This is a genomic window from Lacinutrix sp. Bg11-31 (assembly GCF_002831665.1).
Lineage (GTDB): Bacteria > Bacteroidota > Bacteroidia > Flavobacteriales > Flavobacteriaceae > Lacinutrix.
The window spans coordinates 2,306,860-2,364,530 of the sequence record NZ_CP025118.1 but is presented as its reverse complement, the minus strand read 5'-3'; the positions used below and the strand labels follow the sequence as shown (position 1 = coordinate 2,364,530).

Annotated in this window: 48 protein-coding genes and 1 tRNA gene (2 of these 49 only partly in view); 34 read left to right on the top strand and 15 right to left on the bottom strand. The window is 31.7% G+C overall.

Going from position 1 to position 57,671, the window contains the following annotated elements; all coding sequences use genetic code 11:
- On the top strand, window positions 1-277 hold the final stretch of the coding sequence (locus CW733_RS10615) for a thioredoxin family protein (protein ID WP_232730348.1). It extends 518 nt beyond the left edge of the window; only the last 277 of its 795 coding nucleotides appear in the window; its start codon lies beyond the left edge, outside the window; it ends in the stop codon at window positions 275-277.
- 49 nt (window positions 278-326) lie between these two features.
- Here CW733_RS10615 and CW733_RS10610 read toward each other — a convergent pair whose 3' ends face one another.
- Entirely contained in the window at window positions 327-2,372 is a 2,046-nt protein-coding gene (locus CW733_RS10610; RefSeq protein ID WP_100997155.1) for a tetratricopeptide repeat protein, read from the bottom strand.
- A 155-nt stretch (window positions 2,373-2,527) separates the two neighbouring features.
- On the opposite strand from CW733_RS10610, the gene CW733_RS10605 reads away from it, so the two are divergent.
- The 4 genes from CW733_RS10605 (at window position 2,528) to CW733_RS10590 (ending at window position 5,849) form a co-directional block, all read left to right on the top strand.
- Window positions 2,528-2,791: a hypothetical protein gene (locus CW733_RS10605; protein WP_100997154.1), complete on the top strand. Its 264-nt coding sequence runs from the start codon at window positions 2,528-2,530 to the stop codon at window positions 2,789-2,791.
- Between the two features lie 40 nt (window positions 2,792-2,831).
- Window positions 2,832-3,110 carry an STAS domain-containing protein gene (locus CW733_RS10600; protein WP_100997153.1) on the top strand — a complete coding sequence of 93 codons (279 nt, stop codon included), beginning with the start codon at window positions 2,832-2,834 and terminating at the stop codon, window positions 3,108-3,110.
- A 27-nt stretch (window positions 3,111-3,137) separates the two neighbouring features.
- Window positions 3,138-4,382 (top strand): oligosaccharide flippase family protein, encoded by a 1,245-nt coding sequence (locus CW733_RS10595; RefSeq protein WP_100997152.1) that lies wholly within the window; start codon window positions 3,138-3,140, stop codon window positions 4,380-4,382.
- Window positions 4,383-4,625: 243 nt separating this feature from the next.
- Window positions 4,626-5,849: a glycosyltransferase gene (locus CW733_RS10590; RefSeq protein ID WP_100998785.1), complete on the top strand. Its 1,224-nt coding sequence runs from the start codon at window positions 4,626-4,628 to the stop codon at window positions 5,847-5,849.
- 34 nt (window positions 5,850-5,883) lie between these two features.
- Here CW733_RS10590 and CW733_RS10585 read toward each other — a convergent pair whose 3' ends face one another.
- From CW733_RS10585 to CW733_RS10575, 3 genes are read right to left on the bottom strand one after another with little or no spacing between them, the layout of a single operon-like run.
- Window positions 5,884-7,398 carry a glycoside hydrolase family 2 TIM barrel-domain containing protein gene (locus CW733_RS10585; protein ID WP_100997151.1) on the bottom strand — a complete coding sequence of 505 codons (1,515 nt, stop codon included), beginning with the start codon at window positions 7,396-7,398 and terminating at the stop codon, window positions 5,884-5,886.
- The gene (locus CW733_RS10580; RefSeq protein ID WP_100997150.1) at window positions 7,392-8,609 is read right to left on the bottom strand and encodes a hypothetical protein; all 1,218 of its coding nucleotides are present in this window, start codon (window positions 8,607-8,609) and stop codon (window positions 7,392-7,394) included. The genes CW733_RS10585 and CW733_RS10580 overlap by 7 nt, the downstream gene beginning before the upstream one ends.
- Complete coding sequence (locus CW733_RS10575) at window positions 8,609-11,698, bottom strand: hypothetical protein (RefSeq protein WP_100997149.1); 3,090 nt, start codon at window positions 11,696-11,698, stop codon at window positions 8,609-8,611. Before CW733_RS10575 ends, CW733_RS10580 begins: the two co-directional genes overlap by 1 nt.
- A 180-nt stretch (window positions 11,699-11,878) precedes the next feature.
- Here CW733_RS10575 and CW733_RS10570 point away from each other — a divergent pair, with 180 nt between their 5' ends.
- From CW733_RS10570 to CW733_RS10555, 4 genes are all read left to right on the top strand, one after another.
- Window positions 11,879-13,063 carry a response regulator gene (locus CW733_RS10570; protein ID WP_100997148.1) on the top strand — a complete coding sequence of 395 codons (1,185 nt, stop codon included), beginning with the start codon at window positions 11,879-11,881 and terminating at the stop codon, window positions 13,061-13,063.
- 26 nt (window positions 13,064-13,089) lie between these two features.
- Window positions 13,090-13,584, top strand: coding sequence for a glycosyltransferase (locus CW733_RS10565; RefSeq protein WP_100997147.1), 495 nt, complete (start codon window positions 13,090-13,092; stop codon window positions 13,582-13,584).
- A 3-nt stretch (window positions 13,585-13,587) separates the two neighbouring features.
- Entirely contained in the window at window positions 13,588-14,589 is a 1,002-nt protein-coding gene (locus CW733_RS10560) for a type I phosphomannose isomerase catalytic subunit (protein WP_100997146.1), read from the top strand.
- Between the two features lie 64 nt (window positions 14,590-14,653).
- Window positions 14,654-15,232 carry an alkylphosphonate utilization protein gene (locus CW733_RS10555; protein WP_100997145.1) on the top strand — a complete coding sequence of 193 codons (579 nt, stop codon included), beginning with the start codon at window positions 14,654-14,656 and terminating at the stop codon, window positions 15,230-15,232.
- Here CW733_RS10555 and CW733_RS10550 read toward each other — a convergent pair.
- Window positions 15,227-16,069: an AraC family transcriptional regulator gene (locus CW733_RS10550; protein ID WP_100997144.1), complete on the bottom strand. Its 843-nt coding sequence runs from the start codon at window positions 16,067-16,069 to the stop codon at window positions 15,227-15,229. The two genes, CW733_RS10555 and CW733_RS10550, sit on opposite strands and share 6 nt — an antisense overlap.
- 155 nt (window positions 16,070-16,224) lie before the next feature.
- Between CW733_RS10550 and CW733_RS10545 the strand changes: the two genes are divergently transcribed.
- The 7 genes from CW733_RS10545 to CW733_RS10515 all read left to right on the top strand — a co-directional run bounded on the left by CW733_RS10545 (window position 16,225) and on the right by CW733_RS10515 (window position 24,010).
- Window positions 16,225-17,142, top strand: coding sequence for a dihydrodipicolinate synthase family protein (locus CW733_RS10545; RefSeq protein WP_100997143.1), 918 nt, complete (start codon window positions 16,225-16,227; stop codon window positions 17,140-17,142).
- 142 nt (window positions 17,143-17,284) lie between these two features.
- Window positions 17,285-17,551 carry a DUF1272 domain-containing protein gene (locus CW733_RS10540; RefSeq protein ID WP_100997142.1) on the top strand — a complete coding sequence of 89 codons (267 nt, stop codon included), beginning with the start codon at window positions 17,285-17,287 and terminating at the stop codon, window positions 17,549-17,551.
- Window positions 17,548-19,131, top strand: a complete 1,584-nt coding sequence (locus CW733_RS10535) for an aldehyde dehydrogenase (NADP(+)) (protein WP_100997141.1) — start codon at window positions 17,548-17,550, stop codon at window positions 19,129-19,131. The genes CW733_RS10540 and CW733_RS10535 overlap by 4 nt, the downstream gene beginning before the upstream one ends.
- Before the next feature lie 3 nt (window positions 19,132-19,134).
- Entirely contained in the window at window positions 19,135-20,145 is a 1,011-nt protein-coding gene (locus tag CW733_RS10530; RefSeq protein WP_100997140.1) for a 4-hydroxyproline epimerase, read from the top strand.
- A gap of 107 nt (window positions 20,146-20,252) precedes the next feature.
- Window positions 20,253-21,500 (top strand): FAD-binding oxidoreductase, encoded by a 1,248-nt coding sequence (locus CW733_RS10525; RefSeq protein WP_100997139.1) that lies wholly within the window; start codon window positions 20,253-20,255, stop codon window positions 21,498-21,500.
- Window position 21,501: 1 nt separating this feature from the next.
- Window positions 21,502-22,800 carry an aminopeptidase P family protein gene (locus CW733_RS10520; protein ID WP_100997138.1) on the top strand — a complete coding sequence of 433 codons (1,299 nt, stop codon included), beginning with the start codon at window positions 21,502-21,504 and terminating at the stop codon, window positions 22,798-22,800.
- 1 nt (window position 22,801) lies between these two features.
- Window positions 22,802-24,010: a Xaa-Pro peptidase family protein gene (locus tag CW733_RS10515; RefSeq protein WP_100997137.1), complete on the top strand. Its 1,209-nt coding sequence runs from the start codon at window positions 22,802-22,804 to the stop codon at window positions 24,008-24,010.
- Between the two features lie 90 nt (window positions 24,011-24,100).
- On the opposite strand, the gene CW733_RS10510 is transcribed toward CW733_RS10515, so the two are convergent.
- The 3 genes from CW733_RS10510 to CW733_RS10500 form a co-directional block, all read right to left on the bottom strand.
- Window positions 24,101-25,201, bottom strand: coding sequence for a DUF4407 domain-containing protein (locus CW733_RS10510; RefSeq protein WP_100997136.1), 1,101 nt, complete (start codon window positions 25,199-25,201; stop codon window positions 24,101-24,103).
- 124 nt (window positions 25,202-25,325) lie between these two features.
- A complete protein-coding gene (locus tag CW733_RS10505) occupies window positions 25,326-27,875 on the bottom strand; it encodes a M56 family metallopeptidase (RefSeq protein ID WP_100997135.1) in 2,550 nt (849 codons plus the stop codon).
- Window positions 27,876-27,877: 2 nt separating this feature from the next.
- Window positions 27,878-28,243 (bottom strand): BlaI/MecI/CopY family transcriptional regulator, encoded by a 366-nt coding sequence (locus CW733_RS10500; RefSeq protein WP_100997134.1) that lies wholly within the window; start codon window positions 28,241-28,243, stop codon window positions 27,878-27,880.
- 111 nt (window positions 28,244-28,354) lie between these two features.
- On the opposite strand from CW733_RS10500, the gene CW733_RS10495 reads away from it, so the two are divergent.
- Window positions 28,355-29,713 (top strand): M28 family metallopeptidase, encoded by a 1,359-nt coding sequence (locus tag CW733_RS10495; protein WP_100997133.1) that lies wholly within the window; start codon window positions 28,355-28,357, stop codon window positions 29,711-29,713.
- 3 nt (window positions 29,714-29,716) lie between these two features.
- On the opposite strand, the gene CW733_RS10490 is transcribed toward CW733_RS10495, so the two are convergent.
- Both CW733_RS10490 and CW733_RS10485 read right to left on the bottom strand, forming a co-directional pair.
- Entirely contained in the window at window positions 29,717-30,580 is an 864-nt protein-coding gene (locus tag CW733_RS10490; protein WP_100997132.1) for a DMT family transporter, read from the bottom strand.
- A gap of 187 nt (window positions 30,581-30,767) precedes the next feature.
- Window positions 30,768-32,156 (bottom strand): dipeptidase, encoded by a 1,389-nt coding sequence (locus tag CW733_RS10485; protein WP_100997131.1) that lies wholly within the window; start codon window positions 32,154-32,156, stop codon window positions 30,768-30,770.
- A gap of 115 nt (window positions 32,157-32,271) precedes the next feature.
- On the opposite strand from CW733_RS10485, the gene CW733_RS10480 reads away from it, so the two are divergent.
- Window positions 32,272-32,353: transfer RNA gene (locus CW733_RS10480), tRNA-Leu, on the top strand.
- A 116-nt stretch (window positions 32,354-32,469) separates the two neighbouring features.
- A complete protein-coding gene (locus tag CW733_RS10475) occupies window positions 32,470-34,854 on the top strand; it encodes a GAF domain-containing protein (RefSeq protein ID WP_100997130.1) in 2,385 nt (794 codons plus the stop codon).
- Window positions 34,855-34,859: 5 nt separating this feature from the next.
- On the opposite strand, the gene CW733_RS10470 is transcribed toward CW733_RS10475, so the two are convergent.
- On the bottom strand, window positions 34,860-36,059 hold the full coding sequence (locus CW733_RS10470) for a Pycsar system effector family protein (RefSeq protein ID WP_100997129.1): 1,200 nt from the start codon (window positions 36,057-36,059) through the stop codon (window positions 34,860-34,862).
- A 193-nt stretch (window positions 36,060-36,252) separates the two neighbouring features.
- Here CW733_RS10470 and CW733_RS10465 point away from each other — a divergent pair, with 193 nt between their 5' ends.
- Window positions 36,253-39,942, top strand: a complete 3,690-nt coding sequence (locus tag CW733_RS10465; RefSeq protein ID WP_100997128.1) for a metallophosphoesterase — start codon at window positions 36,253-36,255, stop codon at window positions 39,940-39,942.
- A gap of 5 nt (window positions 39,943-39,947) precedes the next feature.
- Here the strand turns inward: CW733_RS10465 and CW733_RS10460 are convergent, their stop codons facing one another.
- Window positions 39,948-40,754, bottom strand: coding sequence for a hypothetical protein (locus CW733_RS10460; RefSeq protein ID WP_100998783.1), 807 nt, complete (start codon window positions 40,752-40,754; stop codon window positions 39,948-39,950).
- Window positions 40,755-40,825: 71 nt separating this feature from the next.
- On the opposite strand from CW733_RS10460, the gene CW733_RS10455 reads away from it, so the two are divergent.
- From CW733_RS10455 to CW733_RS10445, 3 genes are read left to right on the top strand one after another with little or no spacing between them, the layout of a single operon-like run.
- Window positions 40,826-41,512 carry a glycerophosphodiester phosphodiesterase family protein gene (locus CW733_RS10455; RefSeq protein WP_100997127.1) on the top strand — a complete coding sequence of 229 codons (687 nt, stop codon included), beginning with the start codon at window positions 40,826-40,828 and terminating at the stop codon, window positions 41,510-41,512.
- Window positions 41,509-42,723, top strand: coding sequence for an NAD(P)/FAD-dependent oxidoreductase (locus tag CW733_RS10450; RefSeq protein WP_100997126.1), 1,215 nt, complete (start codon window positions 41,509-41,511; stop codon window positions 42,721-42,723). Before CW733_RS10455 ends, CW733_RS10450 begins: the two co-directional genes overlap by 4 nt.
- Window positions 42,720-43,247 (top strand): DUF1697 domain-containing protein, encoded by a 528-nt coding sequence (locus CW733_RS10445; protein WP_100997125.1) that lies wholly within the window; start codon window positions 42,720-42,722, stop codon window positions 43,245-43,247. The genes CW733_RS10450 and CW733_RS10445 overlap by 4 nt, the downstream gene beginning before the upstream one ends.
- On the opposite strand, the gene CW733_RS10440 is transcribed toward CW733_RS10445, so the two are convergent.
- Window positions 43,244-43,810: a TetR/AcrR family transcriptional regulator gene (locus CW733_RS10440; RefSeq protein WP_100997124.1), complete on the bottom strand. Its 567-nt coding sequence runs from the start codon at window positions 43,808-43,810 to the stop codon at window positions 43,244-43,246. The genes CW733_RS10445 and CW733_RS10440 overlap by 4 nt on opposite strands.
- 239 nt (window positions 43,811-44,049) lie before the next feature.
- On the opposite strand from CW733_RS10440, the gene CW733_RS10435 reads away from it, so the two are divergent.
- The 11 genes from CW733_RS10435 to CW733_RS10385 all read left to right on the top strand — a co-directional run bounded on the left by CW733_RS10435 (window position 44,050) and on the right by CW733_RS10385 (window position 55,308).
- Window positions 44,050-45,132, top strand: coding sequence for a diphosphomevalonate/mevalonate 3,5-bisphosphate decarboxylase family protein (locus CW733_RS10435; RefSeq protein WP_100997123.1), 1,083 nt, complete (start codon window positions 44,050-44,052; stop codon window positions 45,130-45,132).
- A 27-nt stretch (window positions 45,133-45,159) separates the two neighbouring features.
- The gene (locus CW733_RS10430; RefSeq protein WP_100997122.1) at window positions 45,160-46,089 is read left to right on the top strand and encodes a mevalonate kinase; all 930 of its coding nucleotides are present in this window, start codon (window positions 45,160-45,162) and stop codon (window positions 46,087-46,089) included.
- 71 nt (window positions 46,090-46,160) lie between these two features.
- A complete protein-coding gene (locus tag CW733_RS10425) occupies window positions 46,161-47,066 on the top strand; it encodes a geranylgeranylglycerol-phosphate geranylgeranyltransferase (RefSeq protein WP_100997121.1) in 906 nt (301 codons plus the stop codon).
- On the top strand, window positions 47,066-48,016 hold the full coding sequence (locus CW733_RS10420) for a carbon-nitrogen hydrolase family protein (RefSeq protein ID WP_100997120.1): 951 nt from the start codon (window positions 47,066-47,068) through the stop codon (window positions 48,014-48,016). Before CW733_RS10425 ends, CW733_RS10420 begins: the two co-directional genes overlap by 1 nt.
- A gap of 167 nt (window positions 48,017-48,183) precedes the next feature.
- Complete coding sequence (locus CW733_RS10415; protein WP_100997119.1) at window positions 48,184-49,038, top strand: pseudouridine synthase; 855 nt, start codon at window positions 48,184-48,186, stop codon at window positions 49,036-49,038.
- Window positions 49,039-49,596: 558 nt separating this feature from the next.
- Entirely contained in the window at window positions 49,597-50,994 is a 1,398-nt protein-coding gene (locus CW733_RS10410) for an arginine decarboxylase (RefSeq protein ID WP_100997118.1), read from the top strand.
- A complete protein-coding gene (gene speB, locus CW733_RS10405) occupies window positions 50,984-51,922 on the top strand; it encodes an agmatinase (RefSeq protein WP_100997117.1) in 939 nt (312 codons plus the stop codon). The genes CW733_RS10410 and speB overlap by 11 nt, the downstream gene beginning before the upstream one ends.
- The gene (locus tag CW733_RS10400) at window positions 51,912-52,886 is read left to right on the top strand and encodes a deoxyhypusine synthase family protein (RefSeq protein ID WP_055434856.1); all 975 of its coding nucleotides are present in this window, start codon (window positions 51,912-51,914) and stop codon (window positions 52,884-52,886) included. The genes speB and CW733_RS10400 overlap by 11 nt, the downstream gene beginning before the upstream one ends.
- Window positions 52,886-54,421: a carbon-nitrogen hydrolase family protein gene (locus CW733_RS10395; protein WP_100997116.1), complete on the top strand. Its 1,536-nt coding sequence runs from the start codon at window positions 52,886-52,888 to the stop codon at window positions 54,419-54,421. Before CW733_RS10400 ends, CW733_RS10395 begins: the two co-directional genes overlap by 1 nt.
- Before the next feature lie 58 nt (window positions 54,422-54,479).
- Complete coding sequence (locus tag CW733_RS10390; protein WP_100997115.1) at window positions 54,480-54,797, top strand: hypothetical protein; 318 nt, start codon at window positions 54,480-54,482, stop codon at window positions 54,795-54,797.
- A gap of 145 nt (window positions 54,798-54,942) precedes the next feature.
- Window positions 54,943-55,308, top strand: a complete 366-nt coding sequence (locus CW733_RS10385) for a hypothetical protein (RefSeq protein ID WP_100997114.1) — start codon at window positions 54,943-54,945, stop codon at window positions 55,306-55,308.
- A 29-nt stretch (window positions 55,309-55,337) separates the two neighbouring features.
- Here CW733_RS10385 and CW733_RS10380 read toward each other — a convergent pair whose 3' ends face one another.
- Complete coding sequence (locus CW733_RS10380; protein ID WP_100997113.1) at window positions 55,338-56,765, bottom strand: mannosyltransferase; 1,428 nt, start codon at window positions 56,763-56,765, stop codon at window positions 55,338-55,340.
- Between the two features lie 148 nt (window positions 56,766-56,913).
- Window positions 56,914-57,671, bottom strand: partial view of a cellulose synthase family protein gene (locus tag CW733_RS10375; protein ID WP_369806633.1) — the 3' portion only. It continues 676 nt past the right edge of the window; only the last 758 of its 1,434 coding nucleotides appear in the window; its start codon lies off the right edge, out of view; the stop codon is at window positions 56,914-56,916.

Sequence of the window (57,671 nt, the reverse complement as noted above, 5' to 3'; positions counted from 1 at the left end):
TCGTGCTAAAGACAAAGCGTTTCCGTTTGCGTATTTAGTAGACGAAGGACAAAAAATATATCCGCAATATGGAGCTGTTAGAACTCCACAAGTATTTCTATTAGACAAAGAGCTTAAAGTACAATACATTGGAGCTATTGATGATAATTCTAAATCTCCAGAAGATGTAAAAGTGAAGTACGTTGAAGAAGCGATTAAAGCATTACAAGCTGGCAAGAAACCAAGTCCAAACTTAACAAAAGCCATTGGATGTCCAGTAAAAGCAAGCAGAGGATAATTAATAGCAAATTATGTTTTTTTTATGTTTTTTTTGATACTTAAAACATTTACTCTCTAAAAATAGTCTTCTTAAATAAATCCCATTTCAACCTCAAACCTACTTCTGTAAACGTAAAACCTGCTGCTGTTGCAGAGGCAATATTACTATGTAAACCATAAATATTTGCTGTAAACCTATTCGAAACATTGTAGCCTAATTTACCTTGAAAACGGTAAGTGCTTTGTTGTGGTTGGTCTTCTATAAACTGTAAGCCTGTTGCAACATTTAGGTTATAAAACCATTTTCCTTTTTGGTTTTTTACAAGTTCAACAAACACTTCGTACACATTAAATTTTTCTGGACTAAAATATATTGTTGGTACTTGGTCTTTAAAAGTTATGTATTGGTAATTTAAACCTGCTTTAAGTACAGGTTTGCTTAACAGGTTATAATATAAAGAGGTAAATAATAAATGGCTTTGGTTGTTGTCATTTTGCCATGTGTAATTGTATTGTGTAAACCAACCCAATTTAAAATTTGTGTTTACATTATAGTTAGCATATAATGTGTTTTGTACAATTTCTCGACTTACTAAATCGGCATTAAAATCTTGCCATTGGCTTTTAAAACCAAGATCTAGAGTTTGTAATTTTATTGGTTTTAAATTAAAAACAATATCAGTTAAAAACTGAGTGTAGGCTGTTGTTTTTGCATTGATATCTGTAATACCAACATGTGCTCTTACACCAACTTTAGGGTGTAGTAAATAAGAGACACCAAGTAGCATATTATTTGCTTTAGCTTCATTTTTGGTTACGGTGTTTTTAGAATCTCTATAACTATACACACCATTAACCTGTAATTTTGTAGATAATGGTACGGTTACGTTTGTTGTAGATGTAATAGCTTCATTATCTCCATTATCGAAACTATAAGCTGTTTTGGTTTCAACAAAGGGTGTAAACTGTTTGTCTAGTATGTTTATAAAATTTATCGCATCTTTTTGATTCTTAAAAATGGATAAGGTTTTATTTGCTGCATCGTAAGCATCATTATATAAGCCAGATGCTTTTTGTGCATTTGCTTTACCTAAATTCCCATCAAAAGAAATGCTATCGTTTACTAAAATACTGTTGTAATCTTTAAGACTCTTTTTAAAGTCACCTTTGTATGTGTTTAAAGTAGCACGTAAAGCTAAAACCCAATTTTCGTTTGGGTTTGTGGCAGCTAAACCTGTAATTAATGTTTCGGCAGCTTTGTATTTTTTATTCCAAATTAAGGCTTGTATGTAGCGTTCTGTTGTTTGCTGTGTTAGTAGCTTGTTTGTATTCGTTAATCCATCAAAAGCTTGTTTACTGGTTTTTAGTGCATCTTTTTCTTTTCCGTTTAAATGTGAAACTAATGCTAAACCATTTAAAGCGGTTAATTTGTTTTCTGGATTTTCTGATAATACATTATAGGTGTCTTTAGCTTTCTCAAACTGATTAGAAATTAAATACAAATTAGCAAGATTTAACAACGTGTCTTTATCGTTATTAAAAAGGGTTAAGTTTTCTTTTAAAAGAACTTCTGCTCCAGTATAATCTTGTGCTTGTTGCTTTTGGTATGCATAACCTAAATACATATACTTTTTAGAGGTTAATGCATTTGGATTTCCTGGTAAAACATCTAACGCTTTATTGACATAAACTAAAGCGTCTTCGTATTCTTTTAAGTTAGATAATGTATTTGCATAACTTAATAATGCAGGAAAGCTTTTTGCATCTTCATTTATTAAACCTTTAAAATAAGTTTTAGCTTTTGGGAAATTTTTATTCCATAATAAAGATTCACCATAGTTTAGTTTTACCTCAAAGTCGTTTGGGAAATCTGCTAGTAAATTTGTAAAAAGCGTGTTGGCTTGTTCTGGTTTTCCGTTTAGCCCAATTGCACGCCCATAACACAATCGTGCAGTTTTATTATCTGGATAATCTTTTAAAATGGTATTAAAAAACGTTTCTGCTTCAGTGTATTTACCAGTTTCTAAATAAGTAAAACCTTCTTGCATGTCTTGAGAAAAGCTAAAGAAGCCAGTAAACAATAGTAATAGTAGGATAATAGATTTGAATGTCATGTGCTTGTTTTAAATCATTTGCAAGTTAAGCATTCAATTTCAATCATTCGTCTACACCAATGGTCGACTCGTCGAAATTCAAAAGACTTTGAGAGGTGTCTAATGCATCTTTGTATCAGAAATCAAGCACAATACTAATTTAAAACACAATAATTATGGCTTTACAAATTTTAGAAAACAACGGAACATTTCATTTAGAAGGAAACCTTAACGCTACAACTTCAAGATCATTTATTATTCATTTTGAACACATTATTAGTAGACTTAAAAAAGTAACAGTAAATATCGAAAAAGTAAAAGAAATCGATAGAAATGGTGTAGCAGCTTTTAAAATATTACTAGCAAACGCCTTAAGAAATAATAAATTATTTTCTATCACAGGAAATGGTTGTGAAGATATTTATAAAGATTTTAATTAAACAAACACAGCTTAAACAATAACATATAAAACCCAAAACTATGGCACTTACAATTACACAACAAGACAACACAATTACTTTAGAAGGCATATTAAATGCAGCAACAGTAAAAAATTTTAAAATGCATTTTGGATATATTCAAAATCCTTTTAGAAGCTTAACTGTAGATTTTGATAAGGTTACCGAGATGGATGCTTCTGCACTATTTACATTAAAAGAAATGTATAGAAATGAAGCATTAAAAAGCAATCCATTTTTTGTTGCTGGTTATAGAAGCGAAGAGATCTACGAAGATTATCAATTTTCGAACATAGCCTAATTAATAATACCAAACACACCAAATAAGATGCAAGCTTTAACTCTTTTAAAAACGAAAAAAATAACTCCAGAACAATTGTTTATGCTAAGTGTATTAGCAGTAAATGGAGGGAATTATTTTTACAATCTTATTTTGGGTCGTGTATTAGGTCCAGCACAATTTGCAGATGCAGCTGTGTTAATTACCTTTTTATTAGTGTTGTCTTTTGTAGCGATGACGTTTCAATTAGTAACTGCAAAATTTTCGGTCATTTTTGAAAACGAAACCTTTACAAATTTTGTTTCAAAAATTTATAAGAATGCAACTATTGTAGGTCTTGGTTTAGGCGCTTTAATAATTGTGTTTGCAAAGCAACTGCAAGCAGTTTTTAATACTTCGTCTTCTACTATGTTTACCATTTTTGGAATTGGAGTGCCTTTATACTTTTTAATGAGTGTAAATAGAGGTGTGTTTCAAGGTAAAAAAGAATTCAAGTCGTTATCGATTACGTATCAAGCTGAAATGTTAAGTCGATTAATTATCACTTTAGGTTTAATATTCTTGTTTAATATTCAATCTTCGGTTGTTATTGCCATTGGAATTTTAGTCTCTTTCGGATTTGGTTTAGTGCCATTTAAATTTAAAAATTTAAACTTTAAAAAGATAATTGCTATTGAAGCAACCAAAGCGAAACAGGTTAAAAACTTTTTTATCATTACTGCGTTTTACGAGTTTACACAAATTATTATTAACAATAGTGATATTTTATTAGTAAAACATTACTTCGAGGCGCACGATGCAGGTTTATATGCTTCATTAGCTTTAATTGGTCGTATAGTATACTTCGTTGCTTGGATGTTTGTTATGTTGTTATTGCCAACAGTAGTTCAGCTTAAAAAAGAAGGGAAAGCAACAGCTCCAATATTATTTAAATATGTTGGTTATATCGCAGCAATTGCAACAGCAATAGTTATTGGTTGTGCTTTATTCCCAGAAACAGCAATTACAATGTTATTTGGAGAAAGTTATTTAGCAATCGCTCCTTTGTTGTGGAAGTACGCTTTAGCAACTGGTTTGTTTGCCATATCAAACATATTTGCTTACTACTATTTGTCTTTAGATAGGTATGTGCCTGTGGTTATTTCTGGAATCTTTGGAATGTTACAAATGGTATTAGTTGTCTTTTTTCATGAGAGTTTAGAACAGGTAGTACACATGCAAATTATAGCAATGGTTTCATTGTTAGTTATCCAAGTAATCTTCTTCATGTTTGATTCTAAATTGAAGAAATAAAAGTTTAAATAAATATATTTTATTAGTCTAAAACAGAAGAAAAGGCTGTGGTTTTAAACTACGGCTTTTTCTGTTTTATATCCATAAATCATCTATCGATGAATGGTAAATCTACACCTTCTTTCCATTCGTCTACAGCAACAAGCAACCTATCTAAAGTCGCCTATTTTACTGGCTTTTATAACGCAAATTTGTAGTGTAATTAAGAAACAACAAATAAAAAACACTTTAAAATTATATATTATGAAACTAGCAATCGTAACAGCATATCCGCCAAGTAAAGTAACATTAAACGAGTACGCTTACCATTTAGTAAAGCATTTTAGACAAAAAGAAAGTGTTACTGAAATAGTTTTACTAACAGATAAAACTGAAGGTGCAAAAGACATCGCTTTTACAGAAGATGGTTGCAAGATTACAGTTAAAGAATGTTGGGAGTTTAATAGCTATACAAACATTATAAATGTTACCAAAGCTATTAACAACACACAGCCAGATGCAGTATTGTTTAACTTACAATTCATGAAATTTGGAGACAAAAAAGTAGCTGCTGCTTTAGGTTTAATGTTACCATTGGTTTGCAAATTGAAAAAAATTCCAAACATCGTGTTATTACATAACATATTAGAAGAAGTAGATTTAGGGAATGCTGGATTTACGTCTAACAAAATCATGCAAAAAGTATATGGTTTTATAGGAACTAGCTTAACAAAGTTAATATTACAAGCAGATACAGTTGCAGTAACCATGCAAAAATATGTTGATGTTTTAGAGACAAAATACAATGCTAAAAATGTGACTTTAATTCCACATGGAACATTTGAAATTTCTGAAGAAAAACCACAATACGATTTACAACAAGGACCTTTACAAGTTATGACTTTTGGAAAATTTGGAACCTACAAAAAAGTTGAAAGTATGATTGAAGCTGTAGAGAAAGTAAGAGCATCAACAGGATTAGATCTTGAGGTTGTAATTGCAGGAACAGACAACCCAAATGTACCTGGTTATTTAGCAAAAGTACAAGAAGACTATAAGCATGTGCCACAAGTACGTTTTACTGGTTATGTTGAAGAATATGAAGTGCCAACCTTATTTAAAGAAAGTGCAGTAGTTGTATTTCCATATACATCAACAACTGGAAGCTCAGGAGTTTTGCACCAAGCTGGAAGTTATGGTAAAGCAGTAGTGATGCCAGATTTAGGAGATCTTGCTCTATTAGTAAAAGACGAAGGTTATAAAGGTGAGTTTTTCGAGCCAACTTCTGTTGCTAGTTTAGCAACTGCAATTGAAGCTATTGTAACTAACGCAGTACATAGAACAGCTTTAGGAAAAGCGAATTACGAAGCTGCAACTGCTTATCCAATGGAAAAAATAACAAACATGTATTTAAATAATTTTGATAAGATTATTACTAAAAAAGTGCCTACACAAAGAGTTGTATTACAAGCTACAACCGTAGAATAATAATATTAAACGCTGCCTTTTTGGTCCCAAACAATTAGTTAGTAATATATTTAAACGAAACCTTTTTTGTTCCATTTTTATCAATAAACCCAAAACGTTTTTGGGTGTTACGACGCCAAGGTCTACTGCCTACAACATCCTTTGGTACATCTACAAAATCATATAAAGTCCAAGACATAAATTGCAAATTATTAGCTGCAATTAGGTCTTGGATTTTTTTGTGGTAGTTGGCTTGATCTTCTTCAGAAGAGCCAAAAGGTTTCCAAAAACCAGAATAAGAAGATATTCCAAATTCCTGTAAAACCAATAGCTTATCAGGAATTACTGTTCTCATTGTTTTTATAGCAACATCTAGTTTGTCTAAATTTTCGTAATAATGAAAGGAAATAAAATCGACTTTATCTTTTAAAATAGGTGCACTTTGCGTGTTAGACCAACCAATAGTTACAGGATGTATATTGTCGATAGATTTTACTAAATCTATCATTTTATCTAACCAAGCAATCACATTTTCTTTCCCTCTAGATTCAAAATCTAAATTGGGTTCGTTTTTAATGTCCCAGGCAATAATAGCATTGTGATCTTTAAAAGTAGATACTATTTTTTCTGCATGACGTTGGTTTAAGGTCCAGTTCATAACAGAATAATCGCCATAAAAATCAAACAAGGTCAATACTACTTTTAGATTGTTTTCTTCAGCAGCATCTAAAGTCTGTTTTAATTTTTCTAGCTTTTTAGTATTTACATCTGCTTTTCCAAAGTCATCATATTGTACAAAAACTCTAACCGAATTTAAACCTGCTTTCTTTATAATTTTAAAGTCTTTAGCAATGGTGTCTTTCGCGAAAGCGTTACCAAACATATTCCAAGGTGTTGCTTTTGGATAGTAGTTAATACCTTTAATAATTAAGCTATCTGTTTCTATTTTACTTATTTCAGCCTTAAAAGACTTATTGTTTTCTTTTACTAAATGTCTAATGCGCCAAAAACCATCTTCTAACAAAAAGACCATTTTGTATGTAGATGTTTCGGTAGTTTCTAAAACAGCTTTTTTATCTTTAAAAATACGTTTATATTCTACAACATTTCTATCTGTAATCACTGCTAATTGCCCATCTTCGCTAAAAAATTCTAAAGTAGGATTGTGATTTAAAGTTGTTGCTTCAATGGTTGTGTTTTTAGCTTTATTTAATGCAATAAAATCAAATATATTTTTCCTTGCACTATCTGTGTAGTAATCTTTTATACCACTCGTGGTATTCGTTTTGTAAGCAATTTGCTTTACATACCAAGCATCTAAATAATCGTTTTGTAAGGCATTTAAAGTTTGGTTATCCATTGGTCTGCCTTCGTTTGTTAAAGGTTCCCAAACTATTTTTGGTAAGTATTGTTCTACTTTTTTAATTTCAGTATGTAGCATTTTGCTTCGGTCTGCTCCAGTGTTTAAATAGCTAAATAATGCACTAAAACCAGAAATAATTAGGACTACAATCAAAAGATATGAGGCGATTAATATGGTACGTAGTATGTTTTTATTAAGACCTACCATAGTTTTGTTGTGTTAAATTCTTTTTCTATTCCAGCAGTTTGAATGCTAAAATTATAATCACCATTTTTATAAATAGCAGGCTTTAAGTAGAAGTATACATAACCATTAAATGATGTTTTTGTAAGCGTATCTATAAGTAAACCATCTTTGTGAATTTGAAGTCTTACATGCAAACCATCAGGAATCATTTGTTGCATAAAACTTTGCAGTGGTCCAACGGTTATAGTTCTGTTTTTATCTAGAAAAGTAACATCGAAATCTTTAATAACTTGTTTGTATTTAAGTAACAGGCTATTGCTTTCAGACATGCCATCTACGTAAGCTTTAATGCTCCAATTATCTGCATAATCTGGGTGAATCATTCTAGCCTGTGCAACACCTTCAATGGTTGTTCCTGTAGTTTTTAAAATATTTTGGTTTTTATTTGTGATAAAAAACGTGACAAATGTACCATCACTAACCACATTATCTTGTTTGTCTTTTATTACAGTAGTCTCAAAAGTTGTAATTTGATTTCCGTCTGCATAATCATGAGGGCGTTTTGCCGAAATTTTAAAATCTGTAGGAATTGCAGCAGTAACATTAATAGTATATTCTTTAGAGTTGATGCCTAAGCTCTCTGAAGAAATTAACATGCGACCACTTTCTTTTTTAGAATTTATATTTTTAAAGCAAATTAGATTTTTAGTAAAAATGTCATTGTTTTCTTCGGAAGCTAAAAATTGAAACTTTGCATTTACTTTCGTGTTTGTTGGTACAGGATTGTCTAAAGAATCTGTTGGAATAACAACCAACATTGTATAATCTGTTCCTCCTGCTTCAATACTTGGAGGACCAATATAGGTTTCCATAGTTGCAACCTCTGCTTTTGGATTTATATTGAATTGACCCGAAATAGATGTGTCTTTATCAAGCAATTCCCAATTAATAACTCCAATTTTTTTAGTAATATTTTGCGGAATATGATAAAGAAGCATCTCTCCTTCTAATGAAGCAGATACCAAAGTAGAACCATAACTATTAGAACAATATAGTAATGGTTTTTCGTTTTCTGAAGCGGTAAATTTTAAAACAATAGTAGTGCCAACTTCATACTCTGTTTGAGTAGTTAATAAAGTAATAGGCTTAGTGGTTTCACTGTGTTGCACAACAGCAAAGGATGATAATAAAATCAAACCTAAAAGAAACAGGTATGTACGTTTAAGTTGCATTAATTTGGGCTTCCTATGTATGTGTTAATTTCTATTTTAATATAACTAAAATCCGGATGATCAATTTTTTGCAATTGTGCATCGCTATGGTTTTCAATTCTATTGGGTACTATTTTACGAGCAATAGCATCGTTTGGTAAACCATTTACAAAAATATTTTTCATATCTGAATTAATGATTTTTACACGACCATCCTTCAGTATTTGATATTCGAAATCTTGCTTACGTTGTTGTCTCACACCTTCTTTTATAAATAAATGATCCACCCAAACCATGTTTTTATTAGCATCGTAGTACGTAATTAAAAGCTGAGGTATTGTAATTTCTTGGATTCCGCTATTAAATAAATTTCCGCTTATGGTTCTTTCTTTAATATTGATAGCACTTAATACTACGCTTTTATACAAATCAGATCCAGAAACGTTTCCAGCAACTTGCAAGTTGAATTTGGTTGGTTGTTCTTCAAATTCAATAGGCGTAAATTCATCTGGATTAAATGTGTCTGGAATAGAGTCTTGCGTTCTAGACCAAGCAATACCCTCAAAATTAATTCTAAAACTACTAGATTCTTTAGGCATTAATTTATGCTTGATATGGTATTTGGCGTTGTATGTTGCTAGTTGTTTGTTATCATCATTATATAATGTTCCTTTTAAAATAACATCTGCTGGTACATTGTCTATGTTTTGAACTTCGCCAATAATTGCATAACTACCATCATATTGCACTAATTTAGCCGAAATCACTTCTAAAACAGGTTGTTTTAATATATCTTCATGATGTGTTTGCTCTGTTGTAATACGTCGTCTACCTTGATTAAAATACTTAGTTGCATTAGCCGAAAAGAGTTGGTCTGGTGGTAAATCGTTATTTAAATCGTCTGGTTGCAAATACCATTTACCTTTTCGTTTTGATAACGATTTATAATCAATTTTTTCAATTTTCTCTAAAGGTGTAATCCATTGGCTAGTCACTTTTGCAGAGACTGTGCTATCGTTAAGTTTCGTTATTTCTGTTTCAATAGCATCCATTTTCCCATAACTACTCAGTAAGCCATCGGTTACTGAAATTTCCAACATGTATTGTGCAATTGGTAACTGGTTTTCTGGATCTATTAAACTGTGTGCTTTTTCAAATTCTTTAAAATCTAAAGCATCATAATAAGCAATAATAGCATTTTCTGGACTGCGTTGCGAATCGTTTTTTAGGTAGAATAAATAAATACCATAAAATACAGCTATGGCAAGAATTAGTGACCAAACATGAGTGATTCGTAATACATTTTTATTAAACTTATTATACGTTGTTGGAAATTTTAAAAAATCAGGAACCGATTTTATGCGTGTTTTTAAAGCATTTACCCAAAGCATTTGTATGTTTAAAACAAACGCAATTAAAACAGTTAAAAACGGAATAATTCCCCATATTATTTTAAGCCATTTAGCAACATCTTCTTTTGGTAAAATGGAAGATACAGGAGGAATGTTAAGTCGTTCCCAAACCATAATGCCATTTTCTAATTGTCGTAAACGTTGCCAGCCACAGTAGTAGAGAATCGGATCGTAAAATTTATCATTAGAAAATATATACTTGAGGTTGTACTTTTCTGGAGTTGTTAAAAACTGCTGTAAAGATCCTATTCCTGCAACGCCTTTAAATTTTGAGTTTTCTAAACGCTCGATTGGTCTTGTCGTTAATTCTGGTAATCGTCTTGCAGAATGGTAATTTCCATCTACAGTCATGGCATTAGTTTGCGCACTTAGCCAAGCCATTTGGTCACCAAAACCTAGTGTTAAAAACCGCCATTTATCATGATCATCTTGGTTTAAAAAATTCACGATTGGTAACATCTTTATTTTCTGCGGTTGCGATGGTCTAAAATAGTTTAAACTCATAGTGAAAACGACCATAAACACCATTAGTCCGGCTAATATTCCACCAATAATACGATGGTAAATAGCTCCGAATTTAGACTGAATAAGTTCTTTTAAATCACCCTCAACAAAACGATAGGTGAATTCGCCTAATAATGGTAGCGATAATATGGAAGCCCAAAGTGTAAATCGATCTAGAGTTAGGATGTTAAAAGCGGTTTCGCCCAACATTTTTAGTGGTACTGGAGTGGTTCCTCCAGTTCCTAAAATGGTACAAATAGTTATTGATAAGCCAAAAAACAAGTAACGTTTGCTATAATATCTGTAAAATATGTAGGGTAATAATAGGAGTAAAATTCCCCAAGGAATTAAAAAGAATACTAAACCTGAGGATGTGATTTCTAGGAAATTATCACGAGAACCATGCGGAATTGGAACCTGAGTAATTGGGTTGGCTTTAGAGTTTAACCAATAAGGGAAAATACAACCTATAATTAATACTAAAGACAACATGCCAAAGCTTACAATACGCTTAAAAAGCTTGAAGAAGCTATTCAGAAATATTTTGAAAGTCACTTCTTTCATGGTCTTTACTTGCTCTCTAGAAACATCCATAATAACCATCCCTATTAAGGGAAAGATAAAAAATATCATTCCAAAAATAGGTGTTACATGATGCGAAGTAACTGTTACAGCTATTAATGATAGTGATGTAGCTAAGTACCATTTCTTACCCGTTTTTAACCACAAATAAATTTCTGGTAACGCATGCATTAATACCGAAACACCAATAATACTTGGTAACTGTCCAAAAATATGAAGCGTTTCTACAAAAGAAGACGAAAACACAGCTAAAACAGCAGCATAACCTGCAACTGTTTTGTTACCTGTCATCATTAAAGAAAAACGATAAGTGCCTGTAATAAATAGTACAATCGCAATAAGCGCAACGCTAAACATTCCAAATTTTAAACCACCAATCATTGATAATAACCCAATAGATTGATGTACTAAAGGTGGATAGCTTTGTACCGTAAAACCAGTGTACCATTCGTAATTCCAAGGTTCGAACCAGCTATTTGCATAATGATCTGCAAAAAACAGGTGTATTAACGCATCATAAGTAGTTTCCAAAGTGAAAAAGATGGCACTACCATGAAACGCCAATCCTAAAAGGATGGCAACGATTAAGTATTTGTTTGAGGTTTCTTTCATTTAAAGCCTAAGCTATAATATTATGGTAAAGATAAATAAATATAATAGTGCTCCTATTTTTAATTATCTATAGCAATCTACCATTCGTCGACACATAACTATAGGTTAAACTAAATAAGAATTTTAGGGCTGCCTTCTCTTGTACATTTGTACCATCAATAACAAACAAAACGACTTATTATGAAAGTTTTAGCAATAGATGACCAACAATTAGTATTACTTCCTTTACAAAAAAGATTAGCCGAACTAGGTTACGAAGTAAAAACAGAAACTGATGCTACTAAAGGATTAGAATTATATGAATCTTTTAATCCAGATTTAGTAATTGTAGATATTAATATGCCAGGAATTTCTGGATTAGAAGTTGTTAAGCACATAAGAATTACTAAAAACTCTCAAACACCTATAATGGTTTTATCTGGAGATACAAAAGATGAAACTATTACTGAGGGTTTTGAATTAGGAATTAATGACTACATGAAAAAGCCATTAAGCTTAAACGAGATTAGTGCACGTGTGAAACGCTTAATTGGTGCACCAGAATTACAAAACTCGGTGACTAAAAGCGACGTTATGATACAGGAACGTTGTGTTGGTGTAGTAATACCTTGTTATAATGAAGAAGAGCGTTTGTTAAGTGATGAGTTTATTAACTACATCGATAAAAATTCTGGTTACCATTTATGTTTTGTAAACGATGGTAGTAAGGATAAAACATTAGACGTTTTAAAAGAATTGCAAAAAGGAAGAGAAGACTTTATTACAGTTTACGATTGTGAGAAAAACGGAGGGAAAGCAGAAGCTGTACGTCTAGGAATGTTACACATGGCTAAAAAAGTAGATTTAGATTATATAGGGTTTTTAGATGCAGATCTATCTACAGACTTAGCAGATTTTGACGATTTAGTTAAGACTATCGAAACTTCAGAATTTAAAATTGTTAGTGGATCACGTATCTCAAGAATGGGAGCAAATATCACTAAAGAGTCTGCTAGAAAAATAATAAGTTTAACTATCAATTTTATAATCAGAAAAATTTTAAAAATGGATTTTAAAGATACACAATGTGGAGCAAAAATCTTCCATAAAGATGTTATCAACATTGCATTCGATAAAAAGTTTGTAACACAATGGATTTTTGATGTAGAGATTTTTAAAAGAATGAGTATCCATTTCGGATTAAAAGAAGCTAAAGCAATGCTTTGCGAACAACCGTTAAAAAGATGGATTCATGCAGATGGTTCTAAATTATCTATGAAGGATTCAGTGAAAATTGTTGGACAATTAGGACAAATTGCTTGGGTGTACAGAAACAAAAAGCAAAATGTAAAGACAGTTGTCTCAACTGAATTAAATATAGCCTAATTACCAATTTTCTAAATCCCTAAATCATGAAAACAGGTATCATAATAATTTTTCATAATAACGAAAAAGACATTGATATAAATGTGTTTATTGAGCAAATAAAACAAACTTCAAATTTAGAATTATGCTTAGTTAATAATGATAGTAGAGATAATACTTTTCAATTATTAAAAGAAATAAAGGAAGCTAGTTCTAATGTGTCAGTAGTTAATGTTAAAAAAATTAAATCTGATGTGTCTGCTGTTAGAGCAGGAGCTAGGTTTATGTCTAATCAGTTCAATTTAATACACTTAGGGTATGTGGCCGTAAATTCACTTAACACCAACAAACATGGTCTAAATGGATTGATAAAGGCAATTGCCGAAAACCAAGAAGTGCTTTTAGATTATAACTTAGAGATATTAAAAAGAAAAAATATCAAGCTAACACTATTTCAAAGTTTATTTTCAATAATAGACTATTTGAAAAAATTAAAAGTAAAAAATCAATTTGTACAACTTCAAATTTTAAGCAAATCATAAATTATGAAAGTATATCCAATAAAATTCAATCCAATATTAAAAGAGAAAATTTGGGGAGGAAACAAGCTAGGAAACCTTTTAGGAAAAGATACAGACAAAGATAATGTTGGTGAAAGCTGGGAAATATCTGATGTGAACGGGAACATTTCTCAAGTTAGTAATGGAGCATATAAAGGTGCTAATTTAAAAGAATTAATAGCAGAGCACGAAGCAAATTTTTTAGGTATAGAAAACTTTGCAAACTTTGGATATAACTTCCCATTATTAATAAAATTTTTAGATGCAAAAACAGATTTATCTGTACAAGTTCATCCAGATAATAAAATGGCTAAAAAACATCACAATAGTTTTGGAAAAACAGAAATGTGGTACATTATGGATAGTGACGATAATGCAGATATTGTTTTAGGTTTAAAAGATAAAACGGTAAACCCTGAAGTTTTAAACCATATAAATGCTAAAAATGTAGATGCTGTTTTTAATAGAGAACAAGTAAAAAAAGGAGACAGCTTTTTTATTCCAGCAGGAAAAATACACGCTATTGGAGCAGGTGTTTTAGCTGCCGAAATACAACAAACCTCAGATATTACATATCGTGTTTACGACTGGGACAGAACAGACGATTCTGGTAAAAAAAGAGAATTACACACACAGTTAGCAGAAAAAGCAACTAAACAATTCGATTCTAACGGAAAAGCTGACTATACGCTATTGCCAAACGAAAGTTCTAATTTAGTTAACTGCGACTATTTTACAACTAATATTTTAGATATTAAAAAGCATCAAATTAAAGACTATACCAACTTAGATTCATTTGTAATTTTTATGTGTGTAGAAGGTGAAGTAGAAGTAACAACAGGTTTACATACCGAAATTTTAAAAATGGGAGAAACTATATTAATTCCAGCAAATGCAGAAGAGGTTATATTTAATTCTGAAAACGCAAAATTATTAGAAGTTTATGTAGACAAGGGAATAGTTAAAAATTTACAACAAGCATCTTAGTCGTCTTTTTACAGCAAAACACAAAGCAATTGTTATATTTGTAAATATCAAACAAAAATATACAATGAGCGTACTTCAAATGTTACAAGATAGAAGCAATACAACTTGCGAGTTATGTACTTCTAATATAGATACCAGACAATATAATATTCCACCATCACTAACAGAAACTGTAGATACTTGCGTTTTGCTTTGTGCAAATTGCGAAGATCAAATAGAAAAAAACACAGAAATGGATATTAACCATTGGAGATGTTTAAACGATAGTATGTGGAGCGAGCACGTTGCAGTGCAAATAATGGCTTGGAGAATGTTACAAAGACTTAGAGGTGAAGGTTGGCCTAAAGATTTGTTAGACATGATGTATTTAGACGATGATGCTTTAGCAATTGCAAGAGCAACAGATGAGCACAAAGATGAAGCAGATAAAATTATTCATAGAGATGTAAACGGTGTCATTTTAGACAATGGAGATTCTGTTGTATTAATTAAAGACCTTAAAATAAAAGGATCTAGCCAAGTTGCTAAACAAGGTACAGCTGTTAGAAATATACGTTTAGATCGCGAAAATGCTACTTTTATAGAAGGTAAAGTTGGTCCAACATTAACTGTTATTATAACAGAATACGTTAAAAAACTATAAAGAATTTTTTAAAGCCGAAGGACTCATATTCTTTATAGACTTGAACTGACGGTTAAAATTAGAAAGGTTTTTAAATCCAGATTTATAGGCAATATCAGCAATGGTATTGCCTTTTTTTTGTCTCATTAATTTGCATGCATTCTCAATTCGTAGTTCGTTTAAAAATCTAAAATACGTTTTGTTAGTTCGCTTTTTAAAATACTTACAAAAAGCATTTTTGGTCATGTTGGCAACACCAGCGATAGTTTCTAAAGACACATCTGTATAAAAGTTAGAGATGGTAAATTCAAAAATGGCTTCCATGCGTTTACCTTCAATCTCACTAAGTTTCTTATCATAAATAAAAGAAGATAAACTTTCAAAATTAGCATTAGAAGTCAGTTTAAGCAATTCTAATAAAATAATAAATCTAGAAATTGGTGTGGCATCCTTTAATTTTAGAAAGTGTGTACACATAATGTCTTTATGAGACATTACTTTAAACCCATTTTCAGCTTGCTTAAAAAAAGGCTCAATTCCATTTAAAGCAGTTAGGTTAAAGAAATCTTTACCAAAAGAATTCTTAGTAAAAAATAAGCTTAACATATGAGAGTTTTTTGTGGCCTTAGTATCAGATTTAAATAAATGAGCTAAGTGACTGCCAATAATTATAATATCATTTTCCTTATAATTATTTACAGAATCTCCAACAATTAATGTGCCTTCACCTTCAACAATTAGACTTAACTGTATATCTTCATGTTGGTGTAGTTTATCATAAAATAAAGGACCAATATCTTCTTGAAACACTAATGTGTCAAGCTCTGGCTTTGGAATTTTAAAAGGAAGAACCTTCATCGTTTATTACAGTTTTATTTCAAAATTAGTTAATTAATATTCAATTTAAACACATTATACATATTTATTGGATAATATAGTATTAGTAATGGATAAATACTAAAATGCATCTATATATAATTATGCTAATTTTACGTAAACAAAATTAGTATACAATGAGTTTAAAATGGGAAGGCGTTATGCCAGCTGTAACTACTAAGTTTACAGATAGTGATGAGTTAGATTTAAAAACCTTTAAAGTTAACATACAAGCACAATTAGATGCAGGAGTTCATGGTATTGTTTTAGGTGGTACCTTAGGAGAAGCAAGTACATTAACAGATGCAGAAAAGAGAACCTTAACAAGAGAAACTGTAGCATTTGTTAAAGGAAAAGTACCAGTACTAATCAATATTGCAGAGCAAAGTACAAAAGAGGCCGTTTTATGTGCAAAAAAAGCAGAAGAAGATGGAGCTCAAGGCCTAATGCTTTTGCCTCCAATGCGATATAATGCTTGTGATAGAGAAGTTGTCGAGTACTTTAAAGCAATTGCCAATAGTACAAGACTTCCAATAATGATTTATAATAATCCTGTAGATTATAAAATAGAAGTAACTTTAGATATGTTTGAGGCGTTACTTGCTAGCTGTCCAAATATCGAAGCCGTAAAAGAGTCGACCAGAGACACAACCAATATTACAAGAATTAAAAATCGCTTTGGAGACAGGTTAAAGATCATGACAGGAGTAGACACTATCGCTCTAGAAAGTTTAATTATGGGAGCCGATGGTTGGGTAGCAGGTTTAGTATGTGCTTTTCCAGCCGAAACTGTTGCTATTTACGAGCTTCAAAAAGCAGGGAAAACTCAAGAAGCAATAGAAATAAACAGATGGTTTATGCCATTATTGGAGTTAGATATAAACCCTAAATTAGTTCAAAATATTAAGCTAGCCGAAGTTGCTGCAGGAATAGGTACAGAAAATGTTAGAGCACCAAGATTACCTTTACATGGCGAAGAACGTAAGCACGTATTAAAGGTCATTGAAGATGGTGTAAAAACCAGACCAACATTACCAGATTATAAAAATTTGTAAAATAGTTTGGGTGTTACCGCTCCAAAAAGCGGTCAGGCTTTACGCTATATCTTTTTTTGCCATATATGGCAGCAAAAAAAGGATGCCGCTTCAATCCTTAACACAAAAGTAAAAGCCAAATAAATAAACAAAGTAATAACAGATGTTAGAAATTAGACCAACATGCGAAAACTGTAACAAATCATTACCTTTTAATTCTAAAGAAGCAATGATCTGTACGTTCGAGTGTACTTTTTGCAAAGACTGTGTAGAAAGTATATTACAACATGTATGTCCAAACTGTGGAGGAAACTTTGTAGAGAGACCAATTCGTCCAAAAGTATTATTGCAAAAATATCCAGTTTCAACAAAAGAAGTAATTAAACCAGTTGATGTTGTAAAGCATCAAGAAAGAATAAATAAAAAATGATAACAGGAAAAAACTATATAGGTAATACATTATCCGCTAAAGGAGAAAAAACATATAAAACATTTAACCCAAAGTTAAATACAGAAAATAATACTCTTTTTGTTGAGGCTACTAATCACGAAATTAATCAGGCAGCACAATTAGCAACCGAAGCTTTTAAAGAATACAGTCAATTTTCCGATGTCAAAAAAGCTAAGTTTTTAAAAGCAATTGCAGAAGAAATTTTAGCTTTAGGAGATAATCTCATTCAAACCTATTGCTCAGAATCTGGATTGCCAGAAGGAAGAGCTATGGGAGAACGTGGTAGAACAATTGGTCAATTAAATGGGTTTGCTGCACATTTAGAAGAAGGGTCTTGGGTTGAGGCAACTATAGATACTGCGCAACCAGAAAGAACACCATTTCCAAAATCAGATATTCGTAAAATGTTAGTGCCATTAGGGCCAGTTGTTGTTTTTGGAGCAAGTAATTTTCCATTAGCATTTTCTACTGCAGGAGGAGACACAGCAGCAGCATTAGCTTCTGGCTGTCCTGTAATAGTAAAATCGCATCCTATGCATGCTGGAACAGGAGAATTAGTAGCTTCAGCAGTAATTAAAGCCGCAGAAAGAACAGGAATTCCAAATGGTGTGTTCTCTAATGTAAATAGTAGTGGTATAGAAGTAGGGCAAACATTAGTACAGCATCCAAATGTTAAAGCTGTCGGTTTTACAGGAAGTATTCGTGGTGGACGCGCATTATTAGATTTAGCCGCAAAACGAGAGGAGCCTATTCCTGTTTTTGCAGAAATGGGAAGTGTAAACCCAGTAGTTATTTTACCAGAAGCCTTAAAAAATAGAGCAGATGCAGTTGCTAAAACGTATGCAGGTTCAATTACTTTGGGTTCAGGTCAATTTTGTACAAATCCAGGATTAATTTTAGGTGTTAAAAGCGAAGGGTTAACCCAGTTTATAAACACATTGTCTTCTCAGATTAAAACAATAGAACCATCATGTATGTTGCATCCCAACATAGCCAATGCTTACAATAAGAATAAAGAAAAAGCACTGTCTCAAAAAGGTATTACTGTTACTGCCAAATACGACGAAAATGTAGCTGCTAATTTTTCAAAACAAACATTAACAACAGTAAGTGGAGCAACGTTTCTTGAAAATACAACCTTACATCAAGAAGTTTTTGGACCATATTCTATAGTTGTACAGTGTGAAAATATAGAGCAATTAGAAACGCTTATTTTAAAGCTTGAAGGTCAATTAACAGCAACAGTTATTGCAGATAATAATGAAGCTTCAAATTATCCTAAAATAATTTCAGCTTTACAAAATAGAGTAGGAAGAATTATATTTAATGGTGTCCCAACAGGAGTCGAAGTTTGTGCATCTATGATGCATGGAGGGCCATATCCATCGTCTACAGATAGTCGTTTTACAGCTGTTGGAGTAGATTCTATAAAACGTTGGGTAAGACCATTTAGTTATCAAGATTGGCCAAACCATCTACTTCCAGATGCATTAAAAAATGAGAATCCTTTAGGAGTATATAGAATTATTGATGGCTTAAAAACAACAAATAAAATATAGAAAATGGCACGTAAGACTTTTTTTTGTGTAGATGCGCATACTTGCGGAAATCCTGTAAGAGTTGTTGCTGGTGGCGGACCAAGTTTAATAGGTGCGACCATGAGTGAAAAGCGTCAGCATTTTTTAAAAGATTACGATTGGATACGAAAAGGATTAATGTTTGAGCCTCGAGGTCATGACATGATGAGTGGTAGTATTTTGTTTCCACCTCACAACCCGGAAAATGATTTTGCCATTTTATTTATAGAAACGTCTGGTTGCCTGCCAATGTGCGGTCATGGAACAATTGGAACAATAACAATTGCCATAGAAGAAGGATTAATAACACCTAAAATACCAGGGAAAATAAAAATGGAAGCACCTGCTGGTTTGGTGAACATAGAGTATAAGCAAACTGGAAAAAAGGTAGATTGGGTAAAATTAACCAATGTAAAAAGTTACTTGGCTGCCGAAGGTTTAACGATAGAAAGCCCAGAATTAGGGGAGATTACATTTGATGTCGCTTATGGCGGAAATTATTATGCAATAATAGATTCTCAAGCAAATTTTTCTGGTGTTCACGATTTTACTGCAGGACAAATTGTTCAGTTTTCTCAAGTCGCGAGAGCATTGATTAATAAAAAATATCCAGATCTATTTGTGCATCCAGAGAATGATACCATTAGAGATGTAACACATATGCTATGGACAGGGAACCCAATAGATCCAAAATCTTCAGGAAGAAACGCTGTGTTTTATGGAGATAAAGCTATAGATAGAAGTCCTTGTGGTACAGGAACATCTGCACGTTTAGCACAACTGTTTGCTAAAGGCAAACTTAAAGTAGGCGAAGATTTTATTCACGAAAGTTTTATAGGTAGTAAATTCACAGGTTGTGTAGAAGAAGCAACAACTTTAGGCGGTAAAATAGCTATTATTCCAAGCATTAAAGGATGGGCAAAAGTTTTTGGTTACAACACTATTGTTATTGATGCTGAAGATGATCCTTATGCACATGGTTTTCAGGTAATTTAATTCTTAGAATAAAATTAACCAGAACTAGTTTAAGAAACTTAATCAGTTGAAATTAATTAATAATGAGATCCTAAAATTATCAAAATCTAAGGATAGAATGATAAGAAATGAGTAAAAGTATTATAATTATTGGAGGAGGAATAATAGGTTTAAGTTGTGCTTATTATCTTCAAAAACAAGGATGTAATATTACTATTATTGATAAGTCCGAAGGAAAAACTGGAGCCTCTCATATTAATGCAGGCTATATAACGCCAAGTCATTTTATTCCATTAGCGACTCCAGGAATGATTACTAAAGGTATTAAATGGATGTTCGATTCTACAAGTCCATTTTATGTAAAACCAAGATTAGATTTAGATTTTTTAAAGTGGAGTTTGGCTTTTAAAAAATCGGCAACTACCAAAAAAGTAGAACAAGCAATTCCCGTTATTAAAGATGTCAACTTGTTAAGTCGTGAATTATATGAAGATATAAAATCCAGTCGCGATTTTAATTTTCATTATGAAAGAAAGGGTTTGCTAATGTGCTATAAAACTAATGAGGTTGAAGACGAAGAATGGAAAGTTGGATTACGTGGGATTAAAGAGGGTTTAAATGTAAAGTTGCTTTCTGCTAAAGACGTAAAAACAATTGAACCTAATGCAAATTTAGATATAAAAGGAGCTGTTTATTACAATTCTGATGCACACATGACACCTAATAGTTTTATGGTAGAAATGCAGACGTATTTAAAATTTAAAGGTGTTACTTTTTTCACTAAAGAAGAGGTTGTAGATCTTAAATTTAATAAAAAAACGATTACTAAAGTAATTACAAATAAACAAGAATTAGAGGCAGATGAAGTTGTTTTAGCTGCAGGAAGTTGGAGTCCACTAATAACTAAAAAACTGAATTTAAAAATTCCTATTCAAGCAGGAAAAGGTTATAGTATAAATACTAAATCTAATACCAAAATTACGATTCCTGCTATTTTGTGCGAAGCAAAAGTAGCAGTAACTCCAATGGATGGTTTTACGCGTTTTGCAGGCACTATGGAAATAGGAGGTATAAATAGTAATATTAATCCAACAAGAGTAAATGCAATTGCTAAAGCTGCATCACATTATTATTCTGGTATCACGCTTACCGATAAAGAAAAAGCTGAAGCTTCGTGTGGTTTAAGACCATGTTCTCCAGACGGCTTGCCTTATATTGGAAAGTCTTCAAAGTGTAATAATTTAACAATTGCAACAGGACACGCAATGATGGGTTGGAGTTTAGGGCCAGCAACTGGGAAGTTAGTTTCAGAAATTATTTCAGATAGAAAAACTTCGTTAAATTTACATCCATTTCATCCAGATAGAAAATTTTAATATGAGATACCAACCAATTCCGAATACCTTATTCCAAAAAAATAGAAATCATTTTATTTCTAAAATGGAACCCAATACTATTGCTATTCTAACATCCAATGATGTCAAACATAATAATGCAGATGATATAATGGGTTTCGCACAAAACAATGATTTGTTTTATCTCTCAGGTGTAGACCAAGAAGAAACTATTTTGGTTTTATATCCAGATGCACATAAAAAAGAAAATAAAGCCATTTTGTTTGTTAAAGAAACCAATGAGCAAATTAAAATTTGGGATGGCGAAAAACTAACCAAAGAACAGGCAACAGATGTTTCTGGAATTTCTCGAGTAGAATGGGTTTCAGACTTCGAAATGCTTTTGCAATACATGGCTTTTGAAGCCGATGGTTTTTATTTAGGGCATAATGAATATTTAAAGCGTGCTACTAAAGATCAAGAAACGCAACAAGACAGAATGATAAAATGGTGTAAAGAAAAATACCCATTACATAATTATCATAGAGCTGCTAAAATAACTAGAGATTTACGTCCAACAAAATCGGAAGTAGAAATTGCTCAAATGCAAAAAGCAGCAGACATAAGTATTGTTAGTTTTAAACGCGTTTTAAAATCGTGCAAACCAAACATAAAGGAATACGAGTTAGAGGCAGAATTAACCTATAATTTAATAAAATCTGGAGCTACAAGACATGCCTTCAAACCTATTGTGGCTTCTGGTAAAAATGCTTGTGCATTGCATTATAATACAAATGATGCTATTTGTAAAGATGGCGAAATGATATTGCTAGATTTTGGTGTTTGCTACGCAAATTATAATAGTGATACTACACGTTGTTTTCCTGTAAACGGGAAATTCAGTAAAAGACAAAAAGAAGTGTATAGTGCAGTTTTATATTGTTTGAAAGAAGGAAGCAAGTTGCTAAAACCAGGAGTGCTGCCATTAGATTACGAGTTAAAAATGGCTAATTTAGTAGAGGCTGAATTGATAAAATTAGGATTATTAAATGTAGATGCCGTTGCAAAACAAGATCCTGAAAAACCATTGTATAAAAAGTATTTCATGCATGGAACTGCTCATCATATTGGATTAGATGTGCATGATGTTGGATTGTATTCTCGACCTTTAGAAATAGGAATGGTGCTTACTTGCGAACCTGGAATCTATATTCCAGAAGAAGGAATTGGTTGCAGATTAGAAAACGACTATCTCATTACAGAGAACGGAAATAGGAATCTTACAGAAGCAATGCCAATAGAAATTGAAGATATTGAGACTATAATGAATAATAAAAAATAGTATGATAGGAATAGGAGGATCAACCATAAAAGCAGAATTAGCGGCAATTAAACCGTCAGCGCATTTAGTAAAACCAATTCAAAAAGAAGAGTTTCAACAACGCATGAATAAGGCATGCCAGATGATGCGAGAACAAAACATTCCTGCATTATATCTGCATTCTGGCACTAATTTATTCTACTTTACAGGAATGAAATGGAATGCCAGCGAGCGCATGGTTGGTGCTTTATTGTTTCCAAATGGAAAGCTAATTTATATTGCTCCAGAATTCGAAAAAGGAACTATTTTCGATTTCATGCTAATAGAAGGAGATGTTAAAGGCTGGGAGGAGCATGAATCTCCTTATCAACTATTTGCAACACTTTTAAAAGAAAACGGAGTAGCATCTGGAGCTATTTCTATGGATGAAGCAACACCATTTTTTGTTTTTGATGGCATTAGAAATTGCCAAAATGAATACGAATTAGTAAGTGCGAAAGCTATTACTGCAGGTTGTAGAATGATTAAGTCGGAAGCAGAAATTGCTATTATGCAACACGCAATGAATATTACTTTGGAAGTGCATAAAGCAGTAGCAAAAATTTTACGCGTAGGTATTTCGGCAAAAGAAGTTACGGATTTTATTCATGATGCACATGTAAAACATGGAGCGACTTCAGGATCGTATTTTTGTATTGTTTTATTTGGAGTAGATTCTTCTTTTCCGCATGGCGTAAAATCTCCAAAAGATCTAGAAGAAAACGAAATGGTTTTAGTAGATACTGGTTGTATGCTTCATGATTATATTTCAGACATTACAAGAACTTATGTTTATGGAAAGGCTAACGAAGAGCAAATACGTATTTGGAACATTGAGAAAGAAACACAACAAGCTGCTTTTGATGCTGCACAATTAGGTAACACTTGTGCAGATGTGGATAACGCATCTAGAGTTGTGCTAGAATTTCATGGTTTAGGACCAGATTATAAATTACCAGGATTACCACATAGAACTGGGCACGGAATTGGTTTAGGAATTCACGAATGGCCATATATTGTTAGAAACGACAAAACTGTTTTAACAGCAGGAATGACTTTTAGTAATGAACCAATGATTTGTGTTCTAGATAAATTTGGGATTAGATTAGAAGATCATATTTATATGACAAATGAAGGTCCTAAATGGTTTACAAAACCAATGCATAGTATTGAGAATCCGTTTGGTGTTTAAAGAAAAAGGAAGAAGACTTATCGATAATAGTCTTCTTCCTTAATTTTTTATCAACTTTAATTATTGCTCTGTAAGAATTCGGGCTAATGGTTACAATAATTTCTGTTGTCCTTTGTAAAAAGCATCAGCCTGTAATTGCATGAGCTCTCTTGCTTTTTTACGTTTATACTCGTACAACTCATCTTCTTCAGCTATATCTTTATAAACTCTGTCGTTTATAGCAAAATCTGCTTTTAAGGCTAGTTTTCGTTCCTGTACTTTCTGATCGACTAAAGATTTTATAGCAGTTTCTTGATCTTCTAATTTAAAATCGTACTCACCTTTTGGCGACATTAATTTCGCGAAAATTGGAGACGTTTCAATAGCTAAGAATAACAAGAATATAAAAAACGATGGTATCCAAGGTAGCGTGTTTAAAGCTGTAACACGAGCCATTAAACCATCAAATCCATCAATTATTGGCTGCGTTGTTGAAACTTGCGTGTCGTAATCTATTTTAAGTTGATTAACTGCTGTTTCTATAGTTGCAATTTTCTCTGTATTTGTTTCTTTTAGTAATTGTAAATCGGCAAGTGCAGCATCATGCTTATCTCGTTTTTCTTTATAGACTGGTCCTTTTCCTATAAGGTTTGTGCCAGCAGTACCTTCGGCTTCATTAATAAAAACAGCGTAGAGCGCATTTACTTCTGCTTCTTTGGTCTTGATATCATTTTGAAGCGCAACAATATTTTGTTCCATCGCTTTGGTTTTTGGATTAAACTGAAGTGCGATTTGGTCTTGATTAGCAAGTGTTAGTTCATTTTTCTGTTCTAACAAAACCTGGTTTATTTCCTTTTCAAAAATCTTTAATTCTAGAGGTTTAGAAATAACAATAGCAATAATAACTGCTAATACTAATCTTGGAAACGCTTGAATTATTTGGTCTAAAGCAGAACCTCTTTTTTTTATAGTTGAAACAATAAAACGATCGAGATTAAAAATTAGTAATCCCCAAATTAAACCAAATCCAATGGCTGTAAAAAGAGTGTCGAAAACTGTAAATAGAGCATAGGCTGAAGCAATAAATGCCATAACAGCGGTAAAAAACACAGTAGCACCAATGCCAGCGTATTTATTTTGTTCGCCATTAGAGCTGCTTTTAAGAATGTCTGTGTCTGCGCCAGAGCAGATGATGAAGAATTGTTTAAGCATGATGATTGATTTTGATTGATGATTAGACTATTAGAACGCTAAAACATACTTTTTGTTACACTATTTAACAAAAAATAAGCCTCTTGATAGAGGCTTTCGTTAATCTTATAAAGAAGAATAAATACTATTCTTCTTTTTTTACTAATTTGCCATTAACCGTTGTAATGCCTTTTTTCGATAAATGGACTGTAGAAACTCCATTATTATTTTGCATCGATAGGTTTAGTTTTGGATTCTCTTTTGTTAATTCAATAGCTTTAGCTTCAGAAATTTTATCACCTTCGTAGAAAAAGGTTGTTCCGTTAGCTTCCATGCCTTTAAATTGTTCTGCTAAAGGTCTTCGAGTTTGGTTTCTTTTATTTAGCATCTCTTCTTTTCTTTCTTCTAAAAGTGCTTTTCTATCTTCAAGCGATTCTCTTCTTTTGTTTTTTCTTTCTTCAAGCATTTTTTTTCGGTTTTCAATCATAGATTTTCTGTCGTCAATAGTATTGTTTAGCTCTTCGCCATTTTCATCTATTAATACTCCCCAACGATTATAATATTCAATTGTGTTTGCCTGCTTAATATAATAGCAGGTCGTATTATTTATTATAACATAACCATTACTGTCACCCTTTATAAGTTTTACTGTTTCTACAGTTTTATAATTAATAGTGTCATTTTTAACCTTTGTTTTGGTTATAGATATGCTTTTCGATTTTCCGTTGGCATCAACTTTAGTTCCGTCTTTATTATAAATTGTAGTCACTCCATTTTTTGTAGAGTAAAAGTGTTTTTCTCCATTTATATCCATCGAGCCTGTTTGGTGTTGATTGCTAACAGCCTTACCATTTACTAGAGTAATTGGCTTGTCTGATAAATTAACAGTTCTTTTTCCATTATTATTTAAAGTAGATATGTTCATTTTAGAGTTGTTCTCTAAAAGTTCTATTGCTTTTTCCGATGAAATTGCGTTACCATTGTAATAGAAATTAGCATTTATTTTAGCCATTTCTTTTGCATGTTCTTCTGTCGATTTTGGTGGAGCTGGAGGTGGAGGAGGTGGAATAAGTGAAGCTTCACCTTTTTTTACTTTTGGTGGCACAGGAGGAGGAGGAGGTAATATTTTTCCATTTTCGTCTGTAATGTAGCCATCTTTATTATAATATGTTCTTTTGTCTTGGTGCACAGTATAATAATGAGATTCCCCATTTTTTAGCATCTCGTAACCAGATTCTACTCCTATAGGTGTTTTTTCAATAATCTGATTTAACGTTAATTTTTTATTGTTTTCATATTGAGGTGCTTTAATTGGAGGTGGTGGAGGTGGTGGGAAATTAGGAAATGGTTCTGCGTTCTTTTTTTGAGCATCACTCATTAAATTGTATAATTCTTTAATACGATTAAAGTCTTTTAATTTAATTATAGCGTTGTCTTTTATTTCAGCATTGTAGTATTTCGCTAATTTGTTGTATTCTGCAACTTGTTCAGGTGTTGCTTCTTTTTGAGATTTTTCATTTTCATAACCTGTGTTGTCTTGGATATAAACTTCTTCAGATAGATGAATTTTTAAAAGATAGTCCTTAGAAATCACAGACATTATTTCTTTAATTAAATCATAGTCTACAAGACCTTTAGCTTCTATTTTTAAATCAGATTTATTACCATCTGTAGCTTTAATAAAATCATTTTTTAAAGTTTCTAAAGTAGTTTGTTCTCCATTTAATACTAAGTGTAATGGGTCTTGTTTTAGTTCAAGTATCGGGTTTGTATTATTGCTTTTTTCTTCCGAAGGAAAAACTATAGCAGAAACAACATCTTTTTCAATCTGTTCTCTTCCGCTAAAACTAAAGAGCAGTCCGCCTAAAAGTGGCACTAATAATAAACTTCTAAGCCATACGGCTTTTCTTGAGGTTTGTGTTTTCATAATTGTAAATCGTTTTTTGATTAATGAATAATTGATGGCATGTGCCAAAGGCATTTCATTTGCATTAGAGGTAAATTGAAGCAAGGTTTCTTGGTAAGTTGATGAATCTATACCTTGCTTTAAAACAGCTTCGTCTGCTAGAAATTCGTGATTAAGTTTAATGTCTTTTTTTATGAAATAAAGTAATGGATTAAACCATAATACAATCTGTAAAAGTTCAATAAATAATATGTCAAGCGAATGTTTTTGGCTTGCATGTGTTTGCTCGTGTAATAAAACTTCCTGAGGAATTGCCTTTGCTTCAAACTTCGTTTTGTTTAAAAAAATGTAACTAAAGAAAGTGTGAGGTATTATTAAATCGTTTAATAAAACTGAAATAAAATTGTTGTGTTTTTGTTTTTCATTTTTATTAATTTTAGAAACAATATTAAATAAGTTGATACAGAATTTTGTAGTAAAAAGTAATACGCCTAAACCATAAATACTCCATAAAACTACTGGTAAATAGTATAGTGGCTCTACAGCAGCAACCTCAGAAAAAGGCAATAGATCTAAAGGAATAGATTGGTCTGCATTAAAGAGAGGGACTTCTAAGTGAGGCTCAATATATTCTATAAACGTAATAAATGGAATCACAATAGAAACTACCAAAGTTCCCAATAAATAAAAGCGTTTAAACTTATGAATGGCTAAATTTTCTAAAAATAGTTTGTAGAAAACCATTAAAATAGCCAAGCATGCTGCCGATTTTAAAATTAAGATTTCCATAATTATTTGTTTTGGATTTCTGTATCAATAATTGCACGTAATTCCTGTAATTCTTGCTTAGAAAGATTGGTTTCTTTTGTAAAAAATGAAGCAAATTGTGAGCTGCTATCGTTAAAGAAGTTTTTAATCAATCCGTTTACATGCTTAGAGAAATAGTCTTTTTTCTTTACTAATGGAAAATATTCTCTTGAGTTTCCAAATAAGTTATAGGTAATAAAACCTTTATCTGTCATGCGTTTTAAAAGTGTAGCAACAGTTGTATTTGCAGGTTTAGGTTCTGGGTAGGCTTCTAGTAAGTCTTTCATGAAAGCTTTTTCTAGTTTCCAGAGGTGGTTCATTAAATCTTCTTCAGTTTTTGTAAGCTGCATGTTCTACAAGTTTAGATTGTTCTCTACAAATGTAGAACAAATAATTTGATTCTACAAAGGTAGAGCATAAAAATGTTTATGAATGTGTACCTTTAGCAAAAAAAATATAAAATGAAGAATATAATTGCTGCCCTAATATTTGTTTTCTCTTTGCAAAGTTCTGCACAAACAATAACCGATTTAATAAACCAAGTAAGTTTAGATAAGCTTACACTTACCTTAAACGAGTTTAGTGGAGAGGTACCAACAACTGTAAATGGGAACACTGTTACAATTATTAACAGGGAACAAGCTAATAATGATTTAGCAGCAGATTATTTAAAAGAGCAACTTCAAAAACTAAATAATGTTACAGTAACAGATCAAGCATTTAATGTTAATGGCAGAAACATATTTGCTACACAATTAGGAAAAACAAACCCTAATGATATTTATATTATTTGCGCACATTACGACTCTGTAGACAATTATTGTGCAGATGATAATGTAAGCGGAACAGGAGCAGTTTTAGAGATTGCAAGAATTTTATCTACTCAATGTACAGATAATACTATTATTTATGCTTTGTGGGACGAAGAGGAATCTGGGCTGCTTGGAGCGCAACATTATGCGACTTTAGCAAATGTTAATGGTGATAATATTTTGGGTGTTTTAAATATGGATATGATGGCGCATAACGATATCAACCCAAATGATAATGATTTTGATATAGATGTACAACCTATTGCAAATTCTATAGCTATGAAGGACGATCTAGTTTCTTTGTTAAACACTTATAGTTTTAATTTAACAGTAAATGTTGTTAATCCAGGGACACCAGATAGTGATCATTCTAAATTTTGGGATAATGGTTTTTCGGCAGTTTTAGTTGGTGAATCATGGGAGACTGGCGACCAAACACAACATTATCACAGTGCAGGAGACAGAGTTAGTACTTTAGATTTGCCTTACTATCATGAAATAACCAAATTAGTTATGGCTTATACTGCAACAAAAGCAGGTTTAATTAATATTGAAAATACAGTAACTCAAAACGGAGCTTCATTGGTAGCAAACCAAACTGGAGTAACCTACAAATGGATTGATTGTAATACTAACACTGAAATTCCGGGAGAAGTAAATCAAACATTTACCGCGACTGCGAATGGTAATTATAAAGTTGAAATTAATAGCGGAAGTTGTACCGAAACGAGTGAATGCTACGCAATAAGTACTTTAAGTGTTGAAAGTTTTAACGCTGAAGATTTTAAGATATTTCCAAACCCAGTAAAAACTATTTTAAATATTGAATTACCTCAATTTAATAAAGCTGAATTAAGTATTCTTAATATAAATGGTCAAGTTGTACTCGAACAAGCCATTGAAGAAACTTCAACTAAACTGAAACTATCTACTTTAAATAATGGTATTTACTTTCTTACTTTAAAAATTGATGGAAAAGAGATTAACCAAAAGATAATTAAAGAATAAGAACTAAGAATCTTTTCTTGAGCGTAAGCTCTCTATCACAACTGTAGATAGTATTAAGAAACCACCAAAAAAGGTATTCCAGGTTGGAATTTCGTTTAAAAAGAAGAAGGCGATAATAATGCCAAATACAGGTTGTGTACTTCCTATAATACTAGCTGTGCTTACTTTAAAATGCTTTAAGCTTTGCACAAATAATGTGTGGCCAATTGCTGTTGTTACTAATGCTAGAATGATAACATACGGAAATTGTGTGGTTATGTTTGAGGTGTCTAAAAGGAATAATGTTGGCAATAAAACAATGCTAATAATTAGTAATTGAAAGAACATAAGACTGCTTCCATTGTATTTGGTTACATATTGTTTTAGTATTAAAATACGCATGGCATAGCAAAAGGCAGAAAATAAACCAAATAGAATTCCTTTTACAGAGTCGCTTTCAAAATCTAATTCGGGAGATAGTATGTAAATACCTAAAAGAACCATTGCGCCTAAAATAAGATGCATATAATCGAATTTAGTTTTTGAGAAAATTGGTTCTAAAAACGTAGTCATTATAGGGAAAGTAAATAAAGCGAGCATACCTATTGCAACACTAGAGAGTTGTAAGGCTATAAAGTAGGTTATCCAATGTGATGCCATAAATAAGGCGCTAAATATAAATGCGCCTAAATCTCTTTTAGATTGAATTTTAAGGTTTACTTTTTTGTATTTACAGAAAGCTAACAATAGCAACATAGCTAATGCACTTCGCCACCAAATAGTTACTGGAGCTGGCATATCTATAAAACGACCTAATGCGCCAGATGTACTTATTAAAAGCGTTGCAAAGGTGAGTTCTAAAACGTACTTTAAATGTTGGTTTTTCACTTGGGTTGGGTTGTGTAAGCGGTAGAAGTGGCATCCTTTTTTTTAGGAAAGACTTAAAATAAGATGTTGATATTTTAATTTACAGATTGACACGTACTTTGTGCTCGCAACAACCTCTAAAAAAGATATAACGGATGACGCGACCACCTTTTGCTACTTAAAAGCAAAAGGCGGTTACACCATAATATTACTTAGAGAGTTCTGTAAAATGCTTATAAAAACCTGGAATGGTTTCAATACCTTTTAAATAATTCCATACGCCAAAGTGTTCGTTTGGGGAGTGTATTGCGTCACTATCTAGACCAAAGCCCATTAAAATAGTTTTGCTTTTTAACTCTTGCTCGAACAAGGCAACAATAGGAATGCTTCCTCCGCTACGTTGCGGAATTGGTGTTTTTCCAAAGGTTTCTTCGTAGGCTTTACTAGCTGCTTTGTAGCCAATACTGTCTATTGGTGTTACGTAACCTTGTCCGCCATGATGTGGTGTTACTTTTACTGTTACGCCTTTAGGAGCAATGCCTTCGAAATGGTTTTTAAATAATTCGGTTATATTTTCCCAATCTTGGTTTGGTACTAAACGCATAGATATTTTTGCAAATGCTTGACTAGCGATTACTGTTTTTGCTCCTTCACCTGTGTAACCTCCCCAAATTCCGTTAACGTCTAAGGTTGGTCTAATAGAATTACGCTCGTTAGTTGTATAACCAGCTTCTCCATAAACAGATTCGATATCTAATGCTTCTTTATAATCTTCTAAAGAGAAAGGCGCTTTTGCCATTTGTGCACGCTCGTCTAAAGATAATTCTTCTACATTATCGTAAAAACCAGGAATGGTGATGTGGTTGTTTTCGTCGTGAAGTGATGCTATCATTTTAGTTAGCACGTTTATTGGGTTTGCTACTGCTCCTCCATAAAGACCTGAATGTAAATCTCTGTTTGGTCCTGTAACTTCTACTTCTACATAACTTAAGCCACGTAATCCTGTTGTTATCGATGGTGTGTCTTTTGCAATCATTCCAGTATCTGAAATTAAGATTACATCGTTACTTAGTTTGTCTTGATTTTGTTTTACAAATTTGGCTAGGTTTACACTTCCAACTTCTTCCTCGCCTTCTATCATAAACTTAACGTTACAAGGTAATTGGTTTTGTGTTGTCATGTATTCCATGGCTTTAACATGCATGTACATTTGTCCTTTGTCATCGCATGCTCCACGTGCAAAAATTGCACCTTCGGGATGTAATTTTGTTTCCTTTATAACAGGTTCGAAAGGTGGAGATGTCCAAAGTTCTAGAGGGTCTGGTGGTTGTACATCGTAATGTCCATAAACTAAAATAGTTGGCAAGTTTTTATCTATTATTTTATGAGCATAGATAATTGGGTAACCTTCTGTTTCGCAAATTTCTACTACATCGCAACCTGCATCTGTTAAGCTTTTTGCAACTACGTCTGCCGTTTGTATAGTATGTTTTTTATAGGCAGAGTCTGCACTTATTGAAGGTATTTTAAGTAATTCTATAAGTTCGTCAAGAAAACGTTGCTTGTTTTCTTCTACGTAAGATTTTATGTTTTTCATTGAAAATGATTGAATTTATGTAAAAATACAAAAATGAAAATAATTTCTTTTAAGGTTGTTATGAATATTCAAACTATTGTTTATATTTGCAATCCGAAAATTATCGGAATAAGTTGCGGGCGTGGTGGAATTGGTAGACACGCTAGACTTAGGATCTAGTGCCGCGAGGTGTGAGAGTTCGAGTCTCTCCGCCCGTACAGAGTTAAAAAGCTTCAGTTTATACTGAAGCTTTTTTTGTTTTAATAATACGTCATTTTTTCAATGAAAATACGACTAAGCATTATAAAGCGTATTTTTGTATAATTTTAAAGCAATGATTAAAGACCTAAACGACAACATTAATTTACCTTTTTCGCTACAAATTAGTTTCAACAAACTAATTGAGCGCTATGAGGAATTAGCTAGTAGCGACGATCAATTTATTGCAGCTAAGGCTGGTCGTGTCTTAGAAATACGTAAGTTATATCCAATACTAAGCGAAGGTTTTAGTGAGACATCAGTATTAAAAAAACACGAAAAAGAAATTGGAATTTTACTACAAGATTCTTTTAGTGAAGTTTTAAGTTTGAATGAAATAAAAACGGCAAGTGTACCATATCATAATTTTATTTTTAATGCGTCTAAACGTTTTGAGAATATTATTAAAACTGCTGGACCAGATTTTGAATTGGTAATAAAAAATATGCCAGAAAACGATTGGTATATTTTAGGTTGTACTATTATAATGAGTTTTTGTTATAATTTTAATACAAACTTTAAACGACCGTTATATTACGAAATTCCAGATGCTAACGGTATTATAAGGATTTATAAAATTTTGTATAATGCAGATTTTATGGAAATTGTTGCAACAGATAAAGCTCCAAAATTAACGAAAGTTGATTTTGAAGAGTTATTAGATAATTTTGATAATATAGAGTTATGGAAAGAAAAGTTCCCGCCAAATAGTTACGTTTCTAAAGGATTTGTAATTTCTAATATTTTCGATGTAACAGACGATCAAGCAATATCTAACATTAAAACTACCTTAATTGGAAATAACAAACGTAAAGACGAAGGCTTTATGGAAGATTTTCAAAAGGTATTTAGATCATTATTAAATATAACCGATTTAGAGGTAGGTTTTTCTATATACAATAAAGAAGAAGATACTTTAATGAAAGTGCACGATTCTAGCATTAGTAGTTATTTGTTAAAGGCTAAAGAAGCGTTTAAGTGCGATAATTTATTTTGCCATTATAGCTATGATAAAATTTTAAAAGAAAAAACAAATTTTGCTATATCTGATGTTGATAGAAATTTTAAACGATCTAAAGGTCAGGCACCGCAAGTAAAAGTTTTAAAAGAACAAGGTATAAAAAGCGCCATTTTTGCACCAATAGCAGAAAATGGAGAGTTGTTAGCTGTTTTAGAGTTGGTATCTAAAACACCAAAAGCATTAAATAGTATAAATTCTAACAGGTTGGCAGATGTTATGCCGTTTATATTATCTGCTGTAAAACGCTCTAAAAGAGATGAAGAGAATTTAATTCAAGCCATTATTCAAAGAGAGTGTACTTCAATCCACCCAAGTGTAAAATGGAAATTTGAAAGTGCCGCAAGACAATTTATGCAAGAGGAATACGAAGGAGGAGAGAATCCTACTTTTAATAAAATAAGCTTCAATAATGTATATCCTTTATTTGGCCAAATAGACGTAAAAGGATCTTCGGAAGCTAGAAATAATACAACTCAAAAAGATTTATTACTTCAGCTTAAAATGGTCGAAAGAATTGTTGAATCTGCTTTTAAAGTTGAGAAATTACCAATTTTTGAACAGCTTCTATTTCAAATTAAAACCTATAAAAAAGATTTAAAAACTGATTTTAAAGTAGATAGTGAACAAAAAATTACTCAATTTTTTAAATCAGAAATAGAATCACTTTTTAAGTTTCAGTTAATATCAAAAACATATTTAACTAAAGAAATAGAAGACTATTACAGTAAAATAGATGATGATTTAGACGTTGTTTATTTCTACCGTAAAAATTATGACGACACCATAAGTTTAATTAATAAAAACATGTCGTCATTATTAGATAAAAAACAAGTTGAAGCACAAGCAATGTATCCTCACTTTTTTGAGCGTTTTAAAACGGATGGAGTAGAGCATAATATGTACATTGGAGAAGCAATAACAAAAGAGGATTCTTTTAACGAAATCTATCTTTACAACTTGCGTTTATGGCAAGTACAGGTTATGTTAGAAATGGAAAGAGCATTTTATGCTAAACAACACAAATATCCAATTGCTTTAGATGTTGCTTCTATGATTTTAGTGTTTAACCAACCATTATCTATTAGATTTAGAACAGACGAAAAACATTTTGATGTAGACGGAACTTACAATGCTAGATACGAAGTAGTTAAAAAACGTGTAGATAAAGCCAATATAAAAGGAACAAACGAACGGTTAACAGTTAAAGGGAAATTAGCTATAGTTTACTCTCAAAAACAAGATGAAGTCGAGTATCTACAATACATTAAATTCTTACAGTCTAAGCAAAAGTTAGGTGCTGAGGTTGAAATTTTAGAGCTTGAAGATTTGCAAGGCGTAACAGGTTTAAAAGCATTACGTGTTAATATTTTGTACCAAAAAGAATCTAATAAAAAGGAGTTTTATACTTACGAAGATTTAATGAGTGAGATTAAAAATTAAAGTTTTTAAACAACAGCACCATAAAACTTAAATGCTACAGCAAAAGCGATAACACTTACAATAATACCAATCATAAAAACGGTATACGTTACTCTTAACAAGTTGTATTTTCTATTTAATACTAAACCAAGAAAGTATAAGTCTTTAGTAAGTGAGCCGTAAAGGTAGTCTCTGTCTTGCATCATCTCAGTCATTGCCCATTCAAATTCATTTAACTTCATTTTATGAAAATTACCAAAGAATAATAAGTTTACCTTTTTATTAGCAACATCTTCTTTAGTAAATTTCCCGCTAGTTACATTTGGCCGCGTTGCTAAAACAGATAATATTATTGAAGCTACCGTAAAAAGAGCAAATATAAGTGTAGGCCAAATTAAATAATTATTTGACGGATTATCAAGTTTTGAAACTAAATTAGATAGCACTAAAGATATAATAATGGCATTTACAGATAATAGAATATTAGCTTTAGTATCTGCAATATCACTTAACGTAATATGGTTTTTTAGTGCCACTCTAAACATAGTTTCTATACCACGTTCTGGCAAGTCTAATTTTTCTTTTTTAAAATTTAACTCAGCTTTCTTTTGTTTTAATTTTGCTGTGTCTTCTTTTATTTTATTTTGGTTTTGAAGTAGTTTAGCTAGGTTTTTACCTTTTCTTTTTTCCCATTTTTTATTGGCTAGATCAGAGTAAAAAGTATGATTACTTAAAAAAGAGATATTATCCTTAATCCATTCTGGTTTAGTGAAGGTTTTGTTTTGAGTAAGCTCCCATTCTTTTTTTAGTAATGAGGCATAATCATTGTAGTTTTTACTCGAAATATGTGCGCAATCAGCATCTTTAATAAGGCCTTGTAATCTGTTTTTAGGCTCAGAACCCATTTTGGTCGCCAATATAATATTGGATATAGCTTTTATTTTTTCTTCAGAAATATTTTGGGATTTTAAAAAAGTAGAAGCAATAGTAACACTTTCTTCTTCATGGTTTTTAATTGTTTTAGTAAATCCAGTATCATGAAACCATGCAGCGACTAGTAATTCAAGCTTTTCATCTTCATTTAAGTTGCTGTCTTCAATCAATTCTTTAGCTTTCTCAACAACACGTTGGGTATGTGCTATATTGTGATATACAAACTTTGAGTCTAAGTTTGTATTTAAATAGCTTATAACAAATTTTTCAGCTTCAATAACGAGATTATTCATAAAAATTGATGATTTTAAGTAAAAATACTAAACTTTAATTAACCTAAAGGCTTTGTCGTAAATACTAAATTTACTTTCAATAAGAAATAACTATTGTTATTGTAAATATTTAAACGTTATTCCGACTATAGAATAACTTTAAGAATATATAACAACAAGTATTAGTATATTTATAAGTCTAAAACCAACCAGAGTGAAAATATCTTCAAGATTAATAATAGTACTTATAAGTTTTTTCTTTTTAAATGCTTGCGCAACATATAAAGCACAGTATAAAACAAGTAAAAAGGTAAGAATATATCCAAGCAAAACGTTAGAACATTCTTTTTATTTAATTGGTGATGCTGGAAATTCTCCTATTGGAGAGATTTCTTCTCCATTAAAAGCTTTTAAAACAGAGTTAAGCTCTGCTCCTAAAAACAGTACAGCTATTTTTTTAGGCGATAATATTTACGAAAAAGGAATGCCAGAAAAATCAAGTAAAAATAGAACGTTTGCAGAGCATCAGCTAAACACGCAAACAGGAGCTGCACAAAATTTTAAAGGTGAAGCTATTTTTATTCCAGGAAATCATGATTGGTATAGCAATGGTTTAAAAGGCTTAAAACGCCAAGAGAAATATGTCGAAGATAAATTAGGAAAAAACACCTTTTTACCAGAAAATGGATGCCCAATTACTAACATTCATATAAGCGACGATATAGAACTTATTATAATCGATAGCCACTGGTTTGTTACCAATTGGGATAATCATCCAACAATTAATGATGATTGCGAAATTAAAACAAGAGCTCGTTTTTTCGATGAGTACAGTAGTTTAATAAAGAAAGCAAGAAACAAAACTACTATAGTTGCAATGCATCATCCTATGTATTCTAATGGGTCTCATGGAGGGCAGTTTACCTTTAAAGATCACATGAAACCAATTCTTGTTTTAGGAACACTAAAAAATGTAATAAGAAAAACTAGTGGTCTTGCAAATGTAGATTTACAACACAAGAGCTATAGAGATTTAAAACAACGTTTGGTAACGATCTCTCAAGAGAATAAAGGTGTTGTTTTTGTGTCTGGACACGAACATAATTTACAATACATTGTAGAAGATAATTTACACCAAATAGTTAGTGGTTCTGGATCTAAAGTGTCTGCAACACGTAATGTTGGAGGAGGTCAATTTTCTTATGGAACACTTGGTTATGCTCGATTAGACGTTTTTAAAGATGGCTCGTCTTATGTGCGTTTTTATTCTTCCGAAGATAAAAAAGTTGTTTTCGAAACAGAGGTTCTATGTCCAAGAGAAGGTAAATTGGAAGCAACATATTCTAACACTTTTCCAAAGGAAAAAGCCGCATCAATTTATACAGAAGAAGAAACTGAAGCAACTGGTGTTAAGAAATTTCTTTGGGGAGAACGCTATAGAAAACAATTTAGCACTAAAGTAAATGCTCCAACAGTTAATCTAGACACTTTATTTGGAGGCTTAAAACCTGTTAGAAAAGGCGGTGGAAACCAGTCTAAATCTTTGAGATTAGAAGCTAAAAATGGTGCTCAATATGTTATGAGAGCACTTCGAAAAAATGCTGTACAATATTTACAAGCAACGGTATTTAAAGATCAATATATAGAAGGACAATTTAACGATACCTCTACCGAAGCTCTGGTTTTAGATGCCTTTACAGGATCTCATCCTTATGCTCCTTTTGCTATTGGTACATTGTCTGATGCTGTAAATATATACCATACAAATCCAGTTTTGTATTACGTGCCAAAACAAAACGCGCTTAGTTCTTTTAATTCAGAGTTTGGAGATGAGTTATATATGATTGAAGAACATACCTCGGAAGGGCATAGTAATTTAGCAAGCTTTGGATTTCAAGATGAAATAATAAGTACAGACGATATGATGAAGAAGATTCATAAAGACGAGGATATTGTTATAGATGAAGCTTCCTACATAAGAGCGCGTTTGTTCGATATGCTTATTGGTGATTGGGATAGGCATCAAGACCAATGGCGTTGGATAGAGTTTAAGGAAAATGGAAAAAAAGTGTATCGTCCTCTTCCTCGAGATCGTGATCAAGCATTTTCTAAAATGTCTGATGGGTTTTTGTTGGGTTCTGCGGTGGTATTAGCACCTACTATAAGATTATTACGTAAGTATAATGAAGATTTGGTAGATGTAAAAGGTATTAATATTGAGCCTTATCCATTAGATATGGAACTTATTCAGCAGTCTAATAAAGCAGTATGGGATGCTCAAGTTGCTATAATTCAAAAAGGAATTACTGATGAAATTATAGAGAAAGCTTTTTTAAATTTTCCTAAAGAAGTACGTGATGAAAGTTTAGAGGATATTAAAAGAAAATTAAAGGGAAGACGAAATAATCTTCAAAAAATTTCTAATCGTTATTTTAAAGTTGTCAATGCTTTTGCAGTAATTAAAGGTACAAATAAAGACGATTGGTTCGATGTAGAACGCCTACCAGAAGGTCTTACAGAGGTTACGGCTTATAGAATAAAGGGTGGAGAGAAAGGTGAGGTTTTTCATAATAGAATATATAATTATAATGAGACAAAAGAAATTTGGATTTATGGTTTAGATGATGACGATGTTTTTCATGTATTTGGAGACGGAAAATGTAGAACGAGAGTACGTTTAATTGGAGGTCAAAATAAAGACACCTATAATATTCAAAACGGCAATAGAGTTTCGTTTTACGACTATAAGACTAAAGAAAGTAAAGTCATCACTAATAAAGGACATAAAAAACTAATAGACGATTACCAGACTAATGTTTACGATTATAAAAAACTTAAAGCGAATACAAACCAATTAATTCCAACGTTTGGTTCAAATCCAGACGATGGGTTTAAAATAGGTGTAGTTAATACTTATACTAGTTATGGTTTTGAGCGCAATCCTTTTACATCTCAACATACTTTGGGAGCATCTTATTATTTTGCAACAAATGGATTTGATCTAAATTATAAAAGTGAATTTGCAAATGCTATTGGACGTTTTAATTTAGGGTTAGAGGCTAAATTTACTAGTCCAAATTATGCAATTAATTTCTTTGGTTACGGTAATAACACACCAAATCTAGAAGCAGATGAGGATGCTGATTTGGATTTTAATAGAGTGAAATTAAGGAAACTTCATGTTTCTCCATCAATTATTTGGAGAGGTAGATTGGGATCAAGTTTTAAAGCTGGAGTTGTTTATGAATCTTTAGAAATTGAAGACACAAACGGACGATTTATCAATCAGTTTATTGGTGATAATACCGAATTAAGCGATAGTTTTTATGGTCTAGATGCAAAATATGAATTCGAAAATAAAGACAACAACGCGTTTCCTACTTTAGGAATGCAAGTTGCTTTAAATGTTGGGTATAAAAATAATATCGACTCTAGTAAAGGTTTTGTTTATGTTATTCCAGAGGTAGGTTTCGACTATAAATTAATTCCTAGTGGGCAATTAGTATTGGCTACAAATTTAAGAGGACATTTTAATTTAGGTGATGATTTTGAGTTTTATCAAGCAGCTACTTTAGGAGCAAATACAGGTTTAAGAGGTTATAGAAACGAGCGATTTACAGGAAAGAGTGCTTTTGTGCAGTCTACAGATGTGAGGTGGAATTTTAATAATCTTAAAACTGGATTAATACCAATTAGTATTGGTATGTATGGAGGTTTCGATTATGGACGTATTTGGGTTGATAATGATTTAGTATTGGATACTACATTTCATTCTAACAGATGGAACACATCTGTAGGAGGAGGCGTTTTTGTTACAATGGCAAATATGATGACTGCTAATATTTCAACATTTACTAGTGATGATGGTTTGCGTGTAGCATTTAAAGTCGGATTTGGTTTTTAGAAAAATTAATCTAAAGTATAACTATAAATATTACCATCATGCTTATTGGTCTCATCAGTAATTATGATGGTTTTATTATTTAAAAAGCTAACACCTTCTTTCTGTGAGTCATGTTTAAAAGAAAGAGAATTAATCTCTCCTCCAAAAAAATATTCATTATCAAAATTTGATAATTGCCAAACCTTTTCATGGTTTAATAGTACTATGGTTTTTCCGTCTTCGCTAATATCTGCGGAAGTAATCTTGTTGTTCTTTTCTTTAAATTTGTATGTAGTTACTAACTCTGCTATTTGAGTACCCGTTTTGTTTTCAATTTTAAAAACATTGGTGTGTTTTTGGTTTTTAGAAAAAACATAGAAATAATTATTCCATAAAAAGAAACTTTCAAAATCTTCAGATTTTGTATTCTCTGGCAATGTGAAATTTATAATTTCAGCTTCGGCTTCTTTCTTAGTGTTTTCAATGTTAGACACTTTATAGATGGTGAATTTTTTCCTTTTATGGTTGTTGTTTCCAAAGTCTCCAACATAAATATTGCCTTCATTATCTGTTGCTAAATCTTCCCAATCTTTGTTTTTAGCATTAGTAATAGTAATAATTTTTGCAATGTTACCTTTGCTATTAAGCGCATACAAATTATTAGTATTTCCTGCGTCTTCAATTACCCAATATAAACTAGAGTTTTCTATTGTAGCTATAGCTGAAACTTCTTCTAAGGAGTTGTCAATACCTGCTAAAACTTCTAGATTTCCGGTGTTACAAGAAAAGAAAAGTAAACTTAAAATGAATAACGGTTTTAATGTAAATGTCATAAATTGTAATTTATATTTGTAGCGCATATATTAAGCCAAAACTATTAATTATATCATAAACTATTACTAAAATGTCAAGACCTTTAAAATTTGGACATAGAGGAGCAAAAGGATATGTTGCAGAAAACACTGTCGAATCTATTTTAAAAGCAATTGAACTAGGAGTAGATGGTATAGAAATAGATGTGCATAAATGTAAATCTGGAGAGCTAGTTGTTTTTCACGATTTTACTGTAGATAGAATAACTAATGGAACAGGAGAGATTTCTAGTTTTACACTCAAAGAATTAAAAGGTCTAATGGTTTTAGATCATTATCAAATACCAACTTTAATCGAAGTGTTAGATGCAATAGATAGAAAATGTATTCTTAATATTGAATTAAAAGGAAAAGGTACAGCTTCAAAAACTGTTGGTTTAATTGAAAACTATATAGAAAAGCACAATTGGAATTATAACGATTTTATTGTGTCAAGTTTTAAAAATGAAGAAATAGGAGCAGTTTTTAGTATCAACAAAAAAATACCATTAGGAGTTCTCATAGAATCTAATTTTGACAAAGCAATAGTTTTTGCAAAAAGTATTAATGCTGTTGCAATACATCCAGACTATACTATGCTAACTAAAGAAAATGTAGAAGAAGCACAAGCTGAAGGTTTTAATATTAATACTTGGACTGTTAACACACCTCAAGCAATTAAAAGAATGAAATCTTATAACGTAAATGCAATAATTAGTGATTTCCCAGATAGATTATGATTGAAAAAGACGTAATAATAGTAGGAGGAGGAGCCTCAGGTTTTTTTGCAGCAATTAATATAGCAGAGCAAAATCCAGGCATAAAGGTCACGATTTTAGAACGTGGAAAAGAGGTGTTAACAAAGGTGAAAGTTTCTGGAGGAGGACGTTGTAATGTAACACATGCAGAGTTTATTCCGCAAGATTTAGTTACCAATTATCCAAGAGGAGAAAAAGAGTTGTTAGGACCTTTTCATACGTTTATGACAGGTGATACAATCGCTTGGTTCGAAGAACGAGGAGTAGAACTTAAGATAGAAGAAGATGGACGCATGTTCCCTGTCTCTAACAGCTCTCAAACCATTATAGATTGTTTTCTAAATGAAGCAAAAAAGCATAATGTTGAGGTGTTAAGGAACGAACCTGTAGTAAGTTTAGTGCATCAAGAAAATAGTTGGATAGTTAATACCAAAACAGATAGTCTTGTCTGTAAAAAACTAATTATCGCAACAGGAAGTAATCCTAAAATATGGAAGGTGTTAGAAAATTTAGGACATACAGTAACTTCTCCTGTTCCTTCACTTTTTACTTTTAATATTAAAGACGATCGTATTAAAGATATTCCAGGAGTTGTAGCAAAAAATGTTAATGTTAAAGTGGTCGATTCAAATTTAGAATCCGATGGTCCACTGCTTATCACACATTGGGGAATGAGTGCGCCTTCTATTTTAAAACTCTCTGCCTTTGGTGCTTTAGAATTAGCAAAAAGAGCGTATAAATTTACTATTGAAGTCAATTTTATTAATACAGATTATAATATTGCAATATTACAATTAAATGATATAAAGAAAGAGCTAAACAAAAAGAAAATTATAAATTATACACAGTTCGATTTGCCAAAACGTTTATGGCATCAATTAGTATTGGCATCGCAAATAGATTTAGAAACACGTTGGGCAGATTGTACAAAAGTTCAAATTGAGAATTTAGCAAAACAGCTTACTACTGCAATTTTTAATGTAGATGGTAAAAGTACATTTAAAGAAGAGTTTGTTACTGCAGGTGGTGTAAATTTAAAAGAAGTGAATTTTAAAACATTTGAAAGTAAATTACATGAAGACCTATACTTTGTTGGAGAGGTTTTAAATATTGATGCTGTTACAGGTGGATTTAATTTTCAAAACGCTTGGACTGGAGCATATATTGTATCACAAAATATTTTTAAAAAATGAAAACATACATTGCTTTAATTAGAGGAATTAATGTTGGTGGACATAAAAAAGTGCCAATGGCAATTTTACGCGATGTATTAAGTAAAGCAGGTTTTAATGAAGTAAAAACATATATACAAAGTGGAAATGTGGTTTTTCAGGCTTCAGAAAAGAAAAACAAGGATATAGAAAAAATAATTCAACAAACTATCGAGTCTCATTTTGGATTTAACGTGCCAATTTTAGTAAAAACAAAAGAAGAGCTTCAGTTAATTTTTGATTCTTGTGTTTTTTCAGAAGAAAAAAAGAAAAAAAGTTATTTCATTTTATTAGATCAAATACCAGATGTTAAGCTGGTAAAAGAAGCACATACGATTGCTTTAGAAAATGAAGAATTCTCAATTGTAAATAACTGTATTTACTTTTATTCTTCAACAGGTTATGGTCGCACAAAATTTAACATGAATAGCTTCGAGAAAAAGTTGATAATTAATGCAACATCAAGAAACTATAATACAATCAATAAATTATTGGAGCTTGCTTAGTGTTTTTCTGGATTCTTAATACAATCCCAAGACATTTTAAGAGCATCAGCTATTTGTTTCTTATTCATTTCTAACTCTCCTTTAAATTTTAATCTTGTTGCAGAAATTACGTTACCAAAACTCATTTGCATAATTAATCTTAGGTTAACATCTGTAAGGTCTTTACTTAAAATACTAGCTAAAAAGAAATCTCTTATATGCAGAAAATGAGAGATGTTTTTTGTTCTTATTTCTGATGTAATAATTGGAGGTACACCAACAAATTCTATAAATTTAAACGCTAATGGGTTGCCTACGAAATAGTTATATAGATTGAGCCACATGGTTTCAAATTGTTTCTTAACGTCATTTTCAGGTACGTTAGCCATCAATACAACACCAAAATCTTGGCAAATCATAGAATATATTTCCTCTATAATCTGTTCTTTATTTTTAAAATAGTGATAAATAGTTCCAACTGCAACACCAGCTTCTTTAGCGACTTGAGACATAGGAGTTGCATGCACACCTTGTTCCACCACTAGTTCTAGCATTGTAAGAATAATTCTTTGTTTTTTATCCATTATAGTTTTACCCTATATAGGGTTTTTAAAGCTTCGAGTTGAGAGAATTAAGGGACCTCTAAAAGCTAATGTTAGTTTATTTTAGCAATAGTTAATTAATCTAACACACAATCTAAATTTGCTAATTTTATGTAAATTACTTCGGCAAACATCACTAAGCCGAATGAATGAATGTTATCAAGGCAAAGTAGAGATTTTAAATAGAATTAAAAACTATATTTGTGGAAATTCTTTTTTGCATGTCTATAAATAAGTTTATTCTTACAGATTTATTAAATAAAGCGATAAATGGTGAAACTTCTTGGTCTTCACCAAGTAACATCGCTTTAGTTAAATATTGGGGAAAGAAAGAAAATCAAATACCCGAAAACCAATCTATTAGTTTTACATTAGAGAGTTGTAAAACAATAACGAAGTTAACTTACTCTAAAAAAGAAACAGAAAGTGATAATTATTCTTTTCAAGTTTTTTTAGATAAAATACATAAACCAGATTTCGAACCAAAAATCAGAACTTTTTTTGAAAGAATTGAAAGCTACTTGCCTTTTTTAAAAGAATACCATTTTAAAATTGAAACAGGAAATACTTTTCCTCACAGTTCTGGAATAGCTTCTTCTGCATCAGGAATGAGTGCTTTGGCATTATGCTTAATGAGTATTGAAAAAGAGTTAAATCCAGAAATAACTGAGGCAGACTTTATTCAAAAAGCATCATTTTTAGCAAGATTAGGCTCTGGAAGTGCATGTAGAAGTCTAGAAGGCGATTTGGTTGTTTGGGGAGAACACAAAAATATTGAAGGCAGTAGCGATTTATTTGGTGTAAAATACCCTTACAAAGTTCACGATAATTTTAAAAATTATCAAGACACTATTTTATTAGTAGATAAAGGTGAAAAACAAGTAAGCAGTACAGTTGGACATGACTTAATGCATGGTCATCCTTTTGCTAAAGAGCGTTTTAAGCAAGCTGAAGAAAACATAACAAAAATTAAAACAATCCTAGAATCTGGAGATTTAGATGCGTTTATTGCACTTATTGAAAGTGAAGCACTAACGCTTCATGCCATGATGATGACGAGCATGCCTTATTTTATTTTAATGAAACCCAACACACTTGAAATAATTAACAAAATTTGGAGTTTTAGAAAAGAAACAGGGTTACATATTAGCTTTACCTTAGATGCAGGCGCAAATGTTCATATTTTGTATCCTGAAAAAGAAACCAATGCTATTCTTGAATTCATTAAGACAGAGTTAGTTGCATATTGTCAAAACGGTCATTATATTTGCGATAGAATTGGTTTTGGTGCAAAACAATTGTAAATTTATAGCCAAGAACTTAAATAATATATGAAAGGTCCACTTTTCTATTCAAAAATCCTACTTTTCGGAGAATATGGAATCATTAAAGATTCTAAAGGATTATCAATACCATATAACTTCTATAATGGTGCTTTAAAGACAGATGAAAATCCTAACGAAGCAGCCATGAAGTCTAACGAAAGTTTAATAAAATTCGCTTCATATTTAAAAAATATAAGTAAAGATTTAGTTGTTTTTGAAATCGAGAAACTTACTGCAGATGTAGAAACTGGCATGTATTTTGATTCATCAATACCTCAAGGTTATGGTGTTGGAAGTAGTGGAGCATTAGTAGCTGCTATTTACGATAAGTATGCTCTTAATAAAATTACAGTTCTAGAAAACCTTACAAGAGAAAAGTTGCTTCAACTTAAAGCTGTTTTTGCTGAAATGGAGTCTTTCTTCCATGGAAAATCTTCAGGTTTAGATCCCTTAAATAGTTACTTGAGCTTACCAATACTTATCAATTCTCAAGATAATATTGAAGCTACAGGAATACCAACTCAAAGTACATCTGGAAAAGGTGCAGTATTTTTATTAGATAGTGGTATTACCGGTGAAACAGCACCAATGGTTAGTATTTTTATGGAAAACATGAAGCAAGAAGGTTTCCGTAATATGCTAAAAACACAGTTTATAAAACATACAGACGCTTGTGTTGAGGATTTTTTAAAAGGAGATATAAAGTCTCTTTTTAGTAATACCAAACAATTGTCTAAAGTGGTGCTTAATAATTTTAAACCAATGATACCTGCTCAGTTTCATGAGCTTTGGAAAAAAGGAATTGAAACTAACGATTATTACCTTAAACTTTGCGGTTCTGGAGGAGGAGGTTATATTTTAGGTTTTACCCAAGATATTAATAAAGCAGAACAATCACTTAAAGATTATAAGTTAGAAGTGGTGTATAATTTCTAGACTTCGACTTTTTTTATTGTCTCGAAATTTCGAGAGGAACCAATATTTTATCAAATTAGCGTTTAAACTTTATGTTTACGAGAAAGCAGAAACACATTCTAATCAAGTTCTTTAGTCTGTTTTCCGTTGTTCGTGGTTATAACATTCTTATTATTGTACTTGCTCAATATCTAACTTCTGTTTACATATTTGCTCATGATAAGCCAGTAAAAAAAGTATTGTTAGATGTTAATTTACTAATGCTTGTATTGGCATCAGCAGCAGTAGTAGCAGCAGGTTATATAATCAATAATTTTTACGATTCTGAAAAAGATTTAATTAACAGGCCTAACAAATCGATGTTAGATAAACTGGTAAGCCAAAACACAAAATTATCATTTTACTTCGTATTAAACTTCTCAGCAATTGTAATGGCAAGTTACGTGTCGTTTAATCCTGTATTATTCTTTTCGGCTTATATATTTGCCATTTGGTTTTACTCGCATAAACTAAAAAAGAGGCCTATAATTGGTAATATTGTGTCTGCTCTTTTAACAATAGCACCATTTTTTGCAACTTTTATCTACTATAAAAATTTCGATACAGTCATTTTTGTACATGCTTCGTTTTTGTTCTTAATTATTGCTATTAGAGAGCTTGCAAAAGATTTAGAAAACATGAAAGGTGATTTAGCATTAAATTATAGGACCATTCCTGTGGTTTATGGAGAAAAAACATCAAAAAAAATGATTACTCTTTTAATCGTTTTAACGCTCATTCCATTGTATTTGCTAATAACTAGATTCGAAATTGGTTACATGACGTATTATTTTTATGGAGCAGTAATCCTGCTTGTGATTTTTCTTTCTTTATTATGGAAATCAACTACGAAATCACATTACATAATACTTCATAATATTCTTAAAGTTATTATTGTCGCAGGTGTATTTAGTATATTGTTAATTGATGTAGACTTAGTTCTTAAACGTATTTTATAATGGAAAACACTCTTAAAATAGCAATGGCACAAATTTCTCCTGTGCTTTTAAATAAAATAGAAACACTTAAAAAAGTAGAATATTCTATTATAGAAGCTGGTAAAAAAGACTGCGAACTTATTGTTTTTGGAGAAGCCTTAGTGCCAGGTTATCCGTTTTGGGTGGCTTTAACTGGTGGAGCAGAATGGGATACTAAAGTAAATAAGAAATTGCATGCAGAGTATGTGCGAAACTCTATTCAAATTGAAGAAGGAGAACTAGACTCTATTTGCAAATTAGCTAAGCAACATAATATTGCAGTCTATTTAGGTATAATGGAACGCGCAAAAAACAGAGGAGGCCATTCAATTTATGCCTCACTTGTTTATATTAATGCGTTAGGTGAAATAAAATCTGTACATAGAAAACTTCAACCAACTTATGACGAAAGACTAACGTGGTCTCCAGGAGATGGAAACGGATTACAAGTGCACAGTTTAAAACAATTTACAGTTGGCGGACTTAATTGTTGGGAAAATTGGATGCCATTACCAAGAACAGCATTATACGGTTTGGGTGAAAACCTACACATTGCAGTTTGGCCAGGAAGCGACCATAATACAAAAGATATAACACGCTTTATAGCAAGAGAATCGCGCTCTTTTGTGGTTTCAGTTTCTAGTTTAATGACTAAAGAAATGTTCCCGAAAAACACGCCTCATCTTGATTTAATACTAAAAGATTGTCCAGATGTTTTAGCAAATGGAGGCAGTTGCATTGCAGGACCAGATGGCGAATGGATTATTGAACCTGTTCTGCATAAAGAAGGATTAATAATACAAGAAATAGATTTTAATCGAGTATACGAAGAGCGTCAAAATTTCGATCCAGTTGGTCATTATTCGCGTCCAGATGTTACGAAACTTACCGTAAATAGAGAAAGACAATCTACAGTGGAATACAAGGATTAATTACTCTCGTTGTTTAAGTGAATTAAACGACCTGTAATCTTAATAATTAGAAATCAATAGATTATAGCGAAGTCCTTAATAAACAAAGCATTAATTAAGTATAGCGCATGTTAAATTATAAACTATCTTTGCATCCTCAAAAATAGTTGAGAATAAAATTATAAGTAATGAGTAAACAAGGAGGACAAAGACAAGGAAAATCTGCTCCAAATGGAGGAAAGAAAGCTTACAAGAATAATTCAGGAAAAGATAATACTGGAATAAACAACTCGAACTCTAAAGGAAAAAAAGCAGCACAACCTAAAAAAGGAGCTATTTCAGACGAAATTCGTTTAAATAAATATATCGCTAATTCTGGTGTTTGCTCACGTCGTGATGCAGATGTGCATATTGCAACTGGTTTAGTAAGTGTTAACGGGAAAGTAGTCGTGGAAATGGGCTATAAAGTGAAGTTGGATGACGAAGTGCGTTACGATGGTGCAAGAATTAATCCAGAGAAAAAGGCTTACGTTTTATTAAATAAGCCAAAAGGTTTCGCAACAACAACAAGTGAGCATAAAGGTAGAACGGTTATGGATTTGGTAGCAAACGCTACACCATCTCGTATAAAGCCAATAGGACGTTTAGGAAGGAATTCTACTGGCTTATTATTATTTACAAACGATGCTAAAGTTGTATCGCGTTTTACGAGTTCTAACAAAGGTGTAGAACGTTTATTTCATTTAGAATTAGATAGTAATTTAAAGCTAGACGATTTAAAGAAAATTCGCGAAGGACTTCGTATTGAAGGTAAGTTAATTACTGTAGAAGAAATTGACTATGTAAACGATAAGAAAAACGAAATAGGTATAAAAATTAAGAATACAGGTAATACTGTATTACATACCATATTCGATTATTTTAAACACGAATTAGTAAGAATAGATTGCGTGCAAATAGCACACTTAACTAAAAAAGATATTCCAAGAGGTAACTGGAAAATATTAACAGAACAAGAAGTACAAATGTTAATGATGATGTAGTATTGAACACCTTTAATTTTAAAAAAAAATCGAGCTTGTGCTCGATTTTTTTTGTTTTAGATCTAGGTAATATGCGTTTTAAAACGATACTATAAACTGTTGTTTTCTTTTTTTACTTAAATAGCACTATTCAATGTGTTGTTTTTATGTTTTAAAAACGTCTTCATCACTTTGTAATTCAATTGATTATGTGATATTTGTTTGTTGTAAAAAAATATTATCTTTTTTATTTGTAATTCAAAAAAAAGTATTTCATTTGTATAGACAAAAATAATACTTACTCTTTAGTAATTATTATAGCTGAACAAATTGAACCATGTTTATACGTTCGGGCTTTTGGACATTAGGAAGTCATTTTCAAAAGCAGCTTATAGATTAAGCAACCGAATTTTAGAGCTAACTTCCGCTTTAACTACAATTGTTGCTAGCCAGCACAATTACGGCTTCGTGCCTACAACAGACCTAATTATACAGGTCTGAATTCCTCACTATTATTTAAACTGAACTAAATTTCAGTAACTTTAATTGTTTCCAATTTTAACATTTTTATAAATAATAATGAATACAAAATACATTGATTTAATCAATCAAACTTTCGATTTCCCTCAAGATGAATTCAAACTAGAAAAAAACCAATTACAATTTCATGATATTGATCTTATGAAATTAGTAGAAGAATATGGTGGGCCTTTAAAATTCACTTATTTACCACAAATATCTAACAACATCCAACGTGCAAAACAATGGTTTGCAAACGCAATAGAAAAGCATGGTTATAAAGGAAATTATAACTATTGTTATTGTACTAAGAGTTCACATTTTAAACATGTTTTAAACGAAGCTTTAAAAAACGATATTCATATAGAAACATCATCTGCTTTCGATATCGATATTGTAGAAAACCTTAAAGCCGAAGGAAAGATAACAAACGACACTTTTATAATTAGTAATGGTTTTAAACGTGCGCAATACATTACAAATATTGCAAGATTAATAAACAGCGGACAAAAAAACTGTATTCCAATTATAGACAATTACGAGGAGATAGATTTATTGTCTGAACAAGTAAAAGGTAAATTTAATATTGGTATTCGTATCGCATCAGAAGAAGAGCCGAAATTCGAATTTTACACGTCACGCTTAGGTATTGGTTACAAGAATATTGTTCCTTTTTATAAAAACCAAATTCAGGATAATAAAAAGGTAAACCTTAAAATGTTACACTTCTTTATTAACACAGGAATTCGCGATAACGCCTATTACTGGAACGAATTACAAAAATGTTTAAAAGTTTATACAAGCTTAAAGAAAATTTGTCCAAGTTTAGACAGCTTAAATATTGGAGGCGGATTTCCTATTAAAAATTCATTAGTATTCGATTTCGATTATGAGTATTTAGTAGACGAAATAGTAAATCAAATAAAAACAACATGTGAAGAAGAAGGTGTAGATGTGCCAAATATTTTTACTGAGTTTGGAAGCTTTACAGTAGGAGAAAGTGGAGGAGCTATTTACGAGATACTTTACCAAAAGCAACAAAACGATCGTGAGAAATGGAACATGATAAATTCTTCTTTCATCACAACATTACCAGATACTTGGGCAATTAACAAACGTTTTATAATGTTACCGCTTAACAGATGGGAATCTAGTTACGAGCGTGTTTTACTTGGTGGTTTAACTTGCGATAGCGACGATTATTACAATAGTGAACAGCATATGAATGCTATTTATTTACCAAAATACAACAAAGAAAAACCATTATATATTGGCTTTTTTAATACAGGTGCATACCAAGAAACTATAGGAGGTTTTGGAGGTTTGCAACACTGCTTAATACCGTCGCCAAAACACATTTTAATAGATAAAGATGCAGACGGAAATATAACAACAAAACTATTTAGTGAACAACAAAAAAGTGAAGACTTACTTAAAATTTTAGGTTATGCAAAGTAAAACTTATGCAGGTATTTCGGAAGAGTTTTCGAAACTTGAAACAGCAAAAATCGTGTTAATTCCTGTGCCTTACGATGGTACTAGTACTTGGCAAAAAGGAGCAGATAAAGGTCCTGAAGCATTTTTAAATGCATCAGAAAACATGGAGCTTTACGATATTGAAACAGAGACAGAAGTTTATAAAAAAGGTATTTATCTTGCCGATGCAGTAACAGAAAGTGCTTCACCAGAAGCAATGGTAGAAGCTGTGCATAAAGCAACAAAAAGCTACATAAAAAAGAACAAATTTGTTACTATTTTTGGAGGAGAACATTCAATTTCTATAGGTACTATTCGTGCTTTTAACGAAATGTACACAAACCTTACTGTATTACAATTAGATGCACATGCAGATTTGCGTAAGGAATACGAAGGTTCAAAATGTAATCATGCTTGTGCTGTTTACGAAGCTAGCCAGACTACAAACTTAATACAAGTTGGTATTCGTTCTATGGACGTTATTGAAACTACGGTTATGGACAAGGAGAAAACTTATTTTGCTCATGAAATGGCAATTGATGATACTTGGGTGGACTCTTCAATAGACCAGATGACAGAAAATGTTTTTATTACAATAGATTTAGATGTTTTCGATCCTTCAATTATGCCAAGTACTGGAACTCCAGAACCAGGCGGATTATTATGGTACGAAACACTAGAATATTTAAAACAAGTTTTTGCTGAAAAAAATGTAGTAGGTTTTGATATTGTAGAATTATGTCCTAATAAAGAGGAGAAATCCTCAGATTTTTTAGCAGCTAAATTGTATTACAAAATGTTGAGTTACAAATTTAAAAGTGAAGATGCTGAAAACGATTTTGATAATGAATTTAAGACTTTAAAAGAAAAAAATAACAGTGCAAAATACAACGAAGACGATGAGTACTAAAGGACCAATTTCTCAATTTATAGAAAAACATTATTTACATTTTAATGCAGCAGCTTTGGTTGATGCAGCAAAAGGTTACGAAGCACAATTAGAAAGTGGCGCAAAAATGTTAGTGTCGCTTGCAGGAGCTATGAGTACAGCAGAACTAGGTAAAAGTTTTGCAGAAATGATTAGACAAGATAAAGTGCAAATTATCTCTTGTACAGGTGCAAACCTTGAGGAAGACATAATGAACTTAGTCGCGCATTCACATTACAAACGTGTGCCTAACTATCGCGATTTAACACCTCAAGACGAATGGGATTTGTTGGAGAAAGGACTAAATCGTGTTACAGATACATGTATTCCAGAAGAGGAAGCTTTCCGTAGATTACAAAAACACATTGTAAAAATTTGGAAAGATGCCGAAGCTGCTGGAGAACGTTTTTTACCACACGAGTACATGTACAAAATGTTATTATCTGGTGTTTTAGAGGAGTACTACGAAATAGATTTAAAAGATTCATGGATGTATGCTGCAGCAGAAAAAAACTTGCCTATTGTTTGCCCAGGTTGGGAAGACAGTACAATGGGTAATATTTTTGCAAGCTACGTCCTTAAAGGAGAGCTTAAGGCTAGTACAGTTAAATCTGGTATTGAGTACATGACATTTTTAGCAGATTGGTACACAGATAATTCATCTAAAGGTATTGGCTTCTTCCAAATTGGCGGCGGAATTGCAGGCGATTTCCCTATTTGTGTAGTACCAATGTTATACCAAGATATGGAGCGTCCAGAAACACCGTTTTGGAGTTACTTCTGTCAAATAAGTGACTCTACAACAAGTTACGGTTCGTATTCTGGAGCAGTGCCAAACGAGAAAATCACTTGGGGAAAACTAGATATAGATACTCCAAAGTTTATAATAGAAAGTGATGCTACAATTGTTGCACCTTTAATATTTGCATACCTTTTAGGTGAGTAATGGAAGATCATAAAATAGAAAATATCGAATTAAAGTACTTAACTGTGGACGATTTTGAGGAATTAAAATCGGCAACACTTGAGTCTTACGGTGGTGTTCTTGATTCTTTTTGGAAGAAAGATCACATCGCGCGTTTAACTACTATTTTTCCAAAAGGTCAAGTGGTTATTAAAATCGACGGAAAATTAGCTGGTTGCGCTTTGTCCCTTGTTGTAGATTATGATTTGATTGATGATGAGCATACTTATGCCGATATAATTAAAGGAGATTCGTTTAAAAATCACGATCCAGATGGAGATGTGCTTTACGGTATTGATGTTTTTATAAAACCAGAATATAGAGGGTTGCGTTTAGGACGACGCTTGTATGATTATAGAAAAGAAATTTGTGAAAACTTAAATTTAAAGGGAATCGTTTTTGGTGGAAGAATGCCAAACTACCACAAACATAAAGAGTTTACACCTAAAGAGTATATAGAAAAAGTAAAACGTAAAGAAATTCATGATCCAGTTTTAAACTTTCAAATTTCTAACGATTTTCATCCTGTACGTGTTTTAAAAGGCTATTTAGAAGGAGATACTGCATCAAATGAATATGCGGTGTTAATGGAGTGGGATAATATCTACTATACTAAAAAAAGTAAAAAAGCAAGTACAATTAAAACTGTTGTTAGATTAGGTTTAATACAATGGCAAATGCGTACTTATAATAGCTTGGAAGAGTTAATGCAGCAAGTAGAGTATTTTGTAGATAGTGTAGCAGCTTATAGATCAGATTTCGCGCTATTTCCAGAATTCTTTAATGCACCGCTTATGGCTAAATACAACCATTTACATGAGCCAGATGCTATTAGAGAATTAGCAAAGTATACTAAAGTAATTGTAGAGAAAATGCAACAATTATCTATCTCTTATAACATTAATATTATAACTGGTAGTATGCCAGAATTAATAGAAGATAAGTTATTTAACGTAGGTTATTTATGTAGAAGAGATGGGAGTTTAGAGCGATACGAAAAAATACACGTTACACCAGACGAAGCTAAGGTTTGGGGAATGCAACGCGGTAATAAATTGCAAACGTTTGAAACCGATGCAGGAAAAATAGGCATACTAATTTGTTATGATTCTGAGTTTCCAGAGCTATCTCGTTTACTTGCAGATGAAGGTATGGATATTCTTTTTGTACCGTTTTTAACAGATACTCAAAATGGTTATTCTCGTGTGCGTTTGTGCGCTCAAGCACGTGCAATAGAAAACGAATGCTACGTTGCAATTGCAGGATCTGTAGGTAACTTGCCAAATGTAAATAACATGGACATCCAATATGCGCAATCTGCCGTATTTACTCCATGCGATTTTTCGTTTCCAAGTAATGGAATTAAAGCCGAAGCAACCACAAACACAGAGATGATTTTAGTTGCAGATGTAGATTTAAGTTTGTTAAGAGAATTACATTCTTTTGGTGCAGTTAAAAACTTAAAGGATAGACGAAAAGATTTTTACAATGTTGTAAGAATTGATAATAGTAAATAGTATTTTTATATAAAATAAGATGATGATTTCGCTAAAGTGGAATTAAAAATAATAAGTAATGAAAAACAGACACGAACATTTAAAGAGAGTTATAGTGGACTTTAAAAAATTAACTCCAGAAATTTTGGCAATGTTAGTCGAAAAATTTCCTGATGGTTATGATGATCGCGATGTAGTCTCTTTTAGAAACGCAAAAAATGAGTTAATTGAAGCTGTAGAACTTATTACCGAAGACACAAAATATTTGGTAAAAGTAAGTGAGAAGTTAGAAGTAACTATGGATAATTATGATGAAGACGATTACGAAGACTTCGATGATAATGATCCAGAAGCAGTGCAAGATCCAGAAATGGAAGATAGCGATGACGACTTTTAAAAAGAAAATAGAATTATTTTAATAACATTAAAACGATAAAAAGCGAGCATATAATAACTACTATTTTGGACAAGAGATTACCTTATTTTACTTAGAGTAAAATATAGTTTTCAAAGATTTTTAAATAACAATAAAACTATTCAAAATGAAGTCAAAAAATATAATACAAATAGTACTAGTAAGTGTTTTTATGTTAACAATATCAAGCTTTAAAAGTGAAACAAAAACCGCTTCAATAAATCAAGAAGAGAAAACAATCTCAACTATTTTCGATGGTGCTGAAGATTACGGATATAATTTTATTTTTACTAATGATGATGAAGATGAAAGTACAATAACGTTTCAAAATGTTAATGATGATGTTTTAGAAGCTTTCGATTTAAAATCTGAAGCATTAGTTGGCACAAGTATGAAAGTAACTTATACAGTTGTAATTGAAACAGAAGAGGATGAAGATGGTTTTGAAAGTGAAACTGAAATTCTAACAATTACAAAATTAGAACAAATATAAAAATAGTAGCTTTTAAATCTTAAACTAAATTAAAGACTGCCTTTTGGTAGTCTTTTTTTTGTTATAAAAACTTCCCAAATAAAGACGCTAAAAACTACCAAATATTCTAAACCAATAATCCATAGGTTCTCTGTGTTGTCTGCGTTAGCATAGGCTAGATAGCTAATAATAACAATAAAACTCCATACTAGAGGAAACTTGTAATTGGTAAACACGCTTAAAATTAGAATGGTTGCAATATACCAAGGATGTACAGTTGTACTTAAAAATAAGTAAATAGTAAAACTAAAAAGCATTGCTATAATTAGTTTTTTTGTGTCTGTTTTTTTTCTAAAAAAAGATAAAAACAGAATGTATAAAACTGTAATAACAGGAAGTGCTTTGCCTATAATGGCTATCTCGTTATAACCTCTAAACCAATAGCCAATTTCTCTAGCTATGTAATAAATACTTGCATTAAACTCGAAATTACCAAACCATAAACCAACGGTTTTGGAATAGTTGTCTATAAATTGAGTTGAGAAAAATGGAGCAAAAAGAAGTAGTGTTGTAAGTATTATAATGGAGTAAAAACTAATGAGCCTTGTCATTCCTGCGAAGGCAGGGATTCGTTTTTTGTTTTCGGTATTATTAAGAAGTAATTCTGTTTGGTTTGTTGCTGTGTTTCGTTTCGAAAACCACCAAAAAAACAATGGTAAAAACATAAGCGGAACTAGCTTAGTTGTAATTGATAAGGCAAAAACAACTGCTGCCCATTTCCATTTATTGCAATGCAGTAAGTATAAACTCCAGACAAGAAAAAAGATCATAACGCCTTCGAAATGCAAGTTTCCTGTAAGTTCAATTATTATAAACGGATTAAGTATAAACCAGAAAATATTATGAACCGGAAGGTTAAGTTTTTCTAATAGTTTTTTTCCAAAGTATAGTGTTCCAAAATCGGCAGCGATAATTAGTAGTCTTAAAACCATAGCAGCACCTACAATGCTTTTATTTGCAAAAACACCAGCTATAATAAAGCACAACTGGTTTATTGGTGGATAGTTAGTGTAATGGCTTCCGTTTAATGTTCCCATTCCTGTATACAACTCTTCTGCTTGGGAAACTGGAAATTGATTATTTGTTATAAATAATTCTGGTGTATAGAGATAAGGGTTGAGGCCTTCAAGAATAATGCGTCCATCCCAAATAAATCTATAAAAGTCTTGAGAAAGATTAGGAATTGCTAGTATAAAAATAGCTCTAAATATAAAAGCTGTAAGTGCTAAAAACTTAAAATTATGTTTGTTTTGCTGTACAAGTTTATAAAATATAAAGAATACAGCAGCGTATAATACAATGAGTTTAAGATGTGCTGTGCGTTCTAAATTATAAGCAAAAACACTATAAAGCACTGCGCTTATTAAGACTAATAATAGCGGTAGTTTTTTTGTTTTAAATAGAATTGAATTAAACACGGTTAAAGCTACGTTTTTAATTTAAGAGCTGAACATTGGTAGCCAGCGTTAACGATTGATGCGGCATCCTTTTTTGCCAATAAAAGCAAAAAAGATATAGCGGAAAGCGTGGTGCAGACTTTTTTGTCTGTAAACGCCCAAAAAAAAATTAAGCTTTAGAGGTTAATGATTTAAAAAACACAAAACCAAAACCAATAAAAAGCATAAGATGAAAAGGGAATAAACCAAAATCACCACCTTGATCGCCAACTACAAAAGCACTGTACATTCCAAATGCGAAATAAAGCATTAATAAGCCTTCGAAAATAACATTTACAGAGACGTTCTTTTTTAGATACTTGTTGCCTTTCCAACTGTCTTTAATACTATTAATATTAAATTTTGGTGTACGTACAAATTCGCTTCTTTTTCCTATGTGGCCTTCTATTACTGCTATAGAGTTATGTAAACTAAAGCCCATTGCAATAGAGAAAAATGTAAAAAACATACCAATATATTGTATGAAGTTTTTAAAACCTCCACCATAAGAGCGCTTATACATGTGCCAATAGCAAACAAAGAAAATAATGGTGCTTACCACAAAGAAACTCATAACATAAAAGTATGGTTTTAAGTGTGCATATTCATTTTTAATGTACAGCATTGGAATACTTAAAACACCTACAATAAGCACGTTTAGAAACATCGTACTATTAAGTAAATGCAGTAAACCGTGTAGTTTTGTTTTAGAGGAGATATTTTTGCTTTTTAAGACTCTCCACATCATTTTTCTAAAATTTTCTGCACCACCTTTATTCCAACGAAATTGTTGAGAACGTGCTGCACTAATAACTACTGGTAATTCGGCAGGAGTTATAACATCTTCAAGATACTCGAATTTCCAGTTTTTAAGTTGTGCTCTGTAAC

What these genes read in the sequence shown, in the direction of transcription:
- speB (WP_100997117.1), top strand. Translation starts at nt 50,984, where the DNA reads ATGCAAAGTAAAACTTATGCAGGTATTTCGGAAGAGTTTTCGAAACTT.
- CW733_RS10530 (WP_100997140.1), top strand. Translation starts at nt 19,135, where the DNA reads ATGGCACGTAAGACTTTTTTTTGTGTAGATGCGCATACTTGCGGAAAT.
- CW733_RS10485 (WP_100997131.1), bottom strand. Translation starts at nt 32,156, where the DNA reads ATGAAAAACATAAAATCTTACGTAGAAGAAAACAAGCAACGTTTTCTT.
- CW733_RS10390 (WP_100997115.1), top strand. Translation starts at nt 54,480, where the DNA reads ATGAAAAACAGACACGAACATTTAAAGAGAGTTATAGTGGACTTTAAA.
- CW733_RS10425 (WP_100997121.1), top strand. Translation starts at nt 46,161, where the DNA reads ATGTTTACGAGAAAGCAGAAACACATTCTAATCAAGTTCTTTAGTCTG.
- CW733_RS10550 (WP_100997144.1), bottom strand. Translation starts at nt 16,069, where the DNA reads ATGAAGGTTCTTCCTTTTAAAATTCCAAAGCCAGAGCTTGACACATTA.
- CW733_RS10580 (WP_100997150.1), bottom strand. Translation starts at nt 8,609, where the DNA reads ATGCAACTTAAACGTACATACCTGTTTCTTTTAGGTTTGATTTTATTA.
- CW733_RS10600 (WP_100997153.1), top strand. Translation starts at nt 2,832, where the DNA reads ATGGCACTTACAATTACACAACAAGACAACACAATTACTTTAGAAGGC.
- CW733_RS10385 (WP_100997114.1), top strand. Translation starts at nt 54,943, where the DNA reads ATGAAGTCAAAAAATATAATACAAATAGTACTAGTAAGTGTTTTTATG.
- CW733_RS10395 (WP_100997116.1), top strand. Translation starts at nt 52,886, where the DNA reads ATGGAAGATCATAAAATAGAAAATATCGAATTAAAGTACTTAACTGTG.
- CW733_RS10560 (WP_100997146.1), top strand. Translation starts at nt 13,588, where the DNA reads ATGAAAGTATATCCAATAAAATTCAATCCAATATTAAAAGAGAAAATT.
- CW733_RS10470 (WP_100997129.1), bottom strand. Translation starts at nt 36,059, where the DNA reads ATGAATAATCTCGTTATTGAAGCTGAAAAATTTGTTATAAGCTATTTA.
- CW733_RS10555 (WP_100997145.1), top strand. Translation starts at nt 14,654, where the DNA reads ATGAGCGTACTTCAAATGTTACAAGATAGAAGCAATACAACTTGCGAG.
- CW733_RS10610 (WP_100997155.1), bottom strand. Translation starts at nt 2,372, where the DNA reads ATGACATTCAAATCTATTATCCTACTATTACTATTGTTTACTGGCTTC.
- CW733_RS10520 (WP_100997138.1), top strand. Translation starts at nt 21,502, where the DNA reads ATGAGATACCAACCAATTCCGAATACCTTATTCCAAAAAAATAGAAAT.
- CW733_RS10590 (WP_100998785.1), top strand. Translation starts at nt 4,626, where the DNA reads ATGAAACTAGCAATCGTAACAGCATATCCGCCAAGTAAAGTAACATTA.
- CW733_RS10445 (WP_100997125.1), top strand. Translation starts at nt 42,720, where the DNA reads ATGAAAACATACATTGCTTTAATTAGAGGAATTAATGTTGGTGGACAT.
- CW733_RS10455 (WP_100997127.1), top strand. Translation starts at nt 40,826, where the DNA reads ATGTCAAGACCTTTAAAATTTGGACATAGAGGAGCAAAAGGATATGTT.
- CW733_RS10475 (WP_100997130.1), top strand. Translation starts at nt 32,470, where the DNA reads ATGATTAAAGACCTAAACGACAACATTAATTTACCTTTTTCGCTACAA.
- CW733_RS10410 (WP_100997118.1), top strand. Translation starts at nt 49,597, where the DNA reads ATGAATACAAAATACATTGATTTAATCAATCAAACTTTCGATTTCCCT.
- CW733_RS10450 (WP_100997126.1), top strand. Translation starts at nt 41,509, where the DNA reads ATGATTGAAAAAGACGTAATAATAGTAGGAGGAGGAGCCTCAGGTTTT.
- CW733_RS10435 (WP_100997123.1), top strand. Translation starts at nt 44,050, where the DNA reads ATGTCTATAAATAAGTTTATTCTTACAGATTTATTAAATAAAGCGATA.
- CW733_RS10575 (WP_100997149.1), bottom strand. Translation starts at nt 11,698, where the DNA reads ATGAAAGAAACCTCAAACAAATACTTAATCGTTGCCATCCTTTTAGGA.
- CW733_RS10585 (WP_100997151.1), bottom strand. Translation starts at nt 7,398, where the DNA reads ATGGTAGGTCTTAATAAAAACATACTACGTACCATATTAATCGCCTCA.
- CW733_RS10415 (WP_100997119.1), top strand. Translation starts at nt 48,184, where the DNA reads ATGAGTAAACAAGGAGGACAAAGACAAGGAAAATCTGCTCCAAATGGA.
- CW733_RS10515 (WP_100997137.1), top strand. Translation starts at nt 22,802, where the DNA reads ATGATAGGAATAGGAGGATCAACCATAAAAGCAGAATTAGCGGCAATT.
- CW733_RS10505 (WP_100997135.1), bottom strand. Translation starts at nt 27,875, where the DNA reads ATGGAAATCTTAATTTTAAAATCGGCAGCATGCTTGGCTATTTTAATG.
- CW733_RS10500 (WP_100997134.1), bottom strand. Translation starts at nt 28,243, where the DNA reads ATGCAGCTTACAAAAACTGAAGAAGATTTAATGAACCACCTCTGGAAA.
- CW733_RS10400 (WP_055434856.1), top strand. Translation starts at nt 51,912, where the DNA reads ATGAGTACTAAAGGACCAATTTCTCAATTTATAGAAAAACATTATTTA.
- CW733_RS10540 (WP_100997142.1), top strand. Translation starts at nt 17,285, where the DNA reads ATGTTAGAAATTAGACCAACATGCGAAAACTGTAACAAATCATTACCT.
- CW733_RS10565 (WP_100997147.1), top strand. Translation starts at nt 13,090, where the DNA reads ATGAAAACAGGTATCATAATAATTTTTCATAATAACGAAAAAGACATT.
- CW733_RS10420 (WP_100997120.1), top strand. Translation starts at nt 47,066, where the DNA reads ATGGAAAACACTCTTAAAATAGCAATGGCACAAATTTCTCCTGTGCTT.
- CW733_RS10605 (WP_100997154.1), top strand. Translation starts at nt 2,528, where the DNA reads ATGGCTTTACAAATTTTAGAAAACAACGGAACATTTCATTTAGAAGGA.
- CW733_RS10460 (WP_100998783.1), bottom strand. Translation starts at nt 40,754, where the DNA reads ATGACATTTACATTAAAACCGTTATTCATTTTAAGTTTACTTTTCTTT.
- CW733_RS10525 (WP_100997139.1), top strand. Translation starts at nt 20,253, where the DNA reads ATGAGTAAAAGTATTATAATTATTGGAGGAGGAATAATAGGTTTAAGT.
- CW733_RS10545 (WP_100997143.1), top strand. Translation starts at nt 16,225, where the DNA reads ATGAGTTTAAAATGGGAAGGCGTTATGCCAGCTGTAACTACTAAGTTT.
- CW733_RS10440 (WP_100997124.1), bottom strand. Translation starts at nt 43,810, where the DNA reads ATGGATAAAAAACAAAGAATTATTCTTACAATGCTAGAACTAGTGGTG.
- CW733_RS10570 (WP_100997148.1), top strand. Translation starts at nt 11,879, where the DNA reads ATGAAAGTTTTAGCAATAGATGACCAACAATTAGTATTACTTCCTTTA.
- CW733_RS10595 (WP_100997152.1), top strand. Translation starts at nt 3,138, where the DNA reads ATGCAAGCTTTAACTCTTTTAAAAACGAAAAAAATAACTCCAGAACAA.
- CW733_RS10535 (WP_100997141.1), top strand. Translation starts at nt 17,548, where the DNA reads ATGATAACAGGAAAAAACTATATAGGTAATACATTATCCGCTAAAGGA.
- CW733_RS10430 (WP_100997122.1), top strand. Translation starts at nt 45,160, where the DNA reads ATGAAAGGTCCACTTTTCTATTCAAAAATCCTACTTTTCGGAGAATAT.
- CW733_RS10495 (WP_100997133.1), top strand. Translation starts at nt 28,355, where the DNA reads ATGAAGAATATAATTGCTGCCCTAATATTTGTTTTCTCTTTGCAAAGT.
- CW733_RS10510 (WP_100997136.1), bottom strand. Translation starts at nt 25,201, where the DNA reads ATGCTTAAACAATTCTTCATCATCTGCTCTGGCGCAGACACAGACATT.